33 protein-coding genes and 5 pseudogenes are annotated in these 40535 nt (G+C 62.6%); 28 read left to right on the top strand and 10 right to left on the bottom strand.

Going from position 1 to position 40535, the window contains the following annotated elements; genetic code table 11:
- The 14 genes and pseudogenes from IPF85_RS21805 to IPF85_RS21740 form a co-directional block, all read left to right on the top strand.
- Window positions 1–334, top strand: a pseudogene (locus IPF85_RS21805) (hypothetical protein); the annotation flags it as partial.
- 567 nt (window positions 335–901) lie between these two features.
- Window positions 902–1111 carry a DUF1156 domain-containing protein gene (locus IPF85_RS21800; protein WP_343410161.1) on the top strand — a complete coding sequence of 70 codons (210 nt, stop codon included), beginning with the start codon at window positions 902–904 and terminating at the stop codon, window positions 1109–1111.
- Window positions 1112–1949: 838 nt separating this feature from the next.
- Complete coding sequence (locus tag IPF85_RS21795; RefSeq protein WP_343410160.1) at window positions 1950–2477, top strand: hypothetical protein; 528 nt, start codon at window positions 1950–1952, stop codon at window positions 2475–2477.
- Window positions 2425–3129, top strand: a complete 705-nt coding sequence (locus IPF85_RS21790; RefSeq protein WP_343410159.1) for a hypothetical protein — start codon at window positions 2425–2427, stop codon at window positions 3127–3129. Before IPF85_RS21795 ends, IPF85_RS21790 begins: the two co-directional genes overlap by 53 nt.
- 29 nt (window positions 3130–3158) lie before the next feature.
- The gene (locus IPF85_RS21785) at window positions 3159–3815 is read left to right on the top strand and encodes a hypothetical protein (RefSeq protein WP_343410158.1); all 657 of its coding nucleotides are present in this window, start codon (window positions 3159–3161) and stop codon (window positions 3813–3815) included.
- Window positions 3816–3829: 14 nt separating this feature from the next.
- Window positions 3830–4909, top strand: coding sequence for an AAA family ATPase (locus tag IPF85_RS21780; RefSeq protein ID WP_343410157.1), 1080 nt, complete (start codon window positions 3830–3832; stop codon window positions 4907–4909).
- Window positions 4910–4916: 7 nt separating this feature from the next.
- Window positions 4917–5447, top strand: coding sequence for a hypothetical protein (locus IPF85_RS21775; RefSeq protein ID WP_343410156.1), 531 nt, complete (start codon window positions 4917–4919; stop codon window positions 5445–5447).
- Between the two features lie 82 nt (window positions 5448–5529).
- Window positions 5530–8361 carry a DUF499 domain-containing protein gene (locus tag IPF85_RS21770; RefSeq protein WP_343410155.1) on the top strand — a complete coding sequence of 944 codons (2832 nt, stop codon included), beginning with the start codon at window positions 5530–5532 and terminating at the stop codon, window positions 8359–8361.
- A gap of 125 nt (window positions 8362–8486) precedes the next feature.
- Window positions 8487–8639 (top strand): hypothetical protein, encoded by a 153-nt coding sequence (locus IPF85_RS21765; protein WP_343410154.1) that lies wholly within the window; start codon window positions 8487–8489, stop codon window positions 8637–8639.
- 224 nt (window positions 8640–8863) lie between these two features.
- A pseudogene (locus tag IPF85_RS21760) lies at window positions 8864–9085 on the top strand (restriction endonuclease); the annotation flags it as partial.
- Window positions 9086–9130: 45 nt separating this feature from the next.
- Window positions 9131–9640 (top strand): HEAT repeat domain-containing protein, encoded by a 510-nt coding sequence (locus tag IPF85_RS21755; RefSeq protein ID WP_343410162.1) that lies wholly within the window; start codon window positions 9131–9133, stop codon window positions 9638–9640.
- 318 nt (window positions 9641–9958) lie between these two features.
- A pseudogene (locus IPF85_RS21750) lies at window positions 9959–10141 on the top strand (DUF262 domain-containing protein); the annotation flags it as partial.
- Between the two features lie 272 nt (window positions 10142–10413).
- Window positions 10414–10902 carry a hypothetical protein gene (locus IPF85_RS21745; protein ID WP_343410163.1) on the top strand — a complete coding sequence of 163 codons (489 nt, stop codon included), beginning with the start codon at window positions 10414–10416 and terminating at the stop codon, window positions 10900–10902.
- Window positions 10903–10919: 17 nt separating this feature from the next.
- Window positions 10920–11825 (top strand): hypothetical protein, encoded by a 906-nt coding sequence (locus IPF85_RS21740; RefSeq protein WP_343410153.1) that lies wholly within the window; start codon window positions 10920–10922, stop codon window positions 11823–11825.
- Between the two features lie 178 nt (window positions 11826–12003).
- Here the strand turns inward: IPF85_RS21740 and IPF85_RS21735 are convergent, their stop codons facing one another.
- Entirely contained in the window at window positions 12004–12168 is a 165-nt protein-coding gene (locus IPF85_RS21735) for a hypothetical protein (RefSeq protein ID WP_343410152.1), read from the bottom strand.
- 71 nt (window positions 12169–12239) lie between these two features.
- Between IPF85_RS21735 and IPF85_RS21730 the strand changes: the two genes are divergently transcribed.
- Entirely contained in the window at window positions 12240–13412 is a 1173-nt protein-coding gene (locus tag IPF85_RS21730; protein ID WP_343410151.1) for an SH3 domain-containing protein, read from the top strand.
- Entirely contained in the window at window positions 13348–13749 is a 402-nt protein-coding gene (locus IPF85_RS21725) for a hypothetical protein (RefSeq protein WP_343410150.1), read from the top strand. The genes IPF85_RS21730 and IPF85_RS21725 overlap by 65 nt, the downstream gene beginning before the upstream one ends.
- Before the next feature lie 143 nt (window positions 13750–13892).
- Here IPF85_RS21725 and IPF85_RS21720 read toward each other — a convergent pair whose 3' ends face one another.
- Window positions 13893–14180: a hypothetical protein gene (locus IPF85_RS21720; protein WP_343410149.1), complete on the bottom strand. Its 288-nt coding sequence runs from the start codon at window positions 14178–14180 to the stop codon at window positions 13893–13895.
- Window positions 14181–14343: 163 nt separating this feature from the next.
- Here IPF85_RS21720 and IPF85_RS21715 point away from each other — a divergent pair, with 163 nt between their 5' ends.
- Window positions 14344–15798, top strand: coding sequence for an SEC-C metal-binding domain-containing protein (locus IPF85_RS21715; RefSeq protein ID WP_343410148.1), 1455 nt, complete (start codon window positions 14344–14346; stop codon window positions 15796–15798).
- Here the strand turns inward: IPF85_RS21715 and IPF85_RS21710 are convergent.
- Both IPF85_RS21710 and IPF85_RS21705 read right to left on the bottom strand, forming a co-directional pair.
- Window positions 15783–16784 carry a hypothetical protein gene (locus tag IPF85_RS21710; RefSeq protein ID WP_343410147.1) on the bottom strand — a complete coding sequence of 334 codons (1002 nt, stop codon included), beginning with the start codon at window positions 16782–16784 and terminating at the stop codon, window positions 15783–15785. The genes IPF85_RS21715 and IPF85_RS21710 overlap by 16 nt on opposite strands.
- 40 nt (window positions 16785–16824) lie before the next feature.
- Window positions 16825–20094: a DNA polymerase III subunit alpha gene (locus IPF85_RS21705; RefSeq protein WP_343410146.1), complete on the bottom strand. Its 3270-nt coding sequence runs from the start codon at window positions 20092–20094 to the stop codon at window positions 16825–16827.
- A gap of 167 nt (window positions 20095–20261) precedes the next feature.
- On the opposite strand from IPF85_RS21705, the gene IPF85_RS21700 reads away from it, so the two are divergent.
- On the top strand, window positions 20262–20714 hold the full coding sequence (locus IPF85_RS21700) for a hypothetical protein (protein WP_343410145.1): 453 nt from the start codon (window positions 20262–20264) through the stop codon (window positions 20712–20714).
- Here the strand turns inward: IPF85_RS21700 and IPF85_RS21695 are convergent.
- Complete coding sequence (locus tag IPF85_RS21695) at window positions 20705–24610, bottom strand: AAA family ATPase (protein ID WP_343410144.1); 3906 nt, start codon at window positions 24608–24610, stop codon at window positions 20705–20707. The two genes, IPF85_RS21700 and IPF85_RS21695, sit on opposite strands and share 10 nt — an antisense overlap.
- A 211-nt stretch (window positions 24611–24821) precedes the next feature.
- On the opposite strand from IPF85_RS21695, the gene IPF85_RS21690 reads away from it, so the two are divergent.
- The 8 genes and pseudogenes from IPF85_RS21690 (at window position 24822) to IPF85_RS21655 (ending at window position 37064) form a co-directional block, all read left to right on the top strand.
- Window positions 24822–27296: a serine hydrolase gene (locus IPF85_RS21690; protein ID WP_343410143.1), complete on the top strand. Its 2475-nt coding sequence runs from the start codon at window positions 24822–24824 to the stop codon at window positions 27294–27296.
- Window positions 27297–27385: 89 nt separating this feature from the next.
- Window positions 27386–28513 carry an alpha/beta hydrolase-fold protein gene (locus IPF85_RS21685; protein WP_343410142.1) on the top strand — a complete coding sequence of 376 codons (1128 nt, stop codon included), beginning with the start codon at window positions 27386–27388 and terminating at the stop codon, window positions 28511–28513.
- Between the two features lie 91 nt (window positions 28514–28604).
- Window positions 28605–29906: a serine hydrolase domain-containing protein gene (locus IPF85_RS21680; protein WP_343410141.1), complete on the top strand. Its 1302-nt coding sequence runs from the start codon at window positions 28605–28607 to the stop codon at window positions 29904–29906.
- 124 nt (window positions 29907–30030) lie between these two features.
- Window positions 30031–30582: a hypothetical protein gene (locus IPF85_RS21675; protein ID WP_343410140.1), complete on the top strand. Its 552-nt coding sequence runs from the start codon at window positions 30031–30033 to the stop codon at window positions 30580–30582.
- A gap of 303 nt (window positions 30583–30885) precedes the next feature.
- A complete protein-coding gene (locus tag IPF85_RS21670; protein ID WP_343410139.1) occupies window positions 30886–31188 on the top strand; it encodes a hypothetical protein in 303 nt (100 codons plus the stop codon).
- A gap of 328 nt (window positions 31189–31516) precedes the next feature.
- Entirely contained in the window at window positions 31517–33382 is a 1866-nt protein-coding gene (locus tag IPF85_RS21665) for an alpha/beta fold hydrolase (protein ID WP_343410138.1), read from the top strand.
- 302 nt (window positions 33383–33684) lie between these two features.
- Window positions 33685–34949 (top strand): annotated as a pseudogene (locus IPF85_RS21660) (ATP-binding protein).
- A gap of 296 nt (window positions 34950–35245) precedes the next feature.
- Window positions 35246–37064 (top strand): annotated as a pseudogene (locus IPF85_RS21655) (aldehyde ferredoxin oxidoreductase family protein).
- A 264-nt stretch (window positions 37065–37328) separates the two neighbouring features.
- On the opposite strand, the gene IPF85_RS21650 reads toward IPF85_RS21655, so the two are convergent.
- Genes IPF85_RS21650 through IPF85_RS21635 form a run of 4 tightly spaced genes read right to left on the bottom strand, consistent with a single transcriptional unit; the run spans window position 37329 to window position 38772 of the window.
- Complete coding sequence (locus tag IPF85_RS21650; RefSeq protein WP_343410137.1) at window positions 37329–37454, bottom strand: hypothetical protein; 126 nt, start codon at window positions 37452–37454, stop codon at window positions 37329–37331.
- Complete coding sequence (locus IPF85_RS21645; protein WP_343410136.1) at window positions 37448–37732, bottom strand: ubiquitin-like small modifier protein 1; 285 nt, start codon at window positions 37730–37732, stop codon at window positions 37448–37450. The genes IPF85_RS21650 and IPF85_RS21645 overlap by 7 nt, the downstream gene beginning before the upstream one ends.
- Before the next feature lie 37 nt (window positions 37733–37769).
- The gene (locus IPF85_RS21640) at window positions 37770–38411 is read right to left on the bottom strand and encodes an NAD-dependent epimerase/dehydratase family protein (RefSeq protein WP_343410135.1); all 642 of its coding nucleotides are present in this window, start codon (window positions 38409–38411) and stop codon (window positions 37770–37772) included.
- Window positions 38374–38772 (bottom strand): NAD-dependent epimerase/dehydratase family protein, encoded by a 399-nt coding sequence (locus tag IPF85_RS21635; RefSeq protein WP_343410134.1) that lies wholly within the window; start codon window positions 38770–38772, stop codon window positions 38374–38376. The genes IPF85_RS21640 and IPF85_RS21635 overlap by 38 nt, the downstream gene beginning before the upstream one ends.
- A gap of 388 nt (window positions 38773–39160) precedes the next feature.
- On the opposite strand from IPF85_RS21635, the gene IPF85_RS21630 reads away from it, so the two are divergent.
- Together IPF85_RS21630 and IPF85_RS21625 are read left to right on the top strand one after the other, a co-directional pair.
- Window positions 39161–39550, top strand: coding sequence for a hypothetical protein (locus IPF85_RS21630; RefSeq protein ID WP_343410133.1), 390 nt, complete (start codon window positions 39161–39163; stop codon window positions 39548–39550).
- A gap of 43 nt (window positions 39551–39593) precedes the next feature.
- Window positions 39594–39719, top strand: coding sequence for a hypothetical protein (locus IPF85_RS21625; protein ID WP_343410132.1), 126 nt, complete (start codon window positions 39594–39596; stop codon window positions 39717–39719).
- A 225-nt stretch (window positions 39720–39944) separates the two neighbouring features.
- Here IPF85_RS21625 and IPF85_RS21620 read toward each other — a convergent pair whose 3' ends face one another.
- Window positions 39945–40151 carry a hypothetical protein gene (locus IPF85_RS21620; RefSeq protein ID WP_343410131.1) on the bottom strand — a complete coding sequence of 69 codons (207 nt, stop codon included), beginning with the start codon at window positions 40149–40151 and terminating at the stop codon, window positions 39945–39947.
- Window positions 40152–40535: the final 384 nt, after the last annotated feature.

The raw sequence follows: 40535 nt of genomic DNA, 5'->3' as shown, positions 1-40535 counted from the left end.
GCAAGTGCTCAGCACGCTTCGTAAGGAAAACATCCGCATCCTGGCATGTGACGAAAACGGCAAGTGGACTGCCCGTGAACCTGCAACCAGTCCTCTCGCCCGCGAATCCGGGGACGCGCTGGCCTATGTCATGGGAACTCATCCGCGCCCCGAAATCCCGGGCATCCTTCCCAACATTCACGCCTATGAACAGCTTGCTCGCGCTGGTCGCGCCGATTCCGCGCAAGCCCGCCAGATCAAAGAACGCCTGGATGCTGCGGGCTATGAATTCGGCGATGCCGAGCAAGCCCCTGTTCAAATTCCTGGCTCACAAGGCCGCCAACGCCACGGCTAAAAACCTATGATCGAACTCCAGCACGCACTACCCGAACCGACTGAGTTGCGCGCATACCGCGGACGGCATCCCGGCGGCCCATGGGAAACCGCCACCTTCGATGCGGTCCGTCCCATGCTTCGACGCCAACTCAATTTGGAGCAACAAGGGCTCTGCGTCTATTGCGAAAGTCGGCTCGAAGAGGAAGATGGTCACATCGAGCATATCAAGTCACGAGGCCAGCATCCTCAACTTACCTTTGCGTATGCTAACCTGGCCCACAGTTGCAGCCAGCCTGACCATTGTGGTCACCAGAAGCAAGACCAAGTGTTGCCTGTGGGAACCACGGTCATTGCAACCGCTACTTTGCCTTGAGCGCACTTGACGGGAGACTTGCACCCGCGTTGAGGCTGACCGAGGCCGAGGCGCAGCAAGCTGACGACACCGTGTATTCTCGGCCTCAATGTTCCTGCCCTTGCCTGGCAGCGCAAAGGTTATGCCGTTACCATTCGCGCGCAACCGATCCCGCAGACGTTAGCAGCGTTCAGGCCACCATACCGTTTCGCTGGTCTTTGAGAGGATTGATTGATGACTGACCCTGTCAAATCCCCCAAGAAACTCATCGAGGTCGCGCTGCCGCTGGACGCGATCAATGCGGCCTCTGTACGAGAGAGCTATATCTATCGTGGCAATCCCTGCATGCACAAGTGGTGGGCACGGCGAGCCCTTGAATGCGGTGCGGCCGTGATCTTCGCGCAGTTGGTGAATGACCCATCATGGAAATGGGAGATGGAGTAACCCCGGCCAAATCCCCGGGGCATCTCAAGGCTTCGTGGGTGGCTAGCCGCAATCGGCTCTTCAAGATCATCGAAGATCTCGTGGAGTGGGAAAACACTACCAACGAAGCGGTGCTGGAAAAAGCTCGGGCCGAAATCCGCCGCTCGTGGCGCGGGTCTGCGAGCTGAACCGGGACCACCCCCAGGCCGCCGAGCTGTTCAATCCGGACGAAGCTGCCCGCGCTGCACGATCCCTTCGCCGGCGGTGGAGCTATCCCGCTGGAGGCGCAGCGCTCGGGGCTGGAAGCCTACGCCTCGGACCTCAACCCCGTGGCCGTGCTGATCAACAAGGCGCTGATCGAGATTCCGCCCAAGTTTGCGGGCCGACCGCCCGTCCATCCGGCCTCAGACTTCAAAGCCCCCGAAGGCCGGCGAGGCTCAAGGCGCATGGAAAGGCGCGGCCGGCCTTGCCGGAGGACGTGCGCTACTACGGCGCCTGGATGCGGGAGGAGGCGCAGAAGCGAATCGGCCACTGTATCCGCCGGTAGAGATCACGGCGGAGATGGCGCGGGAACGGCCCGACCTGAAGCCGTTGATCGGCCAGAAACTCACCGTGATCGCGTGGCTGTGGGCGCGCACGGTCAAGAGTCCCAACCCGGTATTCTCGCATGTGGATGTACCGCTGGTTGCAAGCTTCATTCTCTCCAGCAAGGCGGGCAAAGAAGCGTACGTGCAGCCGGTCATCGTGGGCGACTGCTACCGGTTCGCGGTAAGATTGGGTACGCCACCATCAAGGCGAAGATCGGCACGAAATCCGGTGGAGGGGCAGTCCTTTCCTGTGCATGCTTTCAGGAAGCCCAATGGATTTCGCCTATCTGCGGGAAGAAGCAAAGCAGGGGTGCATGGGCCAAAAGCTCATGGCTATGGTGGTGGAAGGAGCCAACGGCCGTACTTATCTAGCACCGACAATGGAAATAGAGGCCATCGCTGAAAGTGCTAAGCCTAATTGGAAACCCGAAACACTACTTCCCGATAAAGCGTTGGGCTTTCGTGTCCAGGAGTACGGTTTGCTCAGATGGGCAGACCTTTTCACCCCACGGCAGTTGGTGGCCTCGACAACGTTCAGCGATCTGATGGCCGAGACACGAGAAAAAATCCGGCAGGAGGCCATCGCAGCGGGAAGGCCAAATGAAGACAAGCTCTTGCGCGACGGCGGTATTGGCGCCATGGCGTATGCAGAGGCTGTATCGATCTATCTCGCGTTCTCGATTGATAAGTATTTGATGTACGGAAACTCACTGGTGCCTTGGGATTCAAAGGAAAGACGGACCATCGATGCTTTTCAGCCGACAAGCGCTGTCAATGGTCTGGGATTACACCGAGGTTAATCCCTTTTCCGAAATTGGAGGCTCCCTTGCGAAGTCCTTGGAGATCGTTGCTGGGGCGTTGGAGGGGATACCAGACAGTGCCCCCATTGCTATGGTCACTCAACAAGACGCTGCCTCCGGTTCAAACCATCTCAATGTTCTAGTCAGTACCGATCCGCCATACTACGATAACATCGGCTACGCTGATCTCTCAGATTTTTTCTATGTTTGGTTTCGCCGCACGCTCAGGCTCATCTTTCCCGGCCTTTTCGCCACGCTTGCCGTTCCAAAGGCTGAGGAGTTGGTAGCCACTTCCTATCGTCACGGTAGCAAGGAAAAGGCCGAGGTGTTCTTCCTCGATGGAATGACACGGGCCATGCATTACCTGGCCGAGCAGGCCCATCCCGCTTTCCCGGTGACGATTTACTACGCCTTCAAACAGTCAGAGAGCGATGGTGCTGACGATTCCACCAGCGCCGGTTGGGAGACCTTTCTTGACGCGGTTATGCGCGCCGGCTTTGCGGTCTGCGGCACCTGGCCCATAAGAACAGAACGCCCCGGTAGAGTCAGGGATAACGCGCCAACGCCCTCGCTTCGAGCATCGTCCTCGTCTGCCGCAAGCGCCCCGCCGACGCGCCCTCCATTTCCCGCCGCGAGTTCATCCGCGAGTTGAACGGCGTGCTGCCCGAGGCGCTCGACGAGATGACCAAAGGTTCCGGCGACGAGCGTTCGCCCGTGGCCCCGGTGGACCTTTCGCAGGCGATCATCGGGCCGGGCATGGCCGTCTTCTCGAAATACGCCGCTGTGCTGGAGGCGGACGGCACGCCGATGAGCGTGCGCACGGCGCTGCAACTGATCAACCGCTTCCTGGCCGAGGACGATTTCGACGTGGACACGCAGTTCTGCCTGCACTGGTTCGAGCAGCACGGCTGGAAAGATGGAGTATTCGGGCAGGCCGATGTGCTGGCGCGGGCGAAGGGTACGAGTGTGGACGGCATGAAGGCCGCGGGCGTGCTGGAAGCCGGCGGCGGCAGCGTGCGTCTGCGCAAGTGGTCGGAATATCCGGCCGGGTGGGATCCACAGACCGACACCCGCAACCCGGTGTGGGAGACGCTGCACCACCTGATCCGCACGCTGAAGCAAGAGGGCGACACCGGTGCGGGCCGTCTGCTGGGCGCGGTCAGGGGCAAGGGGGAAGCCACCCGGCAACTGGCGTATCGGCTGTATACGCTGTGCGAGCGCCAGGGGTGGGCGGAGGATGCGCGGGCGTATAACGAGCTGATCACGAGCTGGAGTGGGATCGAAGCCGCGGTCAGCCGGGATGAAACCGGTGCGAAGCAGGGCAGGTTGTTCGAGTAATTCGGAGAGGAACTATGTTGAAATCACTTACCTTCAAGAACTTCACCGTTTTTCCAGACACGCCGTTGGAGTTTGGTCGAAACCTAAATGTCATTGTCGGCGAAAATGGACTGGGGAAGACGCAGATTCTGAAGGCTGCCTATGTCATGGCGTATGTCAGTGCACGGGGTGAAAAAGAATCTGCTTCCAGTACACCCACCAAAGCCTATCTACAAAGTGCCATCGCCAAAAAACTGCGTGACGTATTCAAACCTGATGCGCTGGGACGGTTGGCGCGACGGCAGGCTGGTCGCAGTCGTTGTGAGATTAGCTGGGCCTTCTTCCGACCAGAACTGGATTGCAAGGTGTCGTTCAACACGGCCAGCAAGAGTGAGGTGGGCATCGAGCAGACGCCTACGACCTGGCTCGACAAACTGCCGGTCTACTTGCCAACGCGAGAACTACTGACGGTCTATCCAGGCTTTGTGTCGCTTTATGAAACCACCTATAACGAATTTGATGACACATGGCGCGACACCTGCATTCTGCTCGGCGCCCTCTTGGCTAAAGGTCCTCGTGAAAAGCGCATTAGAGATTTACTGGAACCATTGGAGATGGCGATGGGCGGCAGTGTCGAACTCGACAGATCAGGGCGGTTCTACCTCAATACCAAAACGGGAAGCATGGAGGTGCATCTTGTCGCCGAGGGGCTACGTAAGCTGGCAATGCTGGCGCGCTTGGTCGCCACTGGTTCGCTCTTGGACACGGGCTTTCTTTTTTGGGATGAACCCGAGGCTAACCTCAACCCTAAACTGATCCGGCTGGTTGCGCGCACAATTCTGCAAATCAGCCGGAACGGCATTCAAGTCTTTGTCGCCACCCACAGCCTCTTTCTCTTACGCGAGTTGCACATTCTGCACACCCAAGAATTTTCGAAATTGGACACACGCTACTTTGGTCTTCATGCCGCAGACGATGCAGTCATAGTGAAAGTGTCCGACAGTCTGGATGAAATTGGGAGCATCACGGCGCTGGATGAAGATCTGGTTCAATCGGAGCGATACATTGACACCGAGATGGGCCTCATGGTTACTACCAACGAGAACGAAAGGTAAACCCAGCGTGTCGCATCTTCAAGTTGATTCCCTACGGTTCACCTTCGCACCAACAGTCGTAGCGCAACGTTATGACACTTGGCAACACTACACGACTGTCTGGAATGCAGCCGGCAGGCAAAAGGGCATTGATGTGGTGGCTGTTGAAAGTGTGGCTGCTTCGACGACCACGTGGCTGATCGAAGCAAAAGACTTTCGCATTATCACCCAGCCGCCAAGGCCATCGAACATTGCGGGGCTGCCAAAAACCGTGGCGGACAAGGTGCGGGATACTGTGACTGGATTGGCAGACGCTGCGCTCAATGCGGCTGACGCCGCTGAAAAAAACCATGCGACCAACGCGCTGGCAGCGCCTGCCAAACGGGTCGTGCTGCATTTGGAGCCTCACGTGGGGCCTCATTCGGTGCTGTTTCCGGCCGGATTTTCGGCCAGCGTGCTCCAGCAACTCAAACAATTGGTCAATACCATTGATCCAAACCCGCTGGTCTTGAATATCGCGAACACCCCCGCGGCCGGAGTGCCGTGGAGCGTAGCCTAATGGCTTGTCAAACAATAACTTCCCGCTCTGGCCGGTCTCCGACCGAGCCAGTTCGGGAGTTTTAAACCTAGGAGCACTGCCTATGAAACCCTGGCGAGAAGTAGCCGTCCCCCATCCGGACGTGTTGGAAGGCACGTTTCAGCAATCGGAGTTTGCCGCCGACATCACCGCGGTGCGCACGGGCGGGGCCACGCGGGAGTACCAGGATGCGGCGGCCTTCTACCAGCGCACCTTCATCACCGAGGGCATGCGCCTGCTGCTGATCCAGGTGGCGCAGCGGTTGAACGGCCAGGGCGGCGAGCCGGTCATCCAGCTGCAGACGGCCTTCGGCGGCGGTAAGACGCACACCATGCTGGCCGTCTACCATCTCGCCACGCGGCACTGCGCGCTGGGCGATTTGGCCGGCATCCCGCCTCTGCTCGACCAGGCCGGCCTGATGGACGTACCGAAGGCCCGCGTCGCGGTGCTGGACGGTCAGGCCCACGCCCCCGGCCAGCCCTGGCTGCACGGCAAGCACACCGTGCGCACGCTGTGGGGCGAGCTTGCCTGGCAGCTCGGCGGCGAAGAAGCCTTCGACCAGCTCAAGGACGCCGACGCCACCGGCACTTCCCCCGGCAAGGCCGTGCTCCAAACGCTGCTGGCCGCCTATGCGCCCTGCGTGGTGCTGGTTGACGAGCTGCTCGCCTATATTCGTCAGTTTCAGGCCGGCCAGCCGCTGAGCGGCGGCACGTTCGACAGTAACCTGTCCTTCGTCCAGGCCCTCACCGAAGCGTGCAAGCTGGTTCCCAACGCCGTTCTTCTGGCCTCCTTGCCCGAATCGGAGGTGGAAGCAGGCAGCCAGCGCGGCATGGCTGCCCTGCGGGCGCTGGAAAAAACCTTCGGACGTGTGCAGGCGCTGTGGAAGCCCGTGGCCACCGAAGAGGCCTTCGAGATCGTGCGGCGACGCCTGTTCGAGCCAATCCGTGACGAACAGGGCCGTGCGGCGGTCTGTCGAGCGTTCGCAGACGCGTATGTGGCCGAAGGGGCCAGGCTGCCCAGCGAAACCCAGGAGCAGCGTTACTTCGACCGCCTGGCGCAGGCGTATCCGATTCACCCGGAAGTGTTCGATCGGCTTTACGAAGACTGGACGACGATCGAAGGCTTCCAGCGCACGCGCGGCGTTTTGAAGCTGATGGCCAAACTGATCTACCGGCTGTGGAAGGACGACAACAGGGACCTGATGATCATGCCCGGCAGCCTGCCGTTGTATGATGGCAGCACACGCAACGAACTCATGTACTACCTGCCGGCGGGCTGGGATCCGGTGGTGGAAAAGGACATTGACGGTGAGCGTGCGGAAACGACCGAGCTGGAGAGCAAGGAGCCGCGTTTCGGCGCGGTGAATGCGGCCCGCCGCGTGGCGCGCACGATCTTCCTGGGGAGCGCACCCGCTTCAGTGTCCACGAAGGCCGGCATCCGCGGTATTGACCGTGCGCGTGTGCTGCTCGGCTGCCTGCAGCCCGGCCAGACCTCCTCCACGTACTCCGACGCGCTCAACCGACTCACCGACCGACTGCACTATCTGAAAAGCTCCGGCGAAACAGCGCTGGCCTCGACGCGCTTCTGGTTCGACACCCGCACCAATCTGCGGCGTGAGATGGAGGACCGGAAGTCGCGCTTCGACGACAAGGCTGACGTCCGCGTCAAACTGGCCGAGGTGCTCAAGAGACTGACCGCCGGCGCCACCTTCTTCGACGGCATCCACATCTTCACGCCGCATGCGGATGTGCCGGACGACAGCGCGCTGCGTCTCATCATCCTGACGCCGGAGGTTTTCTATGCGCGCGAGGAGCCGCGCGTGGCGTTCGACGCGGTGCTGGACAGCGCCCGCAACAACGGCGCCAAACCACGCTACCGTGGCAACCGGCTGATCTTTCTGGCTTCCGATCACGGCGTGCTGGCGCACCTGCGCGACAGCATCAAAGTGGCGCTGGCCTGGGGTTCGATTGTGGAGGACATCAGGGACGGCCGCCTGAACGTTGACCAACTTCAGAAGCGGCAAGCTGAGAAAGAATTGCAGACGGCCGAGAACGTGCTGCCGGGGACCGCCCGCGAGTGTTACAGGTGGCTGCTCTGCCCCGCGCAACATGCGGCCACGGATCCCAAGCCGACGGTCGAGGCCTTCCCGCTGAACAGCGGCGGCTCATCCCTGGGCAGCGAGATCGAGCGCGTCTGTGTGGACAATGAGCTGGTGATCGGCGCCTGGTCGCCCATCCACCTGCGCAGTCACTTGCAGCGACTGTACTGGAAGGCCGATAAGCCGGCTGTCGGCGCCATGGTTTTTTGGGAAGATACGCTGCGCTACCTCTATCTGCCGCGGTTGAAAACGCGCAAGGTGCTGGAACAGGCGATTGTCAAGGGCGCAGCCAGCCGGGATTTCTTCGGCACGGCCTACGGGCAGCACGAGGGGAAGTATGACGGGTTCAAGCTGGGCGATGCTAATGTGCAGTTCGATGACACGCTGCTGCTGATCGAGCCGGAGGCGGCGCAGGCGTATGAGGTGGCGCAGGCGACTCCCGCGGCAGCGCCGGTCGGCGGCATCAGGTACCCGACTGCCACAGGCGGAACGGGGCCAGGAATCATTTCCGAAGCTCCAAGCTCGACACCTGGGGTGGCTACAGTGTCCACGCCGGGCGGGTCGGCAAAGGCGCACGCCTTCATCGGGACCGTTGACGTGAATGCGACCGCGGCGAAGGTGCGGCTGCTGCTGATCGCGGATGAGATCATCAGAGTGTTGGCCAATGATGCGCAGGCGAGCGTTAAGGTGACAGTGGAGATCAGCGCGGAGTTTCCCGGCGGCGTGTCGGATGAAATCAAGCGCGCGGTGTCCGAGAATGCAGCGAGTTTGGGATTCAGGATTAGGACGTGGGAGTAGGAGGCTCGGCGACCCAGGGCCTATATCTCTAGCCGTCGCAGGGCGGCTATGCACTCGTTGCAACGACCTCAGAGTTACTCGCCTGTGATCTTGGTTGGAGGCTGATATCTGAACTGAGACAGACCATGCTCAACGATGGAGTGATTCAGAAGATTAACAAGCGGATGGGGCGCATGGAGATTGCACAGGTCGCCGTGATCGTTGCCCTTTTCTGCTGTGGCGTGGCGTTCGTCACCCTGGTCGGCCGGTCGTTTTGGCTGGCGGCGGGCGATGGATGATGGTCGGCTTTGAGCGGCTTGAGCGGGGCGGCATGGGCGCCGTCTACACCGCCTGGGACATGGCGCCATTCGCGGCTGACCTGTGGGCCGATGCCGACGAGGCGCTGCGGGCGAAGCTGGAAGAACAGCACGAAGCCTGGTTCAAGGCCACGGGTGGCCATCCCTGGAACCCGCCCGACTGGGCCGGCGGCGACGCGTGCCCCGCGCCGTTCGCGCCGGCCAAATGGGACGACGGTCGCCGCGCACTCCTGCGCGCCGAACTTGACGCCTACTACGCCCGGCTCTATGGCCTGACGCGCGACGAGCTGCGCTACATCCTCGACCCCAAGGACGTGTACGGCCCGGATTTCCCCGGCGAGACCTTCCGGGTGCTGAAGGAGAAAGAAATCAAGGCGTTCGGCGAGTATCGCACGCGGCGGCTGGTGCTGGAGGCGTGGGATCGGCTGGAGGCGGAGCTGGGGCCGGTCGTTGTGCGCAACTACCGGGAGGAAATGGCGGCGACGCCTGGCCGGGTCGCCGAAACGGGTCGCACGTACCAGGCAATCGCCCAGCCCGCCAGGCCCCCGGCTCCCGGATCACCTGCCAGGCCGGCGCCTGCGGCGCAGCCCCAGGCGAACGCCGGGCAGTCCGACCTGTTCGGCGCACCGGCTGCCCCTGCCACCACGCCGCCCAGGGCAGAACCCGTGCGTCCGGCTGCGCGGCCGGAACCCGCGGCCCAGCCGGTCATGATCCCCACGCCGCCGCAGGGCAATCGCAGCGAACGACTCGGCCGGCTGCTCACGCTGGGGCGCAAACAGACTTCAGAGGCCATCGGCGAGCTGGTGGCCGCGCTGGGCGACGAGGACGAGCAACTGCGCTGGCTGGCCAGCCTGTCGCTGCTGGGGATGGGGGGAAGCACGGTGATCGCGACGCTGCAGGCGTTCATTGTGCAGGCGCCGTCCGCGGTTGCGCGGGAGGAGGCGGAGAAGGTGTTGGGGAAGCTGGAGGCGTTTGGCGGATGAGCGCAAGACCAGGGCAAAAACACCGTCATGACCAACGACGAGGCGCCGAAGTTGATCGCTACCCGATAATGCCTGCCGGGCAAGATGGGTGACGACCAGGATCGCACTGATTCCGCAGGATGAGATGGTGGAGAACATGACGTTCGACGTGCTGGCGAGCCCGTTTTGGGCGCCGGTATAGGCACAAATATCCAGCCTGGTGTGAAAGGAAGATCAGATGGAAATCAATACGATTCTTAATCAGATTGATCTTGGTGCGATGGCGCTGCCTGAATTTCAGCGCGGCTATGTGTGGAACCGCAATCAGGTGCGTGACTGATGGCGTCACTCTACCGCCGGTATCCTGTGGGTGGGCTGCTGGTGTGGATCACGAAGACCGAGAGCGCCGATGCGCGCGGCGACCATCCGCTGTCCGCCGGCACCGTCGAGTTGATCCTCGATGGACAACAGCGGGTGACGACGCTCTACGGCATCATCCGGGGGGCGCCACCCTCCTTTTTCGAGGGCAACGCCAGCGCCTTCACCGGTCTCTATTTCAATCTCGAGGACGAATCCTTCGAGTTCTATGGACCTGTGAAGATGGGCAGCGACCCACGCTGGATCAACGTCACCGAGTTGATGAAGCTCAGCATGGGCCCCTTCATCGACGGCATCTACCAGAACGAGGCGCTGAAGCCTCACGCCCAAGAGTATACCTCGGCCGCCTCAACCGGCTTTACACTATCGGAGAGATCCAGGTTCACATCGAGAAGGTCGCTGGACCGGACAAGACGGTGGACGTGGTGGTGGACATCTTCAACCGCGTCAATAGCGGAGGCACTAAGCTATCAAAAGGTGATTTGGCGCTGGCGCGCGTCTGCGCGGAATGGCCTCCCGCGCGCGAAGAACTGCGTTCAGCGCTTGGCAAGTGGGCCAGGTCCGGCTTTGATTTCAGCCTGGATTGGCTGCTGCGCAACGTCAACGTCGTGGTGACGGGTAAGGCGCTCTTCTCGGCGCTCAAGGACGTCGACACCGCTGGATTCCAGCAGGGCTTGAAGCAAGCGAAGAAGGCCATTGATTATCTGCTCAATATCGTCAGTGGCCGCTTGGGATTGGATCACGAGCGAGTACTGGGCGGGCGCTACGCGTTCCCGATCATGAGCCGCTACGTCGTGGAAAACGGCGGCAAATTATCCAGCGCACAGCAACGCGACAAACTGCTCTACTGGTATGTGCATACACTGCTGTGGGGCGCTATGCCGGTTCCACCGAATCCATGTTGATGCAGGACTTGACGGCGATGGAGAATCACGCCGAGGCCCTGGACCGGCTCATAGACCAACTGCGCACCTGGCGCAGTGATCTCGAGGTGCGTCCCGACAACTTCGCCAACTGGAGCGTGGGCGCCCGTTTTTATCCGATGCTCTACATGCTGACGCGCGTCGGGGAGGCGCGGGACTGGGACACGGGGCTGCCGCTCAAGGCCAATCTATTGGGCAAAACCAGCCGGCTGGAGATTCACCACATCTTTCCCAAGTCGCAGCTCTATGCGCGCGGGCATGACCGCCCTAAGGTCAACTCACTGGCAAACTACTGCTTCCTGACGCAGGCCACCAATCTTGACATCAGCAATACCCTACCCGAAGTCTACTTCCCGCAGATTGAGGCCAGCCACCCTGGCGCATTATCGTCGCAGTGGGTGCCTATGGACCCCAAGCTGTGGCGCATTGAAAACTACGCTGACTTTCTGGCCGAACGCCAGCGTCTGCTGGCGAAAGCGGCCAACGTATTCCTCGATAGCTTGCTGACGAGCAGCCATGTGGGACCACTTGAGGCAATGCCGTCAGTCGCGGCGCCAGCCGCCGTCGAAATCATCAGTGTTTCGGGTGGCATTGACGATAAAGACGAAGAAGCCGTGCTGTTGGAGGAGAACATTTGGGTGACGGAACAGGGCTTGCCCGAAGGCGAAATGCTCTATGAGATTGTTGATGCCGAGACGGGCGCTCTCAAGGCGCTGCTCGACCTGGCATGGCCCGAGGGCATCCAGACCGGCTTCAGCGAACCGGTCGCCCTCTTGTTGAATGAACAGATGAAGACTCTGGAATTGGCGAGCGCAGCGGGTTTCCGTTGTTTCACCGATGTAAAGGTGTTTCGCAGCTATGTGAAGAAGGAAATCCTGGCTTTGGATACCATGGTAGCAAACTGACAGCATCACTTCCCCGGGGAAACCATGTCGGCGCGCGAGAACTCAAATAAGGAACGCTGCCCGCTGTGCGCTGCCAAGATTGCGATATCCGAGAGGTTTGTGAAACCGTTCGGATCTCGCACTAGTCATGTGGTGCTCCCCCACATCCTGGCTTTACGGAGAGGGGCGGCGTAGGGCCTCAGCGCTGCGGTGGTTCTTCACGCAGGCGATCCACCGCCGCCCACACGGCGTCGCGCAGGCGTTCGATCAGCGGGTTATGCAGCTTCCGCTCAATGCACAGCCTGGTGCTATCCCTGTGGATCGCGGCGGAGCGCCAGGGTGAGGTGGCCGTCGAAGGCGTCAATCTGGCCGAGCTGCTGGCTGCCAGATCACAAGAACGAGTGCAGAAGTAGTAGCTGGAAACGGAGGAAGAGTATGCTGTCCCAAAAGCGTTATCCGATTATGATCGCCCTCGGCATGATGATTTTGCTCCAGATGGCTTGTGGACAAACATCACGCACCAGTGACGAAAAAAGCATCGCGGCCACGGTCGCCAAGCAGGTGCGGGCGACCCTAACCGCTGAAGCCCAAAGGTCGGCAGCAAATACGGCAGTCGCAGTTGCCCCATCCGACACCCCTAAGCCGACTGAAACGACAGCGCCTACGGCGACATCTGCTCCCACCGAGACGCCGGCGCCAACGGCAACTGACACTCCGACGTCTCTCCCAACCGATACCCCCGTACCGACTGATACACCTACCGTAACGGAGACACCGACTGCAGACAATACGAACGACCTGATCGTCAATGCACCAGCGATTTTGGGCGCTAAAGTTGCAGAGGTCGAGGGTACCCTGGGAAAACCCCTGGATATTGTCCAAATTGATCGAGGGTCGGTGGATGCGATTCCGGAGGGCGGCGAGTCCCGCACTTACAAGATACAAGAATACCTTCTCTACGTTGATTACGACAAGACCGGTATTGCCAAAGGCGTGCAGTTGTTCAGTGGGCTGGAAAAGTACAACTACGCTTTGTCTGAATGGCCTGTGATCCTTAGACGTGTCGGGGTTGACTTTATCGCCGAACCACCGGACGTATCAGCCCTAATTGCAGTCGCATGGACCAATGTAAATGGCTATGCTGTCAGGGTAGAGACCGATGCTATCGGCGGTAAGATATGGAGCGTTTGGGTTTCGCTCGTTTCGTCTAATCCGCGGCCGGCAAATACGCCTGACAAACCGGCGGCGATTGCATCCAATGCGAGCAACATACGGTCGGGACCAGGCACGAGTTATCCTATTGTCGGCAAGGCGAGCGCCGGACAGCGCTATGATATTCTGGGGCGTAACGCGGATTCATCCTGGTGGCAAATCTCGTATGGTGACAAACAGGGATGGATTGCGGCTTCGGTTGTCAAGACGAGCGGTCCGCTTGACGCAGGTGGCTGTAGCACAGAACATTCCAACACCGCCCCCTGCACCAACTTCTCCGCCGGCCAAGCCAACGTCCCTGCCACTCACGCGGCCCGAGCAGGAGTTCATTGTGAAGAGCTGGGGACTGCGCCTTTACGATGTGAAGCGCGCCAAGTCAGTCTATTTCTACGATGACGCGCGCTTTGCCCAAGGCACCTACCTCATCCCGCTCGTTGAGTTTCGGAATACGGGATCCGGAACTGCGACGCCCCTGCGCAGTCTCAATTTCTACCTGCAAGATACGCGGGGGCGGACTTACAAGTTCGATCCGTTCGATGATGCGGTTCTGGGCGCCGCATGGCAGTTCCAGGCTGGGCACTTGTACGATGACATTAACCCGGGGCTAAAATTGGGCATCGCATTGCCATTTGATGTGTCACCTGACCTGACTGACGTCTGGTTGCGCGTTAGGGAGGACTCCAGAATCGTGATATACCTGGGGAATGTGAGCCAGTTACCCGAAAGCAGATGAAACGATGGCACCAGAAGCTGGAATTGAAGCTGCCATAAAAAGGGCCCCGAAGGGCCAAGGCGTTATGCCTTCCACCTCCAGATCACTGGATTGCTGTCATTATAACCGAACGGTGGCTGCGAAGTCAAGAGAGAAACACTACACTAGGCGAGTTCCACCAGGTTTGGCGTCGAGGCTGAGAAGGGCAGCCTAGCGGCGGGGAGCGCGGGGTGTTTGGAGCACGAAGACGCGAAGCGGCACGAAGCATACGAAGCACGAAGATCGCGAAGCGCGAAAGAGGGAGTTAGCGTTGAAATGATTGCCTTTGCCCATGACATGGCGGCGAGATTGATCTGCTGATCGTGCAGGATGGCATCGCTTATCCCCTGCAGATCAAGAAAACCGCCGCGCCGGGTCGGGATGATGTCCGGCATTTCGGAGCGCTGGCGCATCTCGGTTTGCCCGTCGGCCCGGGCGGCGTCATCTGTCTGGCGGAGTAACTGCTGCCGCTCACGGCCGCGGCCCAGTCCATTCCGGCCTGGGCGCTGTGAGCCGTTGGATTACGGAGACACGAAGCCTTACGAAGAACACAGAGCACGCGAAGAGAGGTGGATCATGGTCGGTCGCAACGATCCCTGCCCTTGCGGCAGCGGCAAGAAGTACAAGAAGTGTTGTCTGAAGAAGGATGAAGAGGCCCGGCGGGCTCAAGTGGAGGCCGAGCGCGCGGTGCGCCAGGCGGCCGCCGCATCGCTTCCGCCACCGTTGCCCGCAGTGCAACACCTCCCGCCCGCTGCCGGGACGGACGACGCGCTGGGGGATGGGCCAGAGACGGAAGCTGAGGCAGACGCCATAACCGACTCCTCCTTTTTCGATACGCGCTGGGCAGAGTTCGAAGCGGCAGAAAATGACGAAGACCAAATCGCCATCTTCCTGGCGACGCTGGATGAGGGGGCGATGGATAACGAAAGCGCCTTCGAGATGCTCAACGTCATCTACCAAGCCAGCGTGGCCAGCGGCGAGCGCGATCGCTTCGATGCGTTGCTCGCCCTGTTGCGCCAGCGCCAGCCGGACGTTTACGCCCACGATGCCCATTTCTACGCCGGCTGGCTGATCTCGAACGCCCTGGCCGCCGGACGCATGGACGCGCTGCCGGCCCTGGCCCATGAGCTGGCCGACACAGCCGGCGAAGATCTCGACACCGTCAGCGGCACCCTCGACCAGTTGGCTTACCACGGCCACCTGTCGGTGGTTACTGAGGCCATGCGCCGCGCCTGTCCGTTGGTGCGGGATGCCGGCGAATACTTCGAGTGGGCGGTCACTGCATTTGCCGAACGTGCGCTGACGTACGCGAGGCTCGACTACCTGGAGCGCACCGCAGCCCCGCACGCCGCCGAACTGGAGGCGCTGAGCGCCGCCTTTGATTGCGCAATTTTGCAGCCAGGGGATGCGGCCCAATTCCTGGCGCACATCACCGGGCAGGCCGAACGGCGCTGGACGTTGGACGACTTCACCCTCACGCCGCACCGGCGGCGCAAGGGCGCACCGGGACTCTCGGCGGACGATGGCCGAACCAATCTGTATTACCTGACCGTCGAATTCCTGGGCTACCTGCGTCGCGCGGAAGGCGTGCCGTATGCCAAAGGGGAGATCGCGCGCGACCAGATTCAACGATACATCTTGAAGCGCCACGCCGGGGAGTTGAACGACGCGAACGGCAGGAGGGAGGCCAGGCCCAAAGCGCGCGCATCGGCGCCAGTGCATCCCCTCTGCCCCGACCACGACACGATGGATCGTTTTCTGGCTCGTCTGTTGAGTTTCCTCAGCTCGCAGCCTTACAGAGCCGCAGCCCTGTTCGAGATGCTCCCGGCCTGGCTCAGGTTCCTGGAAGCACGCGAGCTGATTGACGCCGACCAGCGCGTCCGGACCCTGCGCGAGTTGGATGGCCTGGTCCCCGATCTAATCAAAGTTCTGCATGGCTATCGTTCGGACTCCGCGCTGCGGCTGGCAGCAGAGCACTGGGGGGAGAACGATGGTCTCAGGCCGGCGCGCCGCGATCAGGCCGCGAAGTAGGCGGTGTAGAAGGCGTCGAGCCGGCGCCGGATACGCTTTTCGGCATAACCGCTCCGCAGCGCAGCCTCCACGACCGGCGCGGCCAAGAGCGTCACCTCATGCGTGACGATGGCTTGCGTGACGCCCATGGCCGCCAGCCACGCGCGGACGTCCTTTTCCCCATGGACGCGGAAGAAGTTGCGCACCAGCCCCGCCATCAGCTCAGCAAACAACGGCGTGGCGCGGAAGTGCAGCCAGAAGTTCAGGCCAATCTGCACCATCGCCTCCAGGGACCCGGTATCCACATAGCCGGCCAGTTCGGCCATCTCCGTTTCGGCATTTGCCGCCCACACCTCCTCGCTCCACTTGCGCATCAGTCTGGCATCCAGGGTCGTGTTCAGGAAGGTTTCGCTCTCGCGGATGGTCTCCTGGACATTCGCGCTGATGAAGGCGAGTAACTGCTTATCAATACTCCTTCCCAGGGTTGGCGCGCCGGCGTTCAAGGCATTCTGTCCCATCCTGAGCAGCGACGATGCGCCGGGGATGTTTTTCGCCAGGGCATTTTCGGTCAGCACAAAGGCCTTGATGCCGCGGTAGAGGACATTGGAGATCAGCACCCCATAAACGGAGCTTGAGATAACCTGGTGGGTGATCTCGCGGCGCAGGTCCTCCAGGCCGATGATGTTGTCAACGAGCTGATCGAACACCCCGCGCGGCAGGAGCGACGCGACGCGGGCGTCATCGTTCGTCAGGAATTCATGCACAAACAGTACGTTTTCCCGAATCTCGTCCACGAGTTCGGGCGAAATCGGCCTCTCGATCACATTGCGCCCGATCCAGTCCACCACCTGGTCTGCGCTCACCACCTCGTGCAGCCGCACGTGCCCCAGCCAGGCAAAAACGTCCGCCACTTCCTCCGCCAGCGTCGCCGGCAATTTCTCCCCGCGCAGCCGCTCCAACTCAAACCGCACATGCGCTTCCAGCAAATCATCCTTCTTCTTTGTCATCCCTCATTCCTTTCCGATTTTCGATTTTTTCGATTTTCGCTCACGAATCTCCGCTCTCTGCGCTTTGCACTTTGCACTTTGCACTTTGCACTTCTCCCCCCTCCTCCATCTGCAGCCAGGACGTGCCCCACCCATCCCCAACCCAGCGCCCCTGCACCAGCAGCGGTTGCCAGGGCGCCGGGGACTTGGCCGCCTTGTCGCCGCGGGCGATGACGAACGTGGCGCCGTCGCCCAGGAAAAAGCCGGGGCCGCCGGTCCAGCCGGGCAGACGCACGCCCGCGGTCAGGAGCGACCGGCCGGGGAAAGCGGACAGTTCGGCCAGGGGCACATGCGCCGGCAGGCTTGCGCGCACCAGCGCCAGCGGATCGGTCAACGCGCTGACCGGCAGCCCCAGCAATTCGGTCTCCCAGTCCCAGCGCTGGCGCAAGGTCTCCGCGGGGACCGCTCGCCGGCCAAAATCGAAGATCATCTGACCGGCAGAGCCGTGACGGAACTCCTGCGCCTCGGCCAGCAGGCTGGCCCGGCTCCGCGCCAGTCCATCCAGCGCGCCGCCGCGGATCAAATGCTCGATCTCTTTGGGCCGCAGGGCGACGCGGCGCAGCAGGTCGCGCAGATCGCTGAATTTGCCGGCGCCGCGCTCCTGGCAGATGGCCGTGATGGCCGCCTGGCGCAGGTCGCGCACCTGGCCCAGGCCCATGAAGAGCACCGGGCCAGATCGCCCCTCGGTCAGGCTGAAGGCCTCGGCGCTGAAGTTGACGTGCGGCGGGCGCACGGTCAACCCCAGGCGCACCGCCTCTGCCATGTAGATGGCCGGGTGATGAAAGCCGCCGTAGTCGGCCAGCCGCGCGCAGAGGAACTGCGCGGGGTAGTGCGCCTTGAGGTAGGCGGAGCGAAAACTGACCTCGGCGTACGCGGTGGCGTGTCCCTGGTTGAAGCCGTAGCCTGCGAAGGGCATCACCTGCTCCCAAAGCGTGCTGGCCTGCGCCGGAGTGAAGCCAGGGCCGGTCGGCGGCGGTCGCTGGCAGCCGGCGATGAACTGCCCGGCCAGCGCCGCCATCTCCTGCGCGCCAAAGTGACTCATGCCGCGGCGCAGTTGATCGGCCTGCGCCCACGTCAGCCCCGCGATCTCGCGTGCCAGGCGCAAGATCTGCTCCTGGAAAATCAACACTCCCTGGGTGGGGCCAAGAATCGGCTGCAGAGCCGGGTGCAGATAGGTCACGGCCTGCTCGCCGCGGTAACGGCGCACGAATGCGCCGGCCATGCCGCCCATCGCGGGGCCAGGCTTGAAAAAGGCGTTGGCAATCGCCAGGTCGCGCACGCTGCGGGCCTTGAGCTTGCGCAGGGTGCGCTGCGCGCCGTCCGATTCGCACTGGAAGACGCCAATCGTCTCGCCGCGCGCCAGCAGGTCGGCCGTGGCCGCGTCGTCCAGCGGGACGTCGGCCAGGCGGAAGGCCGGATCGCGGCCCTCGCGCACCCAGGCCGCGGCGTCGGCCAGCACGGTCAACGCGCGGATGCCCAGCAGGTCCATCTTTTGCAGCCCCAGCGCTTCCACATCGCCGTGTTCGAACTGGGTGATCAGGAAGCCCTTGGGCGCCCACTGCACCGGCGCGATGTCGGTCAGCGGGCCGGGCGTGATCACCACGCCGCCGGGATGAACGCTCAGATGATCGGGCTGCCCCACCAGGGTGTAGGCCACGCGCACGGTTTCCTGCTCCAGGGGATCGGTCAGCGCGGCCAGGACGTCGTCCATCGTGCGTTGATCGCGGCGCCGCGGGTCGGGATGCCAACGGTGCGGCAGTTGACCTACCAGCCGGTTGACCTGCTCGGCCGGCAGCCCCAGGGCCTTGCCCGTTTCGCGCACGGCCGATTGCGGCCGCATCGTGCTGACCGTGCCGATGAGCGCGACGCGGTCCGCGCCGTACGCGTCGCGCACGTAGCGCAGCACCTCATCGCGGCGCCGGCTGCAGAAATCGAGGTCAATGTCGGGCGGGTTGGCCCGCGCCGGATTGAGAAAACGCTCGAAGAGCAGCCCGTGCTCGATGGGGTCCACCGTGGTGATGCCGGTGCAAAAGGCGACCAGGGAGTTCGCCACGCTGCCGCGCGTGCTGACCGGAATCTCGTGGCTGCGGGCAAAGCGCACGATGTCAGCCACCACCAGGAAGAGCGGCGCGAAGCCGTGGCTGCTGATGGCGCTCAATTCTGCGGCTAGACGCTCCTGCGCCTGGCCGCGCCGGGGCGAGTCGGCGGGAAAGAGGCGCTCGAGGTCGGCTTGCGCGAGCGCGGCCAGCGCCGCGTCCGGCGTCTTTCCACTGGGCAACGCCAGGCCGGGCCAGATCGGCCGGCCGTCGGGCAGGCAGTCGCCGCAGGCGGCGGCAATCTCCCCACTCTGCGCCACCGCCTGCGGGAAGCGGGCAAAGCGCTCGGCGATGTGGGCCGGGCTGAGCCAGTGCGGGGACGGGCCGTGAGCCGCCTGGCCGCGTGGGAACGAGGCGACCGGTGTGATGGGCGTTGACGCGGCGGCGCGGCGCGTGGTTGTTCGAGCCACGTAGCGCGTCTCGTCGTCGGCCCATTCCTCATCGGGATCGGCGTCGTCGTTCGGCGCATCATTGCCTGCATCTTCGTCCAACCGTGCATTGGCGCGGATCGCGGCCAGCAGGCGCAGCCGGGGCGCGTCCGCGGGCGCCAGGCAGAAGATCGGCTGCACCGCCACCGTGGCCAGTCCCAGGCGCCGGCCCAGGGCGGTCACCGCATCCGCGATGGCGGCATCGGCGGGGGCGTGCAGTTCCAGGGCCAGGTGCAGATTCTGCCCGAAGATGTCCGCCAGCCGTTCGGCGTAACGCTGCGCCGCGGCCGCGTCGCCGCTGCGCAGGTAGCGTTCGATCCACCCCTCCTGCCCGCCGCCCAGGCAGATCAGCCCGGCGCGCTGTTCGGCCAGCGCGTCCAGGTCAAGCCCGCGGGCGGCCAGCGCTTCCCGCTGCGGGCTGCCCTGGACTGCCGATGACAGGCGACACAGCGAGCGGTAGCCGGCGGCATCCCTGGCCAGCAGCACCAGTTTGCCGGCCGTGACTGCATCGCCGGGCTGCCAGGGGAAAGCAGGCTCGGCCACCGTGATCGTCATGCCGATGATGGGCTGAACGCCGGCGGCGCGGCAGGCGCGACTGAACGCGACCGCGCCGTAGAGCGCGTTCGTGTCGGTCAACGCCAGGTGGGTCAGACCATCCGCGGTCGCGCGCGCCACCAGCGCGCCCACCGAGGGCGTCGCGCCGAGCAGGGTAAAGTGCGAGTGGACTTCGAGATGGGTAAAGGACATCGCCTTTATCATAGAACGGAGCCGCCGAAATAGCAAACGGCGGCCACAACTTCAGGAATTCCAGATGTGGCGCCGCGCGACCGTTGTTGACGGACTTGTACGGGCCTGTTACAATCACGATGAAGGGATTGGGCGCAAAGGATCGAGTATTTCTTGCAGGAGCAAGGATGGCAGACCCAGTAGATCAGCTGTTTCAGGAATGGCAACAGTTGGGCGGTCGGGTGCTTCTGGCTGAAGTCCATGCCGCCCCATTGCCGCGCGCGCCCGAACAGGTGATCGCCGAGAGCACGGCGCATTGTCGCGCATCGGGCCGCCTCACATGGGTGGTGCTCGACTGGTTGATCCGTCATGTCGAGCAGTTAGACGAAGACAGGTTGCTGCAAGAGACGCGGAAGCGAGGCAATCTATCTGTCCTCGGCCTGCTGTGCGATGCGGCTAATCTGCGCCGCCCTCATTCGAAATTCCAGCGTATCATGGCCGCGTGCAAACCGACCGACGCGGTCGAGCCATTCTTTCAACGCGTCGCCAAAAGTCGAACAGCGTTGGCCTTAACACAGCAGAACGCGCTGGAAGTATTTCGTCGGTGGAATTACCTGTGTAGTGAACTGCGCTATCTCTGACCGGAACCCAGAACATGCGGAGAACGAATTTCTTGACCGCAAAGCCAAAGGAGGCGGCAGGCGTCCCCGTTACTCTCCCCCTCTCCCTCCGCTGCAGAAGGGCCGGGTGAGGTGGGCCCCCCATCCCCGTATTTACTCGCTTCTTCCCCCTTCTCCTCTCCGCTGTGCGGAGAGGAGAAGGGGCCGGGGGTTGAGGTGAGGCCCGCACCCATCGCCCGTAACTCCCGGTGGCGCGGGATATCCTCACAGAACGATCGTCGCAGCTCAGCATCCGCGATCAAGGCGGACTGCTCGTGCAGCCAGCGGCAGCCGCGCACCAGCATCTGCTCCGCCCACGGCTCCCCGGCAGCGTCCAACACAGCATAACAGATCAAGTAGAGCGAGCTTGGGTCGGCCGCCTGGTCAATCAGGGGGAGAGGGGCGCCGGTCAGCAGCTCTTCCACGCACGCGCAAGCCTCGTCGGTCTCACCCCTCTCCAACGCCAGGTGCGCCTGCGCGCCCACGATTTCAGGCAGCAGCCGCGCCGCGACCTCGCCGTGCGCGGACGCACGCGCCTGGCGCAGGGCATCCGCGGCTTCCGCCCAGCGGCCCTGCCGTTGGCGCAGCAGGCCGGTCAGCAGCCACGCTTCGGCCAGAATATGGGCGACGCCCAGCCTGGCGGCGATGGGCAGCGCCTGGCCGGCCGCGTCGGCGTATCCAGGCTCCCCGCCATCCAGGTGCAGGCGGGCGGCGAGCAGCAGGAGCCGCACCTTGAGCAGCGACGCGGCCAGGGCATCGGCCGCGACGGTCGCGGCCTCGATGAGACTCTTGGCCTGCGCCCAGGCGCCCAGTTGCACGAACATCTCGGCCGCCTCCACCTGGCCGGCCGCGGCGGTCCAGCGATCGTTGATGGCCTGGCAGTGCGGCGCCAACCGGTCGTAGAGCGCAAGACAACGGTCGTAGGCCGCCGACAGCCGGTAGAGCGCGAGCTGGTTCAGCAGCACCTGCCCCTCCAGCCAGGGATGGCGCAGATCGCGGGCCGTGGTCAGCGCCGCGTCGAGCCTGCCCTCAGCCTCGGAATAGTCGCCACGCGTCCAGGCCACCATGCCCAGTCCCATCCGCGCCACGGCGCGCAAGAACGGCGACTCGCGGCCAAGGGCGCTGTCCCGCACCTCGCCAAAGGCCGCGGCCGCGCCGGCCAGATCATCCACAGACCAGCAGGCGACGCCCAGGTGCAGCAGGCAGTCGGCGACTGCGTCCGGCGCGGGCAGCGCGCGCGCCCTGTGCAGCGCATGGACATAGTAGCGCCGCGCGAGATCCAGCTCGCCGCGCCACCAGTGACTGCGACCGGCAATGCGATGAGCCTCGATCTCGGCGGCCGGATCGTGCAGCGCCGCGGCCAGCGCCAGCGCGGCGTTGGCCGCGACAATGGCTTCCGCGTAGTGCGTGGTTTGTTCGGCCAGGGTCGCGCGGCGCAAGGCCGCGACCAGGCGCTGGCGTGGGTCGTGCGTCAGCTCCGCCAGCCGTTCCAGTTCGCTGACGTCGGCCGCCTGGGCCTGGGGATCGCGCCGTTGGCTGTGCGCCTGCTCCCGCGCCGCCAGCAGCTCGAAGCGCAGCGCGGGCTGTGCCGGCGGCGCCAGGGCCAATGCCTTCGTCAGATAGCCAATGGCTTCGGCGTACGCGTGCCAGGCCAGCGCCTGCTCGCTCGCGCTGCGCAGATAATTCAGCGCTTTCGAGCCTTCGCCCCCGCGCGCGCAGTGCCAGGCCAACGCTTGCAGGGTGACGCCGGCCGCGGCGCCGTGCTGGGCAAAGAGATGCTCCATCTCCAGTCCGACAGCCCGATGCAGGCGGCTGCGCTGCACCTCGTCCAGGGCGCCGTACAAATAGGCTTGAAACAGATGATGGCGAAAGTGATAGGCCGCGCCGGGCGTCCCCGCGTGGGGCAGCACGCTGCCGGGGAGCACCAGGCGATGCGCGCTCGCCAGATCGCCGCTCAGCCGGGCGACGACGCTTGGCTCATCCTCGCCCACCAGCGCGGCGACGATCTCGCTGCGGAACTCGTCGCCCTGAACACAGGCGGCGTTCAACAGGCGGCGATCGGCTGGCGGCACGCGGTCAATGCGCTCCCGGATCAGCGCCTCGACGCGCGGCGGCAGCGCGTCCCAGTTCAGTGCGCTGCGGTCCACCCAACGCCCCTCCGGGTCCTGGCTGAGCCACCCGGCCGCGGCCAGCGTGTGCAGCAGTTCCACCGTGAAAAGGGCGTGACCCTCGGTGTGACGATACAGGGTCTCCCGAAACGACGCTTGCAGCCGGTTAGGCTCGCGGTCGAGCAGCGCGTCCACGAAGCCGCGGCCGTCGGTCTGGTCCAGGTCAATCGTCGTCGCGCCGATTTGATTTCGCAGCGGCTGGATCATGGTGCCCAGGGGATGGCTGCGCTCGCTGTGCGCCAGCGCGAGCGCGCCTGACCGGTAAGCGCCAACGATGAGGACGCGGCTGTGGGTCAAAGCCTGCGCCAGGTGGAAGAGCAGGGCGACGGTGCCGGCGTCGGCCCAATGCAGATTGTCCAGCGCCAGCAGAAGCGGCCGCAGCCGCGTCACCTGCTCGAAAAAACGCACCAGTTGGTCGAACAACGCCGCCTGCGATGTGGGCGGCAGCGCCGGCCGGTCGGTTTGCTGCGCGTTTGCATTGGCGCCTGCGCCAGCCAAAACCAGGCGCGCCCAGTCTGGCGCCTGCTCCCGGAGCAGACGAACGACTTCGACGCCAGCCGGCGTCGCCTTCGCCGAATGGTTGTGCAGAGGTGGGTGGGCGTTGGGAATGCTGGTTTCTCGCTCCGCGAACAGACGCAAGCCATCCACCACGGGCTGGTAGAGGTCGCCAATTCCGAGCAGCGCCGTGCAGTTGCCATGCACGACCAGCCAGGGTGGACTGGTGCGGCCGAGCTGTCGCGCCATCTCGTGCAGTAGATATGTCTTGCCGCTGCCGGCCTCGCCCATCACCAGGACGACGCGGCCGCGACCCAGCGCCGCCTGCCTGGCGCCAACGTGCAGCGCGGCCAGCTCTTGCTCGCGGCCGACAAAGGGGTGAGCATCCTGCGTTCCCCGTGCGGACCAAGCGGCTATGGTTGGCCCGGCCGCGCTAACCGGTTTGGCCGCCGCGGCCAGGCGTCCCTGCTGAATGGCTGCGGCCAGCTCCGCGGTCTGCGCTTCCGGCTCCGCGCCCAACTCCTGCTGCAGCTCACGCCGATACGCTGCATAGCGTGCCAGCGCGGCGCCATGCTGATCGCTGTCCACCAGCGCCAGCATCAGCCCGCGCTGCGCGGCCTCGTCGTACGGATTGAGCGCCAAGCAGCGCCGGTAACGCGGCAGCGCCTGCGCCAGATCCCCCTGGACGTGGTCATGCTGCGCCAGCCGAAAGAGCGCGCGGGCGGCAAGCTGCTCCAACTCGCTGCGCGCGGCGGTGATCCACTGCTCGAACTCCTGGCAATCGTCGGCGTGGAACCCTTCCAGGAAAGGACCGCGGTAGAGCGCCAGCGCCTGTTCCAGGTTGGACGCCCACCCCGGCTGCGATTCCGGCGTTTGCGCCAGCGCCAGAAAGCGCACGGCATCTACGGTCACATCCGCGGCCAGGTTGAACTGCAGGGCCTCGCGTGTGATGTGGAGATAGGGCGGCTGTGCGGTCTGGTCGTTGAGCACCGCGCGCAGGTTGGCCAGGGCGCGGCGGAAATTACCGCGCGCGGCTTCGATGGTGTGCCCCGGCCACAGCAGCTCGGCCAGCGCCTCGCGCGAGTGCGGACGGCGGTGCTCCACGGCCAGGAAGGCCAGCAGGGCACGCACCTTATTGGACTCGAAACGTTCGATCACCTGGTGATCGAGGGTCAGTTGAAAAGGACCGAACAGGGTCAGGTCGAGATGGGCCATCGGGCTCCCTCCTCAAAACCGCACAGCAAACCAGGTTATGCAAAAACCGCTTTCATTGTACCACAATTCTCGTGACTTGTCCGGACATTTTGCGCGCGATTTGCGCGCGATGTTGTGCTAATCTAGACTCGCTTGAACGAACGCGGCCCAAACGTGCCTTTGAAGCCACCTCAGTTTAGTCTCGAAGTTGTCTCGTATAGGAGAAAGTAACATGTCACCCATCCATCGCTCATGTGTTCTCTCGATTCTCTTGCTGACAGCGCTCCTGGTCGCGTGCAGCGGCCCGACGGCCACACCGGCGCCGCCCGCAGCGACGCCGGTTCCACCAACGACAGCGCCGGTCCAACCAACACCGGTTCCACCGACGGCAGCGCCGGCCCAACCAACACCAGTTCCACCGACGGCAGCGCCGGAGCCATCACCGCCGCAAGGCCTGCGCTTCGATGCGCCAGAGTACGCCATCGACGGTCCCTATGCCGTAGGGGTTCGCTACTTCACCATACCAGCCACAGCGGAGACCGACCGCGATCTCACGGTCAGTGTCTGGTATCCGGCCCAGAAATCCGACGGTGCGACTGCCGAGATGGTCTACGAGCAGCAGTTTGCGCCGGGCGAGATTCCAGCGTTCTCGGTCTTTGGCCATGCCCAACTGGATGCGCCTCCCGACGATAGCGGCGCACCCTACCCACTGGTGGTCTACAGCCACTCCCATTGGTCGTTTGGTCAGGAGACTCCCTATTTTGCCGAGCATTTGGCCTCGCGCGGGTTGGTGGTCATATCCAGCGACCATGAGGATAACTGGAGCACGGCATTTGGCCCCATTGCGCCGCAGGCATATTTTCGGCGACCGCAGGAGATCACACGCCAGATCGATTATGCCGAGCATCTCTCCGCAGATGACGGATTACTGCCAGGCTTCATCAGCACGAACCGGGTCGGTGTTGCAGGTTGGTCCCAGGGGGCCATGACTGCCCTTGCTGCAGCCGGTGCGCGCTTGAACCTGGCTAATGCGGCCGCCTGGTGTAAGGAAAATCCGGACACTGCTGAGCTCAACCCGACAGCGTGCCCAGACCTGGTCGGTCGCGAAGCGGAGCTTGCCGCCTTCGCAGGTCTTGACGAGACGCCTGCGGGGCTTTGGCCGGACTGGAGTGACGAGCGTGTTGGCGCCGTCGTAGCCATGGCGCCATCCACCATCCCCTTCGGCAAAGAAGGCATGCAGCCTGTGAATGTGCCGGTCATGTTTCTGATAGGATCCGGTGAGACATCCGTTGACGGAGGCTTTGAGATGGCTAGCCCCTACGAAAGTGTTGTCTCCGGAAGCAAGGCCAAGGTGGTCTTCGACTATGGCGAGCATCTGATATTCTTCAGCCGTTGTGCTGACTCACCTAGTATCGTGGCGTTGGGCTTTCCTATGTTCTGCACCGATCCGGTATGGGACATGGACCGCGCCCACGACCTGATCAACCACTTCACCACCGCCTTCCTGCTGGCCGAACTGAAAGGCGACGCCGATGCGGCCAAGGCGCTGGCGCCGGAGAATGTGACGTTCCCGGGCATCAAGTACGAAGCGGCCGGCTATGGCGCAGCGCCTAAAGCTAAGCTAGACGACGCCACCGTGGCCAAGCTCGAGGGCATACTAAATGACCAAATGCAGCCCAACGGCGTTCCCGGCTACGCCATGTGCGTGGTCATGGACGGTAACCAGGTCTACAGCAAGGGCTTCGGCGTTGCGGAGTTGGGTGGTGATCGGCTGGTGACGCCCCAATCGGTCTTCGCCATTGCCTCGACTACGAAATCCTTCACTGGCGTTGCGTTGATGCAACTCGTCGAGCAAGGCAAGGTAGACCTGGACAAGCCGGTCACGGCCTATCTCCCCTACTTCGAGATGGCCGACCCGCGCTACAAGAACATTACTGTGCGCATGCTCGCTTCGCACACGTCGGGGTTGACGGACGAAGCAGTCACGGCAACTCTGCCGGAAAGTGTGGAGCCAACCGCAGTGGACGCAGCGCTCGAGTGGTACGTGCGGTCCCTGAGCGATGACAAGCTGACAGCGGCGCCCGGCGAAACATGGCAGTATGCCTCGGTCAACTTCAACATCTTGGGCGATCTCATCGGCAAGGTGTCAGGCTTGCCCTATGACCAGTATGTCGTCCAGAACATCTTGGAGCCACTCAAGATGACGCACTCGACCTTCGATGCGGCGGCGATCCCGCCCGATGCCCTGGTTGGCGAACACACAACCGGTGAAGACGCTATCGTGAAGGCAAAGCCGGTGACCCACACCAAGGGCATAGACCTACCGGCAGGCGGCCTCTATTCCACCTGCGAGGACATGACGCGCTGGATGCAGGTTAACCTGAACCGGGGCGAATTGGACAGCGCGCGCATCCTCAAGCCTGAGACCTACGATATCCTCTGGAAGGTAGAGGCGCCGACCGGTCTCGACCAGTTCTTCGGTGCGTGGGCCGGCCAATATGGGTTAGGCTGGGGCGTGGCGGAAGATGGCGGTCATTTCCTGGCTGGCCATCCCGGTGGGGGTGCGGGCCAGACCACCGGCTTTCAGCTCGCCCCCGACGACAACCTGGGCGTGACGGTGCTGGCTAACTGGGGCACCGATGCCATCTACCCGGCCTGGATGGCTGCGGCTGATGTGACTTATGCCTTGTTGGGTATCGACAAATAAATGCCCAGGCAGATCGGTTGGGTGATCCACCCCGGATCACCCAACCGATAGGCAATTTCGATCCATGACAACTGGAAGGAGTGCTAACGATGTTACGTTTCAATCGCAGTTTTGTCATTCTGGTGCTGGCAGCATTGCTCGCCGCCTGCGCCGGCCCGGCCGCGGTGCCGACGGCGACACCTGTTCCGCCCACGGCCACGCCAGTACCGCCGACGGCCACGCCGGTACCACCAACACCAGTGCTGCCCACAGCAACCCCAGGCAAGATTGAGACGAAGAAGGGGGAGATCACCAGCCAGGCGCTGGCCGGCAACCTCCTGGGCGACCCGACCACCCGCGAATTCTACGTCCTGCTGCCGTCCAGCTACGCCACCAGCGACAAACGCTATCCCGTGGTATACGTGCTCCACTGGTACACGGGCCATGCCAACACCCTGCTGGGCGCCTTCAAATCAGCATACCAAATTGCCCTGTCCGCGGGCGACTTGCAGGAGATGATCTTCGTTTTTCCTGATGCTAACAACCGATTTGGCGGAAGCCAGTATCTGAGTTCGCCAACCATCGGCGACTACGAGACCTACCTGACTCAGGAACTCGTGGCCCATATCGACGCCACCTATCGCACCCTGCCCGACCGTGTCAGTCGCGGCATCACCGGCTGTTCTATGGGCGGCGATGGATCGATGGGCCTGGCGTTGAAGCACCCGAACGTATTCAGTGTCGCAGCGCCAGCCTCCGGCGAATACGATTATTCAGGCGATTTGGTCCTGAAGCGCGCGACGGAGGTTCTGAAGATCCCACCTAAGAATTTTTCTGACCTGACCAAAAACTGGGAGATCAAGTATCTCCTGTCCTGGGCCGCAGCTGCCGCAGCCAATCCTGATAAGCCTCCGTTCTACCTGGATATGCCTGTCGCTCTGGTGAATGGTGAGGCTCAGATCGTGCCTGAGGTGGTCGAAAAGATGATCGGAGTGGATCCCGTCCACGATCTCGACCGCTACCTGTCACAGCCGGAGCGCCTGAATGCGATCTTGATCTTGCACGGCGAAGGTGACAACCTTGTGCCAGTGGAACTGGCCCGTGATTTTGACAAGCTCCTGAGCGACCGCGGCGTCGAGCACGAGTACCTTGAGATCAAAGGGGGGCACTGCGACTTCTTGTTCACGCCCGTGGTGACCTTCATGTCGGCTCACCTGGTGGGCGAGGAGCAACCATAGCGGCGACTGTTAAGACCGATGTGCGCTGCCTGCGAGATGGAGAAGCTGGCGGCCGCAAGTTTGTCAGTCTGGAACTTCAGAGGAGCATATTATGAGACCCTGGAAACATCTACCTACGACGTTCAGCGTCCTGCTGATCGCCGCGCTGCTGGTCGCCTGCGCCGCTCCGGCCGTCGCGCCGACGCCGCCGCCGCCGACTGCCACCCCAATCCCACCGACACCGACGCCCGTTCCGCCCACGCCCGAACCGACACCTGTTCCGCCTGCGTCGACACCGGACTCACTGGACGCCACCACCGTGGCAAAGATCGAGGCGCTGGTCAAGGAGATCATGGCGAAGGGCAAAGTGCCAGGCGCAGCGCTGGGCATTGTCAAGGATGGTGAGCTGGTCTACGCCAGCGGGTTTGGCGTCGGTAAACTGGGCAGTGACGCGCCGGTGACGCCAGACTCAGTCTTCCAAATGAGCTCAGTTGCCAAAACGCCAACGGCGATGGCGATCATGCAGTTGGTCGCGGACGGCAAGATTGACCTGGATGCGCCCGTAACGAAGTATTTGCCTTACTTCACTCTGACGGATCCCGACGTGGGAGAAGTCACCATCCGCCGCTTGCTGTCGCACACAGCCGGTATGCCTGACCCCATCAATTGGCTGGCAGAGTATCAGGATAAGAACTTGCGGAACGACAAGGCTGCCCTGGATGACTACGTCCGCAGCCTCAGCGACCAATCCCTGACCTTCCGGCCCGGTAAGGACTGGGCCTACAGCAATACCGGCTTCGATATCCTGGGCGATGTGGTCGCCCAGGTGTCCGGCCAGGCGTTCGAGGACTATCTGCAGGCCAACGTGCTTACGCCCTTGGGCATGGAGAATTCCTCGTACCTGCTGAGCGACCTGGACCCGGCTAGGTTGGTGGCGCCCCATATGCCCGATGAGAACGGCGATGCCAAGACGATTGACTTCTACCCGTACACCCGCGCCCATGCGCCGTCTGGGGCGTTCTATTCCAGCGTGAATGACATGGCCCGCTTTGCGGTTGCCAACCTGAACCAGGGTACACTGGATGGAACGCGGGTGCTGCCGGCGTCAGCCTATGACAAGATGTGGGCGCCTCAGGCCACCAGCTCATGGGCGGAGAGTTTCGGCCCACAGGTTACCAGCTACGGATTGGGCTGGTGGGCAGGTGAGTTCAAGGGATACCGCATCATCGGCAACTATGGCGCCGATTTCGGCTCCCAGTCCCATCTGGGCATATTCCTGGACGATGGCATGGCTGTGATTGCGCTGGTCAACCTCTTCGACCCTGATGTGGGCTCACTCTATGCGTATGACATCGGCAACGGCATCGCAGAAGTGCTGTTGGGTGCCGAAGCAAAGCCGACCCCACAGCCCTAACATCCAAACCTGGTTGGCAGCGGCTGATGTGGCTTATGCCCAACAGGGCATCGACAAATAAATGCTCAGGCGATCGGTTGGGTGATCCACCCCGGATCACCCAACCGATAGGCAATTTCGATCCATGACAACTGGAAGGAGTGCTAACGATGTTACGTTTCAATCGCAGTTTAGTCATTCTGGTGCTGGCAGCATTGCTCGCCGCCTGCGCCGGCCCGGCCGCCGTGCCGACGGCGACGCCGGTGCCACCGACTGCCACGCCTGTTCCACCCACGGCCACGCCACGCCGGTACCACCAACACCAGTGCCACCCACAGCAACCCCGGGCAAGGTGGAGACGAAGAAGGGGGAGATCACCAGCCAGGCACTGGCCGGCAACCTCCTGGGCGACCCGACCACCCGCGAATTCTACGTCCTGCTGCCGTCCAGCTACGCCACCAGCGACAAACGCTATCCCGTGGTATACGTGCTCCACTGGTACACGGGCCATGCCAACACCCTGTTAGGCGTCTTCAAATCAGCATACCAAATTGCCCTGTCCGCGGGCGGCCTGCAGGAGATGATCTTCGTTTTTCCCGATGCTAACAACAGGCTCGGTGGAAGCATGTATTCTGAGCTCGCCGACCATTGGCGACTACGAGACCTATCCACCCCAGGACTTTGTCGATCACATTGACGCCACCTATCGCACGATCAAGACCGTACCAGTCGCGGCATCACCGGCTGTTCGATGGGCGGCGACGGATCGATCTATCTGGCGCTGAAGTACCCGGATGTGTTCAGCGTCGCCGCGCCGTGTCTGGCACATACTATTGGGCACGGGATCCCCTATGGGCACCGGCGACCGAGAATTGACAAGCTGCCGAAGATTTCTATGCCAGATTCTGGGAATTGGGGGTCAATCGGTCTATGTCCTAGCGCGCGGCACGCCTCTAATCCGGACAAGCCGCCGTTCTATCTGGACACACCCTTTGCTATCGTGGACGGAAAGACCCAGATCGTGCCTGAGGTGTTCGACAAGGTTGCAGCCTCTGACCCCGCTGACGAAGTTGACCGTTTTCTGGCCCAGCCGGAGCGCCTGAATGCGATCTTGATCTTCCACGGCAATCAGACGGCGACAATTGTACCGGTCGAACTGGCCCGTGATTTTGACAAACTCCTGAGCGACCGCGGTGTCGAGCACGAGTACCTGGAAGAAGCCAATGGCGGGCACTGCGACTTCTTGTTCACGCCCGTGGTGACCTTCATGTCGGCTCACCTGGTGGGCGAGGAGCAACCATAGCGGCGACTGTTGAGACCGATGTGCGCTGCCTGCGAGATGGAGAAGCTGGCAGCCGCAAGTTTGTCAGTCTGGAACTTCAGAGGAGCATATTATGAGACCCTGGAAACATCTACCTATGACGTTCAGCGTCCTGCTAATCGCGGCGCTGCTGGTCGCTTGCGCCGCTCCGGCCGTAGCGCCGACGGCGACGCCGGTCCCGCTCACCGCCGCACGCCCCGTTCCACCGACGGCGACCCTTGAACCTACCGTCAGCGTGGTTCCCACCGCAACCGTTCAGGCGCCACCTGCAACGCCGGCAGCGCCAGGTTTGGAGAAACAGCCATCTGACGTGCTCTCCGGCTTCGTGGAAAACGATGGCGTGCGGATTCACTATGAGGTCGAGGGCGAGGGCCCGCCCTTGGTCCTGGTACATTGGTTGACCGGCAGCCTCCAAGATTGGCGGGTTGTCGGCTATGCCGATGCACTCAAAGCGAACTATCGCCTCATTCTCATTGATGCCCGAGGTCATGGCCAGAGCGATAAGCCCCACGATCCGGCTGCCTATGTCCTGGAAAAACAAGCCGGCGACATCGTCGCTGTACTCGACAAGTTGGGCGTTGACAAGGCGCATTACTTTGGCTACTCCTTGGGCGGTACGGTGGGTTGGGCTGTAGCCAAGTATTTCCCTGATCGTCTTTCGTCACTGATCATCGGCGGCGAAGCCCCTGAGAATTTCGATCCCAGTGCCGAAATCGAGCGCGATCGCACGCTCACTCATTCACAATACGGGCGCGACGCAGCAAGTGTTTTTGGTAGCTACGGATTCTCCGAGACCAAAGCCTATCAACTTTATGCTGCCACCGATTTTCAGGCTGTAATCGCTGACCTGCAAGCCTTTAGCGCCGAAAACTTCGCCCCTGATCTACCGGATATGAGGATGCCCATACTTCTGCTTGCCGGCGCGTATGATGAAGACCATACTGCATTGAAGGCTGCGACCAACAAGCTGCCCAACGCCACATTCGCATCACTGCCAGGCCACGATCACGTGACGGCCTTCATGCAAACGGACCTTGTCGTGGAACTCCTCACGAAGTTCCTCGCCCAAGTAGAGAAAGCGGCGCTTGACGACGCCACGACTGCCAAGATCGAAACAATCGTCAAGCAAGCGATGACAGACTACCCGGTGCCCGGCTTCGAGCTTTGCATCGTCAAAGATGGCCAGGTGGTCTACAACAAGGGTTTTGGGCTTGCCAACGTTGCAAGCAACCGGCCGATGACCCCCCAATCCGTTTCTACCCAGGCTTCCATCTCCAAGTCGCTGACCGCGATGGCCGTCATGCAGTTGGTGGAGCCACACAAGATTGACCTCGACAAGCCGGTTACTGCCTATCTGCCGTACTTCACCATGGCCGACCCGCGCTACAAGGATATCACGGTGCGCATGCTGCTCAGCCATATGTCCGGCCTGCCTGACGTGCCGATCCCTTGGGATGCCCCGCTCGACCCGACGATTGATCCGCTCGAACAAGCCGTGCGCAGCCTGAGCGATGAGCAGTTGATCTCGGCGCCCGGCGAAGCATGGAACTACAGTGGCTGGGGTTACTCGATGCTGGGCGCCATCATCGTCAAGGTGATTGGCGAGCCGTTCGAGAGCTACATGCACCAGCGCTGGCTGGAGCCGCTTGGCATGGCGAATTCCACCTTTGTGATGGACGAGGTCGATCCCGACCTGTATGTGACCGGGTACATCTCCGCAGAAGATGGCAGCGCCGCCGCGATGGAGCATTTCGTTGACCCCAGAGATGTTCCGGCCGCCGGCCTCTGGTCGAGCTGTGACGACATGACCAGGTGGGCCCGGCTCATGCTGAACAAGGGCGAGCTGAACGGCAGGCGTTTGCTGCAGCCTGAGAGCATCAACGCCATGTGGACATCGGTTGCCAGCACCCCCTGGATGGATGCTCTCGGCCCCTGGTATGGACCGTACGTTGGGGAGTACGGGCTGGGATGGTACGTCGGCGAGAAGGCCGGCCACCGCCTGACCGGCCATGCGGGCGCCGGCGACGGCGTCAATACCCACATCCAGTTTGCGCCCGATGACGGACTTGCCGTAATCGCCATGGACAACTGGCTCAAACCGGACCCGGAGTGGTATCCAGCAGGATTTGCGGCCTTCGACGTGATGGACTTGCTGCTGGGCATCAAACCGCAATAGACGCCGGTCAGCGACTGCGGCCAATCCGTCTTACCTGATTGCGCTGGTCTTTCGCCAGGTCTGGTGGAGCGCGGCTTCGCCAGACCTGGCCTCTCCGCGCTGATCTGTGGCAGCAGGCGCTTATACCATATGGTTACTATACCAAATGGTATACTTCATTTGGCCGAACCCAAAGGTTTCATTTGGCCGAACCCAAAGGTTTCATTTGGCCGAACCCAAAGGTTTCATTTGGCCGAACCCAAAGGTTTCATTTGGCCGAACTCTAAGTTTTCATTTGGCCGAACCGGGTGTACAATGAGCCTATGACTGAACCTGTTCTCTATCCTCGTTTCGCTCGCGCGCGCTTGGAAGAAGCGCTGACCGACACGCCGGTTGTGCTGGTGCATGGCCCGCGCCAGTGCGGTAAGACGACGCTGGCGCGCCTGGTGGGCGACGCGGCAGGCTACACCTACATCTCCTTCGACGATGATGTGCAACTGGCCGCGGCGCGGTTCGACCCTATCGGTTTCGTGGCCGACCTGCCCGAAAAAGTGATCCTGGATGAGGTTCAGCGTGTACCGGAATTGTTCCTGGCTCTCAAGGCGGCGGTGGACCGTCAGCGCACGGCAGGTCGTTTCATCCTGACCGGTTCGGCCAATGTGCTCCTGGTGCCCAAACTGGCAGACTCGCTGGCCGGGCGCATCGAGATTCTACGATTACATCCGCTGGCTCAATGCGAGATCGCCGGTAGCCCTCCGCGCTTTCTCGATCGCCTCTTCAATTCAGAATTCAAGAACCGGCGCTATGACCGTTTGGGCGCTGAACTCGCCGAACGTATCGTGGCCGGCGGTTATCCAGCGGCGCTGACTCGCACAACGCAACGACGGCGGATGGTCTGGTACCGCGATTATGTTGAAACGCTCGTCCAGCGAGATATCCGTGACCTGGCGCGCATCAACTCGCTCGATACGCTCCCGCGCCTGCTGCAACTGGGCGCAGGTCAGACAGCTCATCTGATGAACATCGCTGAGATGGCGGGGTCGTTCCAGTTGAGCCGCCCAACCATCCGCGATTACGTGACGCTCCTGGAGCGCGTTTTCCTGCTGGAACATCTGCCGCCCTGGCATACCAGCCAACTGAGCCGCCTGATTAAAACCCCGGAAACTACACATGGGCGACACGGGAGTGGCCGCAGCTTTGCTCGGATTGGATGGCCCTGCGTTGCTGAAGAACAGGGCCTTGTTCGGTCAATTGCTGGAGACGTTCGTCTTTCAGGGAGTTGCGACGGCAGGCGAGCTGGCACGAGACCGCCCTGTCTTTCTACCACTTTCGCGATAAGGACGGCGCTGAGGTAGATCTTGTCCTGGAACAAGGTGTACGCGCCGTTGCCGGGATCGAAGTCAAGGCGACTGCCACCGTGACAGAGACAGATTTTCGTGGTCTGAGGAAGCTGCAAGCGGATGCGGGTGAACGTTTTGTCGTCGGGGTCGTCCTGTACGATGGAGAAGCCAGTGTAGGTTTTGGGCCTGGCTTGTTCGCAGTGCCGATTCGCGCGCTGTGGGAAACGATCGCCCCCGCCGGCGAGTGAGGCCGATCAGAGCCGCAAACGTTCGATCTTGCGTTCCCAGGCTATCTGACGTATAATCAAGCTATCCCAAGTTTTCGATCTCTATCCTTTGGGGGCGGCATCCTATGCCTGTTGCTCTCACCACGCCGGCGCAGCCGACGATTCGACCGTTCTTCTCGGCACCACAACACAGTAGCGTTTTCCTGGCCGTTATGCAAAATTCGCATAACGGCCTTTTGTTTCTTCTAAACCCGGTTAGGCGCAGCTATGATGATCGTAGTTGCTGAATCTCTGTCAGTACCAACAAGGAGGTGGGTATGAGTTTGATGGGTTACACAAACCGTGTAGCATGGGTGGACCTGACCGCCGGCCAGGTGGATTATCGGCCGATCGCTGAAGAAGATGCGCTCAAGTACATCGGTGCGCGTGGTCTCGGTGTCAAGTACGTCTTCGACAACGGTCCGCAGGTGGACGCCTTGTCCCCGGACAACATCCTGTGCTTCATGAATGGCCCGCTGACCGGCACCGACGCCAACATGAGCGGTCGCATGGCTATCGTCACCAAGTCACCGCTGACCGGCACCGTCACCGATTCGCATCATGGCGGCTGGTCGGCTGCGCGCCTCAAGTGGGCCGGTTTCGATGGCCTGGTCTTCAAGGGCATGGCTGCCACCCCGGTCTACGCCTATATCGAAAACGGCGAAGTAACGCTGCACGATGCCAGTGACCTGTGGGGCAAGGGCGTGCATGCGACGATCAAAGCCCTGCAAGAGCGCTATGGCGAGCCTAAGACCCTGAGCGTGATTGCCATCGGCCCGGCCGGTGAGAATCTGGTCAGGTTTGGCTGCTGGATCAATGAGAATGACCGCGCCTCCGGCCGCGGCGGCACCGGCTGCGTGGGCGGCAGCAAACACCTGAAGGCCGTTGTCATTCGCGGCAAGTACCAGGATCGGCCGCGCCGCGGACAAAGAGGCCTGGAAGGGCGCCCATGACCGTGCCCTGGCCACGATCATGGACGAGAAGAATGTCACCAGCCCGCGCAAGGGTGGCCTCTCGGTTTATGGCACCAACGTGCTGATGAACATCAGCAACACGATGGGCGCGTTGCCGGCGTTCAACAGCAAGGTGACCTCCTTTGGCGAGAATGGCGAGTTGATCAGCGGCGAGTGGGTCAAGGAGCACATCCTGGTGAATGACCCCCCTGCCATGCTTGCCCGGTGGCCTGCAAGAAGGAAGTGGAAATCACCAGCGGCCCCTGGCAGGGTTGCACATGGAGAGCCTGGAGTACGAACCGGCCTGGTCCATGGGCGCCAACTGCGGCAATAACGACGCGGCCGGCGTGGCCAAGATGATTGACCTGTGCAACGACTACGGCATGGACGCCATCGAATCGGGGCATCCGCTTTCTGTGTACATGGAAGCCTCCGAGCGCGGTTACACCAATGGGGATGGCCGACTGGCCTGGGGCGACGTGGCCGGCATGGCGGAATGGGCACGCAAGATCGCCTTCCGCGAAGGCCTCGGCAGCGTCATGGCGGATGGCGCCAACGCCATCGCGGCCTACTTCGGCCATGACGAGCTGGCGATGACCTGCAAGGGCCAGGGCATCCCGGCCTACGATCCGCGCGGCCTCAAGGGCATGGGCATTGGCTATGCCACCAGCAACCGCGGCGCCTGCCACCTGCGTGGCTACACGCCGGCCGTGGAGTTGGGCCTGATTCCGTGGAAGATGGACCCGCTGGCCTGGGAAGGCAAGGGCGACATGCTGCGCATTCTGCAAGACCTGTTTGCCTTCACCGACAGCCTGGATCTGTGCAAGTTCTCGTCTTTTGCCGAAGGCGCCGAGAGTATGCGGCGCAATACAGCACCTTCACGGGCCGGCCGTTTTCCGCGGACGACGTGCTCAAGACAGGCGAGCGCATCTACAACCTGGAGCGCTACTACAACAACCTGAACGGTTTCCCGCGAGGCAGCGATGCCCTGCCGACGCGCTTCACGCATGAAGCGTCCACCATGCCTGGCTCCGAGGGCCATGTCTGCGAGCTGGACCTGATGCTGGTGGAATACTACAAGATGCGCGGCTGGGTCAACGGCGTCGTGCCTGAGGCCAAGCTGCAGGAATTGGGGATTCTCTAAGACTTCTGCCGCCTGCCGGCAGCGGTCATGACAACGAACAGGGGCGCGTCAGCCATCCCGGCTGACGCGCCCCCCTTTTTGCCCGTCATCATTCGCATTCAGTTGTTCCCAAAACTTGTTTGGATGATTGGGCTTACCCCCCCGCGCGGATGAGTTTGCGGTCGAGGCGCGCCTTGAGTTCTGGCATGATGTCAGCCTGGCCGGTCACTTCCATGCGTATCTCGCCGATGCGCAGCGATCCGATCTGGAAGTCGGCCAGTTGACTCAGATGTACTTCCCAGCCTGGTCGATGACGTGCTGCTCTGATTGCGCGGCGCCGCCCAATTCCACCAGGTATTCGCGCACCAGCCACAGGGGGATGCCGCGCAAGTCGCGTGTTTCTGTCACCATGCGCCGCCGCCTACGGCCGGGAAGACATTCAGCACGTCGCTCAGCGACAAAGCGGTGTCCATGCCCAACGGCAGGAAATGGGTGTCGCGGCCGTTGACGAAGACATGCACATGCAGATAGAGATTACCGTCTGCGTCCAACAGCTCCTGGCGCATGGGCGGAAAACGAGTCACGATGGCTTCCACCAGGCTGCGGATGGTCGTACCCTCCGGCAGGCCAAAGTCCACCGTCTTGCCGCCGGCCATCGGGCGCAGGGTGGCGAAAAAATGCACTTTCATTATAGACGTCCTCCGTTTAGGCGTCCTCCGTTCTGCTTCAAATCACGCCGGTCTGACGCAGCCAGGCTTCCGTACGCCGCATCCCTTCGGCCACATCAATCGTGGGTGCATAGCCCAGTTCGCGCTGCGCCTTTGTGATGGCGAAGCGGCTGCTGTTCTGCAGATAGTGCAGCGACCAGCGCCCGGCCGCTTGCCGACCCAGCAGTCGCCGCGCCCAACGGCCCGGCGGCGAAATCGCCAGTCGCCCCGCCCATGCCGGCACACTGGGCAGGCGGGAAATCCCCATCATGCGGGCGTAATAGCCGTAGAATTCATGAAAAGGAATGGCCTGGCCGTCGCACAGGTTGTAAGTCTGACCGGCCGCGGCGGCCGCGGTCAGCGCCTGCAGCGTGCCCTGCACCACGTTGTCAATGTAGCCCAGGTTGACCAGCCCGCGGCCGCCGGCCAGCAGGCGCAGGCGCCCGCTCTTGATCTGCTCCACCGGGGCGACTGTCCAGGCTGCGCCGCGCGGGCCGTAGGTGCTAGCCGGCCGCACGATGACGGTGTCCAGGCCGGCCGCGGCCAGGCGTCGCACCACGGCTTCGGCGTGAATCTTGCTATCCGGATAAGCCTGCCCTACCAGGGGCGTCGACGCGGTTTCGTCAATGAGCGGGCTGGCGTTGACCCCATAAACCGCCACGCTGCTGGAAGTGAATCACACGGGCCACGCCGGCTGTCAGCGCTGCTTGCAGCACCGCTTCGGCGCCGGTTACATTGACCGCCTCGCCCAGCGCCGGATCATCGGGGACGCCGGTCCAGGCCGCGGTGTGAATCACGGCCGCGCAGCCATCAACGGCCCGCGCCAGCACGGCCGGTTCGTCCAGGCCGCCTTCGATCAGGCTGATGCCCTGGTCGGCCAGCCAGGTCGCGCGTGGCAGCGAGCGCACCAGCCCGCGCACCTGCGCGCCGGCCTGCTGCAAATGCTCGCACAGGTGCCCGCCGATGAAGCCGTTGGCGCCGGTGACCAGGATTTGGGCGCCGGGCAAGGTGATGGCGCTCATGACCCGCGCCTCCCGGCCTGCCCCAACCCCAGGCTGACCGCTTGCATCACAGGCGTTGCCGGTTGGCGCGCGCCCGAAATGGCATTCAGGCAGGCGAACATTTCGCCGTTCACTGTGATTTGTCGTTCGATCTGGTCCATGCCGCCCTTGCGTGCGTGAGATGATTGCCGTAAGCCGGGCGATTATATCATTCAGACCCCGATACGTCCAGCGCCGCCAACTTTGTCCAGGAATCCCAAATGTGGTCGCTGAAGACATCTGGAATGAAGGCTTTAGCCGGTTATTGGGCACTTGAGAAACCCTGTGGCAAGACCGGCTGAAGCCTCGATTCCGGGACCATTTGGATTGCTGGCTTGTCGTCTGGCGTGAATGATGTTATCATTCGATCATGACAACGACATCTACTGCGCCCAGACGCCAGTCCACACCGCCGCTGCCCCGCCATGCATCCCTACGTGGGCGGATACCCCGCCTCTCGCCGGCGCCCCAGCATCGCGCTTTTCTTTGGTCTCTGCCTGGATTGAGCGCCCTGCTGCTGCTGACCGCCATCACCGCGGTGCAGTTGCGCTTTGCCAACCGCGTCTTTGCCGGGGTGCGTGTGGCCGGCGTGGATCTGAGCGAACTGACGCGTGAGCAGGCCGCGGCGCGGCTGCAGGAACAGTTGACGCCTTTTCAGGGGCCGACCATCCTCTCAGCTACGCGGACAGGCCTGGCCGCTTGCGGGCGCCGACCTGGGCCTGCAGGTGGATGCACAGGCCACAGCGCCATAGCCCTATGAACTTGGGGCGCCAGGCCAACCCGCTGGATTCACTGGCCGCACAGTGTGGCGGCTTGTACGCGCAGGCGCCAACCTCGCCCCGGCGTTGACCGTTGGCGAGGTGCAGGCGGCCGATCTTCTCCAGCGCGTGGCCCAGTCCATTGATCAGCCCGGCGCGCAGCGGCGGTGACAGCGATCCACGGGCTGCAAGTGGTGACGACCGTTGCCGAGCGGGGCGCGATGCCGATCTGGCAGGCCACATGGGCGCAGATGCGGAAAGGCACAGTTGGCGCGAGGCAGATACAAGGCACGGTAGACGGCCCCGGTGGTGCACGAACTTCCGCCGCTCGTACATGATGTGTCGAAGGCGGTGGCGGATCAAGCGCAGCGCCTGCTGCGCTACGCGCCTTCTGGCCTACGCCGGCGGCACGGCCCAGGATGAAGCGCCCGCTGCAATTTTGCAATCGGTGATCACGGTGCAGTTGGCGGCTGGCTGCACATCATTCCTCAACCTTCGGCGTCCGGCGGCATCGACCTGACGCTGCAGGTCGAAGAGGACGAAACCGCCGTGCATGCCCAATCCTGTGCCGGCCTGCTGGCGATGACTGACGCGTGCCTCCATTTACGGAAGTCCGGTTGGGTCCGACCCGCCGGGCGGCAGAGCGGATCTTGTCCCCAGCCACAACCCGGCCGTGTGTTTGGACGTGGCTGAAACGGTGGCTGCCGCTGGCCGCGCTCAGCACGGGCCGCGCTCAGATTGATCTCCTTTACCTGAAATTTGGTCGAAAATAAGCGCAGAGCGGATATGCGTGACCTGGATCGAATGGGCATTCGTGAACGCTGATCGCCAGCGGCGCTGCCACATTCAAAGGCTCCAGCGCCGCCCGTGTTGCCAGCTTTGCCACGCGCAAGGCGCCCGGCAGTTCAAGGGGTCCTCGTCATTGCCGCCCAGCAGCATCTTCTCCTTCAATCCGCATCGTGGGCGATGTGTCGGCCGCCAATGGCT

This window comes from Candidatus Amarolinea dominans, assembly GCF_016704685.1.
GTDB classification, from domain to species: Bacteria; Chloroflexota; Anaerolineae; order SSC4; family Amarolineaceae; genus Amarolinea; species Amarolinea dominans.
The sequence above is the reverse complement of the archived record's forward strand: the minus strand, read 5'-3'. Positions and strand labels throughout refer to the sequence as shown.

Coding starts and splice junctions, on each gene's coding strand:
- IPF85_RS21800 (WP_343410161.1), top strand. CDS start 902: ATGACTGACCCTGTCAAATCCCCCAAGAAACTCATCGAGGTCGCGCTG.
- IPF85_RS21795 (WP_343410160.1), top strand. CDS start 1,950: ATGGATTTCGCCTATCTGCGGGAAGAAGCAAAGCAGGGGTGCATGGGC.
- IPF85_RS21790 (WP_343410159.1), top strand. CDS start 2,425: ATGCTTTTCAGCCGACAAGCGCTGTCAATGGTCTGGGATTACACCGAG.
- IPF85_RS21785 (WP_343410158.1), top strand. CDS start 3,159: ATGACCAAAGGTTCCGGCGACGAGCGTTCGCCCGTGGCCCCGGTGGAC.
- IPF85_RS21780 (WP_343410157.1), top strand. CDS start 3,830: ATGTTGAAATCACTTACCTTCAAGAACTTCACCGTTTTTCCAGACACG.
- IPF85_RS21770 (WP_343410155.1), top strand. CDS start 5,530: ATGAAACCCTGGCGAGAAGTAGCCGTCCCCCATCCGGACGTGTTGGAA.
- IPF85_RS21765 (WP_343410154.1), top strand. CDS start 8,487: ATGCTCAACGATGGAGTGATTCAGAAGATTAACAAGCGGATGGGGCGC.
- IPF85_RS21755 (WP_343410162.1), top strand. CDS start 9,131: ATGGCGGCGACGCCTGGCCGGGTCGCCGAAACGGGTCGCACGTACCAG.
- IPF85_RS21740 (WP_343410153.1), top strand. CDS start 10,920: ATGGAGAATCACGCCGAGGCCCTGGACCGGCTCATAGACCAACTGCGC.
- IPF85_RS21730 (WP_343410151.1), top strand. CDS start 12,240: ATGCTGTCCCAAAAGCGTTATCCGATTATGATCGCCCTCGGCATGATG.
- IPF85_RS21720 (WP_343410149.1), bottom strand. CDS start 14,180: ATGCGCCAGCGCTCCGAAATGCCGGACATCATCCCGACCCGGCGCGGC.
- IPF85_RS21715 (WP_343410148.1), top strand. CDS start 14,344: ATGGTCGGTCGCAACGATCCCTGCCCTTGCGGCAGCGGCAAGAAGTAC.
- IPF85_RS21710 (WP_343410147.1), bottom strand. CDS start 16,784: ATGACAAAGAAGAAGGATGATTTGCTGGAAGCGCATGTGCGGTTTGAG.
- IPF85_RS21705 (WP_343410146.1), bottom strand. CDS start 20,094: ATGTCCTTTACCCATCTCGAAGTCCACTCGCACTTTACCCTGCTCGGC.
- IPF85_RS21700 (WP_343410145.1), top strand. CDS start 20,262: ATGGCAGACCCAGTAGATCAGCTGTTTCAGGAATGGCAACAGTTGGGC.
- IPF85_RS21695 (WP_343410144.1), bottom strand. CDS start 24,610: ATGGCCCATCTCGACCTGACCCTGTTCGGTCCTTTTCAACTGACCCTC.
- IPF85_RS21690 (WP_343410143.1), top strand. CDS start 24,822: ATGTCACCCATCCATCGCTCATGTGTTCTCTCGATTCTCTTGCTGACA.
- IPF85_RS21685 (WP_343410142.1), top strand. CDS start 27,386: ATGTTACGTTTCAATCGCAGTTTTGTCATTCTGGTGCTGGCAGCATTG.
- IPF85_RS21680 (WP_343410141.1), top strand. CDS start 28,605: ATGAGACCCTGGAAACATCTACCTACGACGTTCAGCGTCCTGCTGATC.
- IPF85_RS21675 (WP_343410140.1), top strand. CDS start 30,031: ATGACAACTGGAAGGAGTGCTAACGATGTTACGTTTCAATCGCAGTTT.
- IPF85_RS21650 (WP_343410137.1), bottom strand. CDS start 37,454: ATGGTGACAGAAACACGCGACTTGCGCGGCATCCCCCTGTGGCTGGTG.
- IPF85_RS21645 (WP_343410136.1), bottom strand. CDS start 37,732: ATGAAAGTGCATTTTTTCGCCACCCTGCGCCCGATGGCCGGCGGCAAG.
- IPF85_RS21635 (WP_343410134.1), bottom strand. CDS start 38,772: ATGAGCGCCATCACCTTGCCCGGCGCCCAAATCCTGGTCACCGGCGCC.
- IPF85_RS21630 (WP_343410133.1), top strand. CDS start 39,161: ATGACAACGACATCTACTGCGCCCAGACGCCAGTCCACACCGCCGCTG.
- IPF85_RS21620 (WP_343410131.1), bottom strand. CDS start 40,151: ATGGAGGCACGCGTCAGTCATCGCCAGCAGGCCGGCACAGGATTGGGC.